The sequence below is a fragment of the Flavonifractor sp. An92 genome, assembly GCF_002159175.1.
In the GTDB taxonomy this organism is placed as follows: domain Bacteria; phylum Bacillota; class Clostridia; order Oscillospirales; family Oscillospiraceae; genus Pseudoflavonifractor_A.
The window spans coordinates 57,672-115,342 of sequence record NZ_NFGZ01000007.1 but is presented as its reverse complement, the minus strand read 5'-3'; the positions used below and the strand labels follow the sequence as shown (position 1 = coordinate 115,342).

Genomic DNA, 57,671 nt, shown 5'->3' with positions numbered 1-57,671 from the left:
GGGCACGAGCTCAAGACCCCGCTGACCATCATCAGCGCCGACACCGACCTGGCGGAGATGGAGTGCGGTGAAAACCAGTGGCTGGAGGACATCCGCCGCCAGGCCCAGCGTTTGACCGGGCTGACCAACGACCTCATCTACCTCTCCCGCATGGAGGAGGAGCAGCCCGAGCTCCAGTGCATCGAATTCCCCATCTCCGACGTGGTGGAGGAGATGGCGCAGTCCTTCGCGGCTCCGGCCAAAAGCCAGAATATGGACTTCACGGTACAGATCCAGCCCATGCTGGCCTACACCGGAGACGAAAAGGCGGTGCGTCAGCTGGTGTCCATCCTGCTGGACAACGCGCTGAAATACGCCCCGGCGGGGGGGAGCATCTCCGTTTCCCTGGAGCGGCAGGGCCGGAACCTGCTGCTGACCGTGTGCAACACCACCGCCGAGCCGGTGGACCGGGAGCGGCTGGAGCACCTGTTTGACCGCTTCTACCGGGGCGATCAGTCCCGGAATACGCAGACCGGCGGCTATGGTCTGGGGCTGTCCATTGCCCGGAGCATCGTGGCCGCCCACAAGGGCCGCATCCGGGCCGAGAGTCCCGACGGGAACTCCCTGCTCATCCAGGCCACTCTGGGCTGAACCGGCCCCATACCGAGCCCCGGCTCCGCGCAACATGCGCGGAGCCGGGGCTTTTTTCCATCGGGAGGAACAAAGAGGCTTTTCTTTTCGTCCAAAGATGGTAGAATAGAACTAAACCAACGGTCCGAAGTTCGGATCATGCAAATGCGAGGTGTACAATGGCAGACATTCTATACATCGTGGTCCCCTGCTACAACGAGGAGGAGGTCCTGCCCGAGACCTCCCGGCGTCTCAAGGAGAAGCTGGAGGCCCTCATTTCCGCCGGGGCCATCTCGGAGGAGAGCCGGGTGCTCTTTGTGAACGATGGCTCCCGGGACAAGACCTGGTCCCTCATCGAGGGGCTCCACCGCTCGGACAAGCGCTTCTCCGGCGTGAACCTCACCCGCAACCGGGGCCACCAGAACGCCCTGCTGGCCGGGCTCATGACCGCCAAGGACCGGGCCGACATGGTCATCTCCATGGATGCCGACCTTCAGGACGACATCGACGCCGTGGACGCCATGGTGGAGAAATACCACTCCGGGTGCGACATCGTCTACGGCGTGCGCTCCAGCCGGGAGAAGGACACCTTCTTCAAGCGCTTCACCGCCGAGGGGTTCTATCGGGTGATGAATTTCCTGGGGGCTGAGACGGTGTTCAACCACGCCGACTACCGCCTGATGTCCAGACGGGCTTTGGAGGGGCTTGCCCAATTCCGGGAAGTGAACCTCTTCCTGCGAGGCATCGTGCCCATGATCGGCTACACCACCGGCACGGTGGAGTACGAGCGGGGGGAGCGCTTCGCCGGTGAGAGCAAGTATCCCCTCAAGAAAATGCTCTCCTTCGCCATGGAGGGCATCACCTCCCTCTCCACCAAGCCCATCCGGTACATCACGGCGCTGGGCTTCCTGGTGTTTGTGGTGAGCCTTCTGATGCTGATTTACTCCATCGTCCGCTGGGCCCACGGGGCGACCGTCATCGGCTGGGCCAGCGTCATCTGCTCGGTGTGGGCCATCGGCGGCCTCATCCTGCTGGCCCTGGGGGTCATCGGCGAGTATATCGGCAAAATCTATCTGGAGACCAAGGAGCGGCCCCGCTTCCTCATCAAGGAGGTGCTGGACCGGCATGAAAAAGACTAAGCTGCTGGACGCCTCCATCTGTAAATTCCTCCTGGTAGGCGTGGGCAACACCCTCCTCTCCATGGTCATCATGTTCGCCCTGGAGGGGCTGGGCTACTGGCCCTCCACCGCCATCGCCTATGTGGCGGGCGCGGTGATGAGCTTTTTCCTCAACCGCCACTTCACCTTCCACAGTGAGGAGACCTTCGGCCGCTCGGCGGTGAAATTCGCCCTCAACGTGGCGGTGTGCTATCTCCTGGCCTACGGCATCGCCCAGCCGGTGATGGAGCTCATCCCCCAGCCGGTGTTTGTCCCCTCCATCTGGTGGGAGCGGCTGACCAAGCTGGTGGGCATGGGTCTCTATACCGTCCTCAACTACTTCGGACAGCGGTTCTTCGCATTCCAGAAACAGAGACACTAGGACCGGTCCCACAGTCCGCCGGAAAAGGAGGTTTTTATGAAACGGTTCCTGTCCATCATTACCGCCCTGTGTCTGGCATTGGCCTTGGCTGTGCCCGCTCTGGCGGTGGGCAGCGTGGAGGTGCGCCTTCAGGACGCGCCGGTCTGGCTGGGCATCCAGGACAGCGGCAACGGCTCGGTCCTGGTCTGCTCCACCGACCAGGGCAAGACCTGGAGCGCGACCACGGGTGACGTCTACCCGTTCAGCACCTTCCAGTACACCGGGCGGGATTATGTGTGCTTTGCCCCCGGTTCGTCGGCCTACACTTCGTCCGACGGCGTCCACTGGTCCCGGATGCCCGGCCGGGACTGGCTCCAGGAGACGGTGCGCTTTGATCCCACCTTCAATAGCCACCTGTGTACCCGGGAGATTGAGCTCCTCTGGACCGGCAGCGAGTACATGATGCGCCAGAAGCTTCTGGAGGACCCCCGGGACGTGGTGCCCCACTACGGCGACGGCCAGCGCAACCACATGGTCACCTTCCTGGACGAGAATTACGAGATCATCGGCGTAAAAACCTTTGACGGACAGGTGGACGCCATCGGCTATGAGAACGGCACCTACTCCGCCACCGTGGCCGGCCAGACCTATACCTTCACCAAGGCCGACTGGGATCTGGGCCAGGGCCTGGGCGACCACTACGCCGTGGGCAGCGCCGGCGTGCTGCGCAAGGTGGAGGTGGACGACCCCAACGGCGGCGGGGTGATGGCCCGCTTTGACTTCTCGGTGGACGGCCGGTCCTGGGTGACCGTGGAGAACACCCCCTGGACCACCTCGCCGGAGATGGTGCAGATCCTGCCCTCCAGCGGCGGGGACTTCTTCGTGTGCAACACCTACTCCGGTGAGATCTACACGTCCTCCGACGGCTTCACCTGGACCACCCACACCCCCGTCACCGGCACCTGGCACAGCATCGAGGGGGTGGGTTCTCCCATGCGGGCCGATTACGGCTTCCGGCTGGCGGGCGTGGGCTATCTGGTGTGGCAGAACGTGTTCAGCACCGGCGGCATGTACGGCGTCGGGGGCAACACCCAGGGGCCCCGGAACAACGTGCTGACCCTGGTGGACTGGGACTGGAACGAGATCTGGTCCTATGACTTCGGCGCTCGAGTTCTCTCTGCCGCGCTGGTCCACGACACCTGGTACGCTCTGGTCCAGGGCGAAGAGGGGCCGGTGGTCTGGGCTCTGGAGGACTACGACGACACCATTCCTCTCGAAAATTGGGCTCCCACCGAGCTTGCTGCCATCCCTATGGAAAATTCGGACATTATTGACCCCCGCTTTGAGGTGCGGGCCGGCCACCTGTGGGCCAATTTCGACGCGGACCCGGCCTACTGGGTGGACTGTGGAGAGTATGCCCTCCCTGAGGGCAGTCAGCTGTGGGTCCACAGTCTGATTTACCGCTGGAACGACCTCTACGGCGAAACCGTGGGCATCGTGGTGGAGGCGGTGGACCAGACCGGCGCGGTGCAGTACGGCACCGGCCGGGTGCTGGACGTGGCGGAGTATGAGCAGACCTTCTCCAACACTTTCCCCACGCCCCGGTACTATGTGACCCTGGACGGGGCCTACATCTCCTTCGACACCATGCCCATCGCCCGGAATGACCGCATTCTGGTGCCCCTGCGCGGCATCGCCGAGGCTCTGGACTTCACCGTCACCTGGGACCAGACCACCAACCGGGCGGTGTGCACCAAGGGTGACACCCGTATCGAGGTGGAGATCGGCACCGCCAACGCCTGGGTGGACGGCGAGGCCAAGCCCCAGGACGTCTCCTCCCTAGCCTATCAGGACCGCACCTATGTGCCTCTGCGGTTCTTCTCCGAGAGCTTCGGGCTGGATGTGAACTGGAACGCCGAGGCAAACACCGCCCAGCTGACCACCCCCGCATAAGAATAGAACGTGCCCGGCCCCCACACTGTGGGGGCCGGGCGTTTTTCTGGGCTCAAAGTTTCCAATGCCTTTCTTGCCACCAGGGAAAAAGCGTGTTACAATAATTAAATCATGAATTTTACGGCCTGCCGCCCTTCGGCGGGCCCCGAAGGAGGATGGAGGGAGCCATGATCTATCGCTGCACCAATCCGGACTGCCCCTGTGTGATCGAGCAGGAGACGCGGCCCGCGTGCTGTCCGGAATGTGGCCGGACCATGGCGCCCGTGGAGGAGGAGGCCCTGGACGGCCAGCAGTGGGTGGCCCTGGGGTCTTTTTGGGCCGAGCGGGGCGAGAGCGGCGGGGCGCGGGCCCTGACCTGTTTCCGCCGCGCGGCGGCGCTGGGCAATGTGCCGGGCATCAGCAATCTGGGCTGGTGCATGGAAAACGGCGTGGGCACCGAGGCCGACCCACGGCAGGCGGTGTGGCTCTACCGGCAGGCCGCCGAGCTGGGTTACCCGCCCGCCCAGTGCAATCTGGGCTGGTGCCTTCAGAAGGGCATCGGCGGCGTGACCGACCCGGTCCAGGCGGCCCAGTGGTATGAGAAGGCCGCCGGGGAGGGCTATCCCCGGGCCCAGCTGCTGCTGTCTTACAGCTTCCACGACGGCGTGGGCGTGGAGGCCGACCCGGTGCGCTCCCTCCAGTGGCTCAAGGCCGCCGCCTTCCAGGGGGACCCGGCGGGACAGGTGGAGCTGGCCCGGCGCTTCGTCCTGGGGGACGGGGTGGAGCGCAGCGAGGAGCTGGCCTTCCACTGGTACCAGAAGGCGGCCGAGCAGGGCTATCCCCCCGCCCTTTACTACCTGGGCTACTGCTACGACACCGGCCTGGGCGTGGAGCGGGACGCGGCCCAGATGGCCCTCTGGTACCGCCGGGCCGCCGAGGCCGGCGACATCCGGGCCCTGCGGGAGCTGGGGCTGTGCTACGAGCTGGGCGAGGGCGTGGAGCAGGACTGGGGCATGGCCGCCGAGCTCTACCGCAACGCCGCCGAGGCGGGGGACGACGCCGCCCAGTGCAATCTGGCCTGGTGCTACGAGTTCGGCCTGGGCGTGGAGCAGGACCCGGCCCAGGCGGTGGCCTGGTACCGCCGCTCCGCCGACCAGGGCAACCCCCGGGCGCTGACCAACCTGGGCGTGTGCCTGGAGAAGGGGAACGGCCTTCCCGCCGACCCCGACGGGGCCATGGACTGCTACCGCCGGGCGGCAGAGCAGAACTACGGCCGGGCCCAGTGCTATCTGGGCATCAACTCCTATTTCGGCCTGTGCAACTGCACCAAGGATGAGGAAACCGCCCTCCGGTGGTTCCTGCTGGCGGAGGAGAACGGCTATCCCGAGGGGGCCTACTGGCAGGGCCTGTGCCGCTGGAGCGGCCGGGGCGCGCCGGAAGACCGGAAGGCGGCGGTGGAATGCTTCCACCGGGCCGCCTCCGCCGGGGTGAGCCGGGCCGGGTTCTATCTGGGTCTGGCGGCGGAGCGGGGCTGGGGCGCGGAGCGGGAGCCTGCCCAGGCCGTCCGCTGGTACCGCTGGGCCGCCGAGGAGGGGGACGCCCCCTCCCAGTACAACCTGGGCTGGCTCTACGCCCGGGGCGAAGGGGTGGAGCGGGACGACAAGACCGCCGTGGAGTGGTTCCGCAAGGCCGCCGACAACGGAGACGCCGACGCCATGTGCGGCCTGGGGCTCTTCTATGAGCAGGGCCGGGGCGTGGAACAGGACCTGACCCAGGCCGCGGAGTGGTACCGGAAGGGCGCGGACAACGGGGACACCGACGCCATGTGCAATCTGGGCTGGCTCTACGCCCAGGGCCAGGGCGTGGAGCGGGACCTGGTGCAGGCGGTGAGCTGGTACTGGAAGGCCGCCCAGCTGGACCACGCCCGCGCCCAGTACAACCTGAGCCTCTGCATGGCCCGGGGCGAGGGGGTGGAGGCCAACCAGACCGCCGCCCTCCTGTGGCTGGAAAAGGCCGCCGGGCAGGACTATCCGCCCGCCCTGTGTACCCTGGGCTACCGCTATGAGAACGGCGACGGAGTGGACCGGGACTACGGCAAGGCGGCGGAGTACTACCGGAAGGCCGCCGACCTGGGCAGCGCCACCGGCATGTGCAACCTGGCCTGGTGCTGCGAGCGGGGCCTGGGGATGGAGCGGGACTACACCGCCGCCGCCGAGTGGTACCGGAAGGCTGCCGCTCTGGGCAGCGTCCAGGGCCTGAACAACCTGGGGGAGCTCTACCGCCGGGGCCTGGGGGTGGCGCAGGACTACGCCGCCGCCCTGCGGCTCTACCGCAAGGCCGCCCGGCAGAACGACGACACCGCCCTCTACAATCTGGGCGAGTGCTACGAGCTGGGCCAGGGCGTGGAGCCCGACCTGAAAAAGGCCTTCTCCTACTACCGCCGCTCGGCCAAGCTGGGTTACAGCGGGGCGCTGTGCGCCCTGGGGCGGTTCTACGAGGAGGGCATCCAGGTGCCCTCCAACCTGAGCAAGGCCCTGCAATACTACCAGGCCTCCGCCGACCAGGAGGACGCCGAGGGGATGTACCGTCTGGCTCTGTGCTACGCCGAGGGCAAGGCCGTGACCGCCGACCGGAAGGAGGCCATCCGCCTGTGCCGCTCCGCCATGGCCAGCGAGGATCTGGAGATCCAGAACGATCAGAAGCTCCGGGAGGATCTGCAAAACCTGCTGGAGCGGCTGGAAAAGTAAATCACCCCAGCAGCTCGCCCAGCAGGTCCGAGACCTGGGGATAGGAGAGCACCGCCTGGTGGATGCCCATCCGCCGGGCCAGATCCAATTTTTTGCGCAGGGAGTCCGCGTCGTCGAAGAGGACGAAGTGGGCTCCCGTTTTGCCGCCCATGTAGGTGAAGTAGCGGGCGCACAGCTCGTGGGAGAAGAACACCGACGGGCGCTCCCGCTCCAGAAGCTCCGCCAGCTCCCCGCGGGAGAGGGGCGTGCCCTCCCCGGAGGGGGAGGGGAGGGTGAAGTCCATGGCTACCCGCTCCACCCGCAGCACCAGCCGCTCGGGGCCGAAGCGCTCCGCCGCCTCCTCCAGCCGGGCCTGGAGGGACCCGCCAGACAGGGCCGAGGAGAGGAGCACCCGGGCCTTGCCCGGCCCGGCGCAGGCCTCGGGCACATAGAGGGTCCAGCCCTGGCGGGCGAGCAGAGGCTCCAGGGCGGCCAGGACCCCGCCCATCAGGCCGCCCGGCCGGGCGCCCAGGGCCAGCACCCCCTGAAAGCCCCGGGCGGAGCACTCCCGCAGCACTTCCCGGCAGAAGGGCTCCGCCGTGCCGGCGAAGGGGGCCTCCCGGCAGTCCATGGCCATCCGGCCGCCCCGGGGAGCCACCGGCGCCTCGGTGCGGTAGAGGTGAGGGCCGCCCCCCACCCGGTAGGCCAGATGGGCGGCGGAGAGCCCCGCGGCCTGGACGGCGCGCAGGTGCTCGGGCGGGGTGAGAAAGATGAGTTCCGGTATGCTGGGCATGGTGAGACCCCCTTGTTCCCGGGCGGAGGCGATGCTATAATGTTGCCTGCCGGACCGGGACGCGTGTTTTTTCCAGTCTATGCGCGCCGGACCGGGGACAGAATCAAATGAGGTGATGACCCTGAAGTTCCCCCTGTTGGCGGACCGGACCTTCCGCTCCATTTTTGATATTGAACCCTCCGCCCTCGCGGCGGCGGGGATCCGCCTGCTGCTGGCCGACCTGGACAACACCCTGGTGCCCTACGGCGTGCCCGAGCCTGACGAGGCCGTCCGCGCCTGGGAGCGGGCGCTGAAGGCGGAAGGGGTGAAGCTGTTCATCCTCTCCAACAACCGCAAGAGCGACCGGGCCAAGCGCTTTGCCGAGGCTTTGGGCGTGCCCTTCATCGGCCACGCCGGGAAGCCCAAGACCCCGTCCTTTTACCGGGCCATGGAGGAGATGGGCTGCACGCCGGCTCAGACCGCCATCGTGGGCGACCAGATCTTTACCGATATTTTGGGCGGCCGCCGGGCCGGGGTGACCACCCTTCTGGTGGAGCCCATCCGCCTGGCGGGCAATCCCGGGCGCTACCTCCGCTACGGAGTGGAGTGGCCCTTCCGCGCCCTGACGAAAAGGAGAAACCAAGCATGAGCGCCACCTTCGGACCGGCGGGCAACGCCGATTCCTTTCCCTATAAATCCTCCGCCGACGCCCCCAAGTGGCTCAGTTCCCTGGGCCTGGACCGCTACGAGTACCAGTGCGGCAAGGGTGTCAACATCAAGGAGGACACCGCCCGGAAGCTGGGGGCCAACGCGGCAGCGGCGGGGATTTCCCTGTCCCTCCACGCCCCCTACTTCATCAATCTCGCCAATCCCGATCCCGAGAGCCTTCAAAAGACCATCGGCTACATCACCGCGGCCTGTCAGGCGGCGGACTGGATGGGAGCTGGCCGGGTGGTCATCCACTCCGGGGCGCTCATGAAGCGCACCCGCCGGGAGGCCCTGGACATCGCCCTGCGCTCCATGGAGGCGGTGGTGACCGCCTGTGACGCCGCCGGGTATGGCCACATCGCCCTGTGCCCCGAGACCATGGGGAAGATCAACCAGCTGGGGGACCTGGAGGAGGTGCTGGAGCTGTGCCAGGTAGACCCGCGCCTGGTGCCCTGCGTGGACTTCGGCCACCTCTACGCCCGCTCCCTTGGAGAGCTGGAGGGGCGGAAGGCCAGCGCGGACATGCTGGACCGCATCGCCGCAGCCCTGGGCGAGGAGCGGGCCAGGTCCTTCCACAGCCATTTTTCCAAGATCCAGTTCACCCCCAACGGGGGCGAGAAGATGCACCTGACCTTTGACCAGAGCGACTTCGGGCCTGACCCGGTGCCGCTGATGGAGGAGGTGGCCAGCCGCGGCTGGAGCCCGTCCTTCATCTGCGAGAGCGCAGGCACCCAGGCCGAGGATGCTCTGACGATGAAAAAACTGTACCAGGCCGCCCTGGACGGATGAGAAGAGAGGAGAATGACCGATGAACCATCTGAAGCAAATCGCCTCCAAGCTGGAGGAGCACGGGCTGGACGGCATGCTGCTCACCAGTGAGCCCGGCGAGTTCTACGGCGTGGGCTTCCACGGCGAGGGCGCCGTGGTGGTGGGCAAGACCGCGTGCCGCTATTTCACCGACTCCCGCTACATCGAGGCCGCCGGTGAGCTGGTCACCGGCGCAGACATCACCATGACCACCCGGGAGATGAACCAGCGCACCCTGGTGAAGCAGGCGGTGGAGGAGCTGGGCATCCGGTGCCTGGGCATCGAGGAGGAGTACCTCACCCTGGCTCAGTTCCGGGCCTATGAGGAGCTGCTGCCCTGCGAGCTGGTCCCCGCCCAGAAGCTGGTGGGGGAGCTCCGGGCCGTGAAGGACGAGGAGGAGCTGGCGCGGATGGAGAAGGCCCAGGCCATTACCGACGCGGCCTTTGAGGCCATCGTGAAGTTCATCCGGCCGGGCATGACCGAGCTGGAGATCGCCGCCCGGCTCCAGTACGAGATGCTGACCCGGGGTGCGGAGAAGATGTCCTTCGACCCCATCGTGGCCTCCGGGCCCAACGGCAGCAAGCCCCACGCCGTCCCCAGCGAGCGGAAGGTGCAGACCGGGGAGTTCATCACCATGGACTTCGGCTGCAAGGTGGGGGGCTATTGCTCCGACATGACCCGCACCGTGGCCCTGGGCGAGCCTACGGAGGAGATGAAGAAGGTGTACGCCGTGGTGCTGGAGGCCCAGAAGGCGGGCATCGCCGCCGCCCGGGCGGGGCGCACCGGCCGGGAGGTGGACGGCGCGGCCCGGAAGGTCATCGAGGACGCCGGGTACGGCGACTGCTTCGGCCACAGCTTCGGCCACAGCCTGGGCATCGAGATCCACGAGTCGCCCAACGCCGCGCCGGGGTATGACCGGCCCCTTCCGGCGGGCGCGGTGATCTCCGCCGAGCCGGGCATTTACCTGCCCGGGCGCTTCGGCGTGCGCATCGAGGACGTGATCCGGCTCACCCCGGAGGGGTGTCTGGACCTGACCGCTTCGCCCAAAGATCTTCTGATTCTTTAAAAAGAGGGAGACCCCCTTGCAAAGAGCGGAATAATGGGGTAAAATAGCATAGCTATATTCTTGAAGAATTGAAATACCATATTTGGAGGATGAGTACCCATGCCTACTATTTCTGCCAGTGATTTTCGCAACGGCGTGACCTTTGAGATGGACGGTCAGGTCATGCAGGTCGTGGAGTTCCAGCACGTCAAGCCCGGTAAGGGCGCCGCTTTTGTGCGCACCAAGATGAAGAACGTCATCACCGGCGGCGTGACCGAGACCTCTTTCAACCCCACCGCCAAGTTCGAGCAGGCCTATGTGGAGCGCAAGGACATGGAGTACAGCTACAACGACGGCGATCTGTACTACTTCATGGACCCCGAGACCTACGATCTGGTGCCCATCGGCGCTGAGCTGCTGGGCGACAACTTCCGCTTCGTGAAGGAGAACATGGTCTGCAAGATCAACTCCTACAAGGGCAAGATCTTCGCCGTGGAGCCCCCCACCTTCGTGGAGCTGGAGGTCACCGAGACCGATCCCGGCTTCCGTGGCGACACCGCGACCAACGTGACCAAGCCCGCCACCCTGGAGACCGGCACTGAGATCAAGGTGCCCCTGTTCATCAACCCCGGCGACAAGATCAAGATCGACACCCGTACCGGCGAGTACCTGGAGCGCTGTAAGGGCTAAAAATCGTCTAGGGGGTATCCCATACCCCCTAGATACAAAGAGGCCGCGCCGCAGGCGGCACAGCCCCTTTGATACCCCCGGTTTCGCGCCCCGTGGCGCGGGTCGAGGTGTTTTTGGGTGAAGTGAATCCACCCAAAAACGGATGGATACGCCTGGCCCTTCGCGGCCGCAAGGAAAAAAGGAGATTCAATCCATGACGATTTCGGAAAAGGTTGCATACCTGAAGGGTCTGGCCGAGGGCCTGGACATCGACACCAGCAAGTCCAAGGAGGGCAAGCTCATCTCCGTGATGATCGGCATCCTGGAGGAGATCGGCCTGTCCCTGGAGGACCTGGAGGAGAACAACGTGGCGCTGGGCGAGGAGATCGACGCGATCTCTGACGATCTGGCCGACGTGGAGAAGGTCGTGTTCGACGACGAGGACGAGGACGACGACGACGAGTGCTGCTGCGGCGACGAGGACGACGACTTCTTTGAGGTCGAGTGCCCCAACTGCGGCGAGGATCTGGTCATCGACGACGACGTGCTGGAGTCCGGCGTGGTGCAGTGCCCCAACTGCAAGGAGAAGTTCGCGCTGGAGCTGTCCGACGACTGCTGCTGCGGCGAGGACGATGAGGACGGCTGCACCTGCGGCTGCCACCACGACCACGACGAGGAATAATCGGTTCAAACACATAAGGGCGCGCTTTGGGGGCAACCCCGGCGCGCCCTTTTGCCGCAAAGAGATGAGTGAGAAATGGAATCAAACAAGACCAAAACGGAACAGAAGCAGGGGACGCTGGAGGCCCTGAAGCCCGGTGAGCGGGGCGTCATCCTGCGCGTGGGCAACGAGCGGGGCCCGGTGAAGCGCCGCCTGGTGGACATGGGCCTCACCCCCGGAACCGAGGTGATGGTGCGCAAGATCGCCCCCTTCGGCGACCCCATCGAGGTGAACCTCCGGGGCTATGAGCTCTCCCTCCGGCGGGAGGACGCCCGGCAGATCACCATGGCCACCGGTGAGGAGGCGAAGGCCGCCAGTCTCATCCGGCGCAAGCGCTCCGGCATGGTGCAGCACATCCCCGACGAGGAGACCCTCCGCCGGATGAGCGCCGACCACGCCCACGAGGCCGCCGAGCACGGCGGCGAGCCCGACTACGCCAGCCACGACACCCGGGAGATGAAGCTGGCCCTGGTGGGCAACCCCAACTGCGGAAAAACCACCCTCTTCAACGCCCTCACCGGGTCCAACCAGTATGTGGGCAACTGGCCCGGCGTCACCGTGGAGAAGAAGGAGGGCAAGGCCAGCGTGGACGGAAAGCCCGTCACCGTGGTGGACCTGCCCGGCATCTACTCCCTGTCCCCCTACTCCATGGAGGAGATCGTGGCCCGGGACTTCATCGTGGGGGAGCGCCCCGACGCCATCATCGACATCATCGACGCCACCAACATCGAGCGCAACCTCTACCTCACCGCCCAGCTCCTGGAGCTGGAGCGGCCCATGGTGATCGCCCTGAACTTCATGGACGAGGTGGAGAAGCACGGCGACAAGATCGATGTGGACGCCCTCTCCCGCGCCCTGGGTGTGCCGGTCATCCCCATCACCGCCCGGACCGGGCAGAACATCCAGAAGCTGCTGGAGGTGGCCCACAAACAGATGCACGTGGGCGTCACGGTGGAGCCGGATGACCTCTACGACGACTTCACCCACCAGATCCACCACAAGATGGGCGAACTCATCCACGACAAGGCCTATGCCGTGTCCATCCCCGCCCACTGGGCCTCCATCAAGCTCATCGAGGGCGACGCCCTGGTGGAGAAGGCCCTGGGCCTGAGCGAGGACGAGCAGAAAAAGGTGGAGTCCATCTGCCAGGAGTACGAGGGCGCCTATGTGCTGGGCGACCGGGAGACCCTCATTGCCGACAGCCGCTACCGCTATATCCAGAGCGTGGTGACCTGCGCGGTGAAGAAAGGACAGGCCGGGGAACACCTGACCCTGTCCGACAAGATTGACAGCATCGTGACCAACCGCTTCCTGGCGGTGCCGGTGTTCCTGCTGATGATGCTGGCCATGTTCGCCATTACCTTTGGCCCCGGCCAGATCCTGGCCGACGGGGTGGACACCCTCATCAGCGGCGTCTTTGCCGGCTGGGTGCGGAGCGTGCTCCAGGCCACCCAGGTGGCCCCGTGGGTGGAGTCCCTGCTGGTGGACGGCATCATCACCGGCGTGGGCGGCGTGCTGACCTTCCTGCCCCAGATCGCCATTCTGTTCCTCTTCCTGTCCTTCCTGGAGGACTCGGGCTACATGGCCCGGGCGGCCTTCATCATGGACCGGCTGCTCCGGCGCTTTGGCCTGAGCGGAAAAGCCTTCATCCCCATGCTGATGGGCTTCGGCTGCACCGTGCCCGCCGTTATGGGCGCCCGTACCATGGAGAATGAGAAGGACCGGCGCATGACCATCATGCTGGTGCCCTTCATGTCCTGCTCGGCCCGGCTGCCGGTGTACGGCCTGATGACCGCCGCGTTCTTCCCCCGCAGCGGGGGACTGGTGGTCTTTTCCCTGTACATCCTGGGTCTGCTGTTCGCCATCGGCTCCGGCATTATCCTGAAAAAGCTGGTGTTCAAGGGCGAGCCCGCCGCCTTCGTGCTGGAGCTGCCGCCCTACCGCCTGCCCACCGGGAAGAATATGGCCCTCCACGTGTGGGAGAAGGTCCGCGGCTTCCTGGTGAAGGCGGGCACCCTGATCCTGGCCATGAGCGTGCTGCTGTGGTTCCTGAAGTCCTTCGGCTGGGACGGCGGTGTGGTGATGGTGGAGGATACCTCCCGGTCCTTCCTGGGCGCGGTGGGCAGCTTCATCGCCCCGGTCTTTACCCCCATGGGCTTCGGCACCTGGCAGGCCGCTGTGGCTCTGCTCACCGGCCTGGTGGCCAAGGAGATGGTGGTCTCCTCCATGAGCCTCTTCTACGGCGTGTCGGTCACCGCCAGCGGCGCCACCATCGCCGCCGCCCTGTCCGGCACCTTCGCCTCCCCGGCGGCGGCCTATGCCTTCCTGGTGTTCGTGCTGCTCTACGTGCCCTGCGTGGCCGCCGTTTCCACCATCTACCGGGAGATGAACAGCCTGAAGTGGACTCTGGCCTCCATCGCGTGGCAGCTGTGCGCCGCCTTCCTGGGCTCTTTCCTGGCCTATCAGGTGGTGTCCCTGCTGCTGCGTTAAGGGAGGAGAAAGATGGATATCCTGATTTACGGGGCCGTAGCCGTACTGGTTGTGTGGTCGGTGTGGTATGTGGCCCGGCACATCCTCCGGCAGCTCCGTGGCAAGGGCTGTGACGGCAACTGTGCCTCCTGCGGCTGCGGCTGCAAGAAACGGAAGTGACCCCGGGCGTTGGAGAGGCCGGCGGCGGAAGGAGGATTCGGATGGAACCCATCCACTTGCTCATGACCCTGGACGAACACTATGTGCCTCAGCTGCAGGTGCTGCTCACCTCGCTGCACATCAATAATCCGGGGGAAGCATTCCAGCTCTGGCTCATGCACCGGGGACTGCCCCCGGCGGCGCTGGAGGCCATCAAAGCCCAGTGCGGGCGCTACGGCTACGGGGTTTCCCCGGTGGAGGTGGACGGCAGTCTCTTCGCCGGGGCTCCCGTCACCCGGCAGTACCCCCAGGAAATGTACTATCGCCTGCTGGCCCCCCACCTGCTGCCGGAGAGCCTGGAGCGGGTGCTGTACCTGGACCCGGACATCCTGGTCATCAACCCCCTGCGCCCCCTGTGGGAGCTGGATCTGGCGGGGCATCTCTTCGCTGCGGCGGCCCACACCGGGCACACCGAGCTGGCCAACAACGTCAACCGGGTGCGCCTGGGCACCCGGCACGACTACTACAACTCCGGCGTCCTGCTCATGGACCTGAAGGCGGGACGGGACCATATCGTGCCGTCGGAGGTATTTCAGTATGCCGCTGACCACGCCAAGGAGCTGCTGCTCCCCGATCAGGACATGCTCAACGCCCTCTACGGCGAGCAGGTGCTGGAGCTGAGCGATGCGGTGTGGAACTACGACGCCCGCAACTACAACACCTACTACCTGCGCAGCGGCGGGACCTGTGACCTGGACTGGGTCATGTCCCACACCGCCATTCTCCACTTCTGCGGCAAGTCCAAGCCCTGGAAGCGGGGATATGCCCACCGCTTCGGCCTGCTCTACAAGCACTACCGGAGCCTGACCTGGCGGGAGGGCTTCCGCTACGGCGTGAAATAAGCAAAAACCGGCCGCACCCATTTGGAACGGGTGCGGCCGGTTTTTGTATTCAGGTCGCCGGGACGCGGGCGCGGCGGCGGTCGTAGGCGCGGCTGGAATAGCGGCGGCGCTTCTCCTCGTACATTCTGGCGTCCATGCGGCGCAGGAAGGAGTCCTGGTCGTCCTGGAGGGGGTCGAAGAAGGTCTCGCCCATGGAGAGGGAGAGCTCATAGGGCAGGCAGCACTCCCGGCTGCAGGCGGCGGCCCGGAGCCGGATGCCGTCCATGAGGGCATGGAGCTCCTGCTCATCCTTCACCACCGCCAGCACGATGAACTCGTCTCCGCCGTACCGGGCGGCAATGGCCCGCGGGGGGAGGGCCTCCGTCAGCACGCGGCCCACCAGACGCAGCGCGGCGTCCCCCTCGGAGTGGCCGTGGGTGTCGTTGATCTCCTTGAAGGAGTTCAGATCCATCATCAGGCCCGCCAGACGCCCGTCTGCGGGGGGACGGTGGGCCATGGAGCAGAGGTAGCGGGTGAGGTAGTCCCGGTTGTAGAGCTGGGTGAGGGAGTCCACCAGGGAGGCCTCGTTCTGGAGGTTGATGTACAGGGAGGTGACCCCCAGGGCCACCGAGACCCAGATGAGGGTGACGCCGTAGAAGAAGAACTGCAGGAGGCTCCCCAGAAAGATGGGAGCCAGAAAGACCACCACCGGGAAGAAGAGGCACTTGCCCACCTTCCGCCGCAGGCGGATGACCATGATGGCCCCGGCGATGAGATACCCGTAGGTCACCAGATAGGTCACCAGCACCAGCGGGGTGCGGCGGTAGAGGTTCTCCGGGGTGACGGTGAAAAAGATGTCGAAAAACAGGTTGGCCGCCGCCATCAGCGCCACGATCAGATCGGGGATGGCCACCAGGGGATAGAGGCGGCGCAGGCGCTCCACCTCCCCGAAGAGTTTATAATCCACATACACCGTCCAGAGGAAGGCGAAGAGACAGTTGCCGATAAAGAGGAGAGCGTTGAGCAGCCGGATCAGGAAATGGGCCCCCTGGAAGAGCAGACCGTCCAGACAAAAGGTGGCGATCTCCACCAGGCACAGGCCCAGGGTGAGCAGACACATGGTATAGAAGAGTTTCTCATCCAGAAAAACGCTGCGGACGTCCTTTCGGTTGCTGAAGATGAGCATCAGCATCAGCGCCGAGCCAAGTCCGTTGGCAATGAGGATCGCCGGAAGGTTGGTCATGAACAATGCCCCCTGAAGAGTACAACATCAGAATACTGGAATGCCCACGCGGGGGGAAATCATGCAGGCAGCGGCCTGAGTCGGGTCCCATTATAGCATAAGGGCGGCAAAACAAAAGAGAAAGTTACACGAAGTTCGAAACTTTGTAAGGAATGATAAAAAATAATACCATAGCAGGGGCCGGTTCCCGATATCTGGAACAATTGGGAACGGCGATACAGCGAAAAACCCTCCGGTGTTGCGGTCACCGGAGGGCCTTTCGCTGCATTTGCGCTGCTTTTGGAGAAAAGAGATGTGAGTGAAGTAGAAGGAGGATGCGCGGAACGGGCGAACCGAAGCCCCAAGGCTCGCCCGCTCCGGGCATCCCACTTCCGGAGGAAAGTGGGATGGGGAGAAGCCTGTTTCCAGGCAGGCTGCGGGAAAGGTCAGAGAGAGGGGAAGAAAATCAGGACTGGGCCAGAGCCTGTCCCAGGGCCTGGCAGGCGGCCAGGGCGTCGGCATCGGGTACCTCGTGGGCCATCAGGCCGTCCTGGCACAGGAGGGCGCCGGCGTTTTCGGCCCGCTCCTGCCAGTCGCGCATCCACTGGCCGTCGCCCCAGCCGTAGGAGCCGAAGAGGGCCAGCTTCTTGCCGCCCAGCTTGGGCTCCAGGTCGGTGAAGAAGGGCTCAAACTCGCCCTCCTCCAGCACCTCGGCCCCCATGGCGGGGCAGCCCAGGGCCAGGGCGTCATAGCCCGCGGCCTTGGCGGCGTCCACCTCGGACACCTGGAAGAGGTCTACGCCGGCCCCGGCGCTCTTGGCGCCCTCGGCCACCGCGGCGGCCATGGCCTCGGTGTTGCCCGAGCCAGTCCAATAGATCACTGCGATTTGCATGGTAGAAAACTCCTTTCTGTCAAGGGCGTCACGCCGCCATCGGCACGGCGCCCAGAAGCTGCAAGAGGGTGCGGCCCTCCGCCAGGCCCTGACACAGAGCCGCCCGGCTCTCGTCAAAGCGGCGGAAGCACCGTTTGGCGTAGTCCACGTCGCCGTAGACCTTCCAGTGGCCGCTGAGCTTGGCGCACTCGCCGCCCAGGGCGCAGAAGCCCACCACATCGGCCAGGGGATAGCCCAGAAAGAGGCCGATCTCGTGGGGGAAGTCCCCGCCGCCGTTCAGCCGCCGGCGCAGCACCTCCAGGCAGGCATCCAGGCCCTGCGAGACCGGATAGCCCAGGCCCGCGAGATACCGGGCGGCGTGGCGCTCTTTCAGGCGGCTGTCCAGGAAGGCCGGCCGGTACACCAGCAGCAGCACCCGGCTGCGGCACTGGCACAGGGGGGTGAACGCCAGGCCCTTAGCGCTCAGGCGGGCGTTGTAGGCCTCCAGCAGTCCGGACAGGCCGGGGAACTCCGCCGCCGGCAGGGAGACCAGATTGGCGGGGGCCAGTGCGGTCAGCGCCGGGGCGCAGTGGAGGGCCAGAGCCTGTTCAAATGCGGCGGCCTGTGCACACATAGGGATACTCCTTTCGAAGTTAGTCAAAGCTAACTGATGACGTTTAAAAATGGGAGGATAACCTCCGGTGTTTTGCGGTTAGCTTCAACTAACCTGTGCGCTTAGGATAGCACAGACGCCCCGCTTTTGTCAACCCCTTTTTGCGCGGAGCGGGAAATTTTTCGTCCTTTTGAATCAAAAGAAAAAAACGCAAAAAAACAGTTGCATTTTTTCCAACTTCGTGCTAATATAACAGTTGCGTTTATGACGACAAGTCCCCTGGGAGAAAGAGGTGAACACACAATGAAGGAAGGCATCCATCCCAACTACGAACAGACCACCATTAAATGTGCCTGTGGTAATGTGATCGAAACCGGGTCTACCAAGAAGGACATTAAGGTTGAAGTTTGCTCCAAGTGTCACCCCTTCTTCACCGGCAAGCAGAAGATGGTGGATACTGGCGGACGCGTCAGCCGCTTCAACAAGAAGTTCGGTCTGGACAAGTAATTGTGCCACAAAAAACCCGTACCGGTTTCGGTACGGGTTTTCTGCATGTCTGGGAGAGAACAGACCCGGGCAGAGTACAAGATACAAAGACCCCCGGGGCCTCCGCGGCCGATCCCGGGGCACGGAGGTAATATGATCGAACAGAAGAAAATGTGTATCAACCGGGCAGTGCTGGTGGGGCTCAACGCCTTCTGCCTGGGGCGGGAGGAGAACGCCACCGAGGCCACCATGGAGGAGCTGGAGGATCTGCTGAAAACCGCCGGAGGCGAGGCGGTGGGCATGGTGCTCCAGAATAAGGACACCCCCGACCCCCGCACCTTCATCGGCGAGGGCAAGGTGGAGGAGGTCCGGGAGCTGGTGGAGAACGGCGGGGCCGACATGGTCATCTTCGATAACAGCCTTTCTCCCTCCCAGCAGCGGGTGCTCTCCGAGACCCTGAAGGTGACCGTGCTGGACCGCTCGGCCCTGATCCTGGACATCTTTGCCCAGCGGGCCCGCACCCGGGAGGGCCGCCTCCAGGTGGAGCTGGCCCAGTACCAGTACCTGCTCCCCCGGCTGACCGGCATGTGGACCCACCTGGAGCGGCAGGAGGGCGCCATCGGCACCCGCGGCCCCGGCGAGACCCAGCTGGAGACCGACCGGCGGCACATCCACCGGAAGATCGCCAAGCTCAAGGAGGAGCTGGAGCAGGTCCGCCGGGTGCGGGGCGTCCAGCGGGAGCGGCGCATCAAGAACGAGGTGCCGGTGGTGGCCCTGGTAGGCTACACCAACGCGGGCAAGTCCACGCTGCTCAACCGCCTCACCGGCGCGGACATCCCGGCCAATGACCGCCTCTTCGACACCCTGGACACCACCACCCGCACCCTGGAGATCTCGGACACCTGCACCGTCCTCATCTCCGACACGGTTGGATTCATCCGCAAGCTTCCCCACCACCTGGTGGAGGCCTTCAAGGCCACCCTGGAGGAGCTGAGCTACGCCGACCTCCTCCTCCACGTCATCGACTCCTCCAACCCCGAGTGGCGGGAGCAGGCCGAGGTGGTGGAGAAGCTCATCCACGAGCTGGGGGCCAGTCAGACCCCCCGCATCGACGTGTTCAATAAGTCCGACCGCTACACCGGAGAATTGCTGCCCCACGGGGCGGACCGGGTGATCCTGTCGGCCAAGACCGGCCGGGGGGTGGACGAGCTGCTGCAGGCCATCGGCCAGCGCCTGGACACCGGCGCCCACCGGGTGGTGCTCCACCTGCCCTACGACCAGGGCGGCATGCTGGAACAGCTCTACCGGGACGCCAAGGTGGAGAGCGTGGAGTACGCCGAGAGCATCGTGGTCACCGCCGTCCTCACCCCCATCCTGCTGGGGCGGCTGAAGGACTATATCGTGGAGGGCTGGACGCCCCCCAAGGAGCCCTGGGAGGACTGAGATGGAACTGTATACCAAGCGCCTGCTGCTGCGGCCCTTCACCGAGGACGACGCGGAGGACGTGTACGCCTACGCCCAGGACCCACGGGTGGGCCCCGCCGCCGGCTGGACGCCCCACCGGAGCGTGGAGGAGAGCCGGGAGATCATCCGCACCGTTTTTTCCGAGCCCGGCGTGTTCGCCGTGGTGGAGAAGGAGAGCGGGAAGGTGATCGGCTCGGCGGGCTTCACCGGCCGCCACCGGAAGGAGCTGCCCGGTCCCGACGACGAGATCGGCTACTCCCTGAGCCCCGCCTACTGGGGCCGGGGCCTCATCCCCGAGGCGGTGGAGGAGCTGCTGCGCTACGGCTTCGAGGATCTGGGTTTAAAGACCATCTGGTGCGACCACTACGACGGCAACCAGAAGTCCAAGCGGGTCATCCGCAAGTGCGGCTTCCCCTTCCGCTTCCTGCGGATGCAGAAGGTGCCCACCCTGAATAACGAGATCCGCCTGGCCCTGTGTTATGCCCTGACCCGGGAAGAGTGGAAGAAAAGAGAAAGCTGAGGGACGGCTCATGACGGAATATTTCATCCCCACCGCCTCCTCCGAGACGGAGTTTACCGAAAAACGCTCCCGCTTCATCGGCCACGTCTGGCGGGTGGAGAGCGAGGAGGAGGCCCGCGCCCACATTGAGGAAATGAAGAAGCGCTACCACGACGCCCGGCACAACTGCTGGTGCTACCTCATCCGGGAGGGCGGCATCGTCCGCTACTCCGACGACGGGGAGCCCCAGGGCACCGCGGGACAGCCCATGCTGGGGGTGTTCCAGAAGGAGGAGATCACCAACGTCTGCTGTGTGGTGACCCGGTACTTCGGCGGGGTGCTGCTGGGGGCGGGAGGTCTGGTACGGGCCTACACCCGCTCGGCCAAGGACGCCCTGGACGCTGCCGGTATCTCGGTGGTGCGCCGCTGGGCCGAGGTGGCGGTGCCCTGTCCCTACGCCCTCTTCGAGCGGATGAAGCTGGAGGTGGAGAGCGCGGGCGGCATGCTGGGGGAGACCGAGTACGGCGCCGATGTGACCATCCACGCCCTGCTCCCCGAGGGAGCGGTGGAGGACTTCACCGCCCGGGTCACCGAGCTCACCGCCGGCGGGTGTGCTGCCCAGGTGGTGGGGGAGGCCTTCCGGGACGTGCCCTGGAAAGCGCCCTCCGCCGGGAGCGCAGAGGAATCCCTGTAAACGAAACAGCCCCGCCTGTGGTTCCGCGCGGAACCGCAGGCGGGGCTGTTGATTTAGGGAAACGGGATGACTTCCTCAAAGAGGAAGTGCAGGCGGTCCACCGTCTTGGAGGTGTGGTAGTGCCCGCAGTACCAGCTCTGGTACCGGAGGCGGTATTCCAGGGAGCCCAGCCACATCTCGGTGCTTTTGTCCACGCTCCGCTGGTCGATGGAGGGGAGGAACACCTCGGTGGGCTCGTAGCAGATGGGGCAGGTGTGGCTGAACACCACGTCCGCCTGCCAGTCCCGGTCCTCCAGGACCCCTTCCACCCGGGTCTTTACGGCGTCGTCGGGCTGTTCGTCGGGCCACCAGCCCAGGCCCAGGGCCAGGCGGTAGTCCTTGTCCACGCTGTACGCGCCGCCCACCGCCAGACAGGAGCGGCCCGCCAGGTCGTACACCGCCCCGTCCACGGCGAAGAGCAGGTTGCGGAAGGGCTCCTCCACCCACACCGCGCCGCCCCGCCAGAGCTTCTGTTCATAGCCCAGCTCCGGGGAGGGACGCTGCTCGTGGTTACCGTGGATGCACAGGAGGGTGATGGGGAGGGCGTCCAGCTCCCATTTCAGGGCCTGGTCCCGGGCGGGGCCGTAGTAGTTGATCCCCGCGTCCCCCAGGATGACCAGTACGTCCTTCCGGGTGGTGTGCTCCCGGCGGCACAGCTCCTCGATGCGGCCGAAGCAGCGGTGGGTGTCACCGGTGAGAAAGATACGGCCAAGTTCCGGTGTAACTGACATGAAAATGCCTCCTTTCCGTCAAAAGGGCTCTTCTTCCTCATCTTCCGGGCAGAGGAGGGACTCCAGCAAGTGGGGAAAGAGCTGGGGCAGGGGGAGGGAGGGACCGTCCCGCTGGAGGGGGTCCATGCGAAAGACCGACAGCAGCAGCCCCAGCAGGGTGAAGTCCACCACCATGGAGGTGGGGCCGTAGGAGAAGAAGGGGAGGGGCAGCGCCGACCCGAAGGGGAAGAGGGCGGCGTTCTGGAGCCAGCAGGCCCCGGCCTGGAAGAAGAGGGGGAGGAAGAGGCTGAGGGCCAGGAGCTTTCCCGTGGTGCTGCGGAGTTTCCAAATCCGCCACAGGCACAGCCCGGCAAAGAGCAGGATGCCCGCCAGGGCCGCCAGCATCACCGGACGGCCCAGCTGGGCGCTGAGGGTGAGGAGAGTGTAGCCCGGGTCCTGATAGAGGAAGGAGGCGTTATACACCTCCGCCGCCTCGGCGCTGCCCTCCCACAGGAGGTTCCGGATGAGCAGCGTCTGCCAGCCGTAGCCATTGGGGTCCAGCTCCGGGTGGAAAAAGTAGCGCATGCGGTCGGAAGAGGCCAGAAACTGGACGGCCCAGGCGGTACACAGGGCGGTGGGGGCCCACAGGCTCACCAGCCCCACCCAGGGCTTTCCGCGGAACCAGCCCGCCATCACCGCCGCCGAGGCGGTGAGCAGCATGGTCCCACCCAGAAAGAGGGCGGTGGTGAAGCTGGGGACCAGTGCGGCGGGGGCGGTCAGGAGGAACATCAGCGGCGTGAGCGCGCACAGGCACCCGCCGTGCATCCCCCGCAGGGCCAGCAGCACCAGGGCAAAGAGCAGGGGGAGGAACAGGCTGGGGTAGAGCAGCCACATGGGGGCTGCGCCGGTGGAGAGCCGGGGGGCGGCGTAGTTCAGCGCCATCAGCAGGAAGGGGAGCGCCACTGCCAGGGGAATGGCCCACTTGCCCATCCGGCGGGCCAGCGTCCCCAGGTCCACCAGTCGTAGCAGGGCCATGGCCGCCAGCCCGAGCAGCAGTCCCGCCCAGTAGCGCAGGGGGGAGCCGCCGGTGAGGGCGGGGATCAGGGCGGCCCCGGCCAGGCTCACCGCCAGGGCAAAGACCGCCGGAGCCAGGGAGCGGGCGGGGCGGTGGAGGGCGTTGAGCTCGTCCCCCACCGGCTCCGGGTCCCCCATGTCGGCCACGGCCCGGCGCTCCGCCTCCTCGGGCGGGACGCCCGCGGCCTCCAGCGCGGCGCGCTGGTCCTCCAGGTGGCCGGAGAGCTCTTTTAGAAGATAAGTACGGGCCCGGGGCCAGCGGATGCGCGCCCCCACCCGGTCCAGATAGTCCGCCATCTCACGCGCCACAGAGGACACCCCCCTCCAGTACGCCTTCCACCGCGGCGGCATAGTTCTTCCATTGGGTCCGCTGTTCGCCCAGCGCCTTCCGCCCGTCGTCGGTGATGCGGTAGTACCGCCGCACCCGGCCGCCGGGGGCCTCCTCGTCGTAGGCCATGACCCAGCCCTGGCGCTCCAGGGTGTGGAGGAGGGGGTACAGGGTCCCCGCCTTCAAATCAAAGACGTGGTTGGAGCGGTTTCGCAAGGTCTCGATCATCTCGTATCCGTACCGGTCCTGCTCGGACAGGAGAGAGAGCAGCAGCATCCCCAGCCCGCCCGGGGCGGAGCGTTCCTTCGGCATTGAGAGCCCACCTTTCATAGATAGATTATCTACACATCATTATAGATAGATGGTCTATCTATGTCAAGAGAAAATCCGGGTCTTACAAAGACTGCGCCCGGATCGGGCCGGAATTCGTGGAAAGCGGCTCTGGTCAAATGGCCTGAAGTTGAGTATAATAAAGGATACAGCCCCGCGGACACGCCTCCGCAGGCCGTCCCCCTTTGGGGAGAAAAGGAGTTTTCACGACATGGCGGAAGAACTGAGAACCATTGCCTATATCTGTCCGGACTGCCGGCAGAGCGTCATCGTCCAGCGCAGCGTCTTTCAGCTGGCCGCCGCCCCCAACACCCTGCCCTGCCCCTGCGGCAAGTCGGCGCTGAAGGTGGAGCTGATGGGGGACTGGGTGAAGCTGGAGGTGCCCTGCGCCTACTGCGGCGAGAGCCACACCGTCAGCTGCCGCACCCACGACTTCCTCCACCGGAAGGGCCTGGCCTTCTCCTGCCAGAAGTCCGGCCTGGACTGCTGCTACGCCGGAGACGAGGACACGGTCTACGCCGCCGTGCGCCGCCTGGAGGAGGCCATGGACAAGCTGGAGACCGAGGGCCCCCAGCGGGGGAGCTTCCTGGATGAGGTGGTCATGCGGGAGGTGCTGGAGGAGCTGCGGGACATCGCCCAGCGGGGCGGGATCTCCTGCTCCTGCGGGTCCAAGGAGTGGAAAATGGCCATCCATTACAGCTCCGTGGATCTGATCTGCGCCCAGTGCGGCGGGGACCTGCGCATCCCGGCCGCCACCCAGAGCGACCTGGCCGACCTCTGCTGCAAGCAGACCCTGCGCCTCCACGGGACGCGGGGTTGAGAGGGGGCCTATGCGTGTACTTTGAGTATCCATACACCGTGAGCGTCCGGGACACCGACCCCTTCGGCCACTGTCGTCCCTCGGCGCTGCTGGCCATGTTCCAGGAGGCCGCCACGGAGGCGGCGCTGGACCTCCACGTCTCCCGGGAGGAGATGTTGGAGCAGCACAACGCTTTCTGGATGCTGGCCCGCATGTGGTACCGGCTGGACCGGCCCCTCCACTGGAATGAGAGCTTCACCGTCCGCACCTGGCACCGGGGCGGCAAGGGCGCGTCCATGTACCGGGATTTCGACCTCTTTGAGGGGGAGACGCGGGTGGGCGAGGCGGTCTCCACCTGGGTCCTGGCCGACGCCGACACCCACAAGCCCCTGCGGCTGTCCCGCCTGCCCGAGTTTCAGGGCACGTCGGGGGAGGGCCTTTGTAAGGACAAACTCCTGACCAAGGTGCGCCTGCCGGAGGGGATGACCCTGGCGGAGGAGCGGCTGCTCCATTACAGCGACGCCGACATCAACCGCCATGTGAACAACTGCAAATACGCCGATTTCGCCTGCGACGCCCTCCATCTGGAGACGCTGGGGGAGGGGAAGTTCGTCTCCTCCCTCCAGGTGGGCTTTCTGGCCGAGTGCCGCCCCGGGGAGACCCTGGAGCTCTACACCGGCCAGGCCGACGGCGTGTGCTACGTCCACGGCACCGACGCCGGGGGAAAGAGCCGCTTTGACGCGGCTCTCACCCTGGAGCCGTGGGCGGAAAGCCGCTCTTGACAAGGAGCGGAAGGGATAGTAAAATAGGAAAAATTTTAGAGATAGGAGATGCACCATGGTCAACACAGACGCCAGCCAGAAGTTTACCAAGCAGGGGCTCACCTTCGACGATGTGCTCCTCGTCCCCGCCGCGAGCAGCGTGCTCCCCGCGGACATCGACCTGACCACCAAGCTCACCAAGAAGATCACGCTGAACATTCCCTTGATGAGTGCCGCCATGGATACGGTCACCGAGTCCCGCATGGCCATCGCCATCGCCCGTGAGGGCGGCATCGGCATCATCCACAAGAACATGACCATCGGCCAGCAGGCCGAGCAGGTGGATATGGTCAAGCGCTCGGAAAACGGCGTCATCACCAACCCGTTCTGGCTGGCGCCCGGACACACTCTGGCCGAGGCGGATGAGCTCATGGCCAAGTACCGCATCTCCGGCGTGCCCATCTGCGACAACGGAAAGCTGATCGGCATCATCACCAACCGGGACATGAAGTTCGAGACCGACATGAACCAGCTCATCGACAACGTGATGACCAAGGAGAACCTGGTCACCGCCCGGGAGGGCATCACGCTGGAGGAGGCCAAGGACATCCTGCGCCGCCATAAGGTCGAGAAGCTGCCCATCGTGGACGAGAACTTCCACCTGAAGGGCCTCATCACCATCAAGGACATCGAGAAGGCCACCGTGTACCCCAACTCCGCCCGCGACGAGAAGGGCCGCCTGCTGGTGGGCGCCGCCATCGGCGTCACCTCCGACGTGCTGGACCGCGTGTCCGCTCTGGTGGACGCCGGCGCCGACGTGCTGTGCCTGGACTCCGCCCACGGCCACAGCCACAACATCCTGGAGTGCGTCAAGCGCATCAAGGCCCTGTATCCCGACGTGCAGCTCATCGCCGGCAACGTGGCCACCGCTGAGGGCACCCGCGCCCTCATTGAGGCGGGCGCGGACTGCGTGAAGATCGGCATCGGCCCCGGCTCCATCTGTACCACCCGCGTGGTGGCCGGTATCGGCGTGCCCCAGATCACCGCTGTGTATGACGCCGCCTGCGTGGCCGCCGAGTACGGCGTGCCCGTCATCGCCGACGGCGGCGTGAAGTTCTCCGGCGACATCGCCAAGGCCATTGCCGCCGGCGCCAACGTGGTCATGCTGGGCTCCCTGCTGGCCGGCTGTGAGGAGTCCCCCGGAGACACCGAGGTCTACCAGGGCCGTCAGTTCAAGGTCTACCGCGGCATGGGCTCCCTGGGCGCCATGGCCAAGGGCTCCAAGGACCGCTACTTCCAGCAGAACAACAAGAAGCTGGTGCCCGAGGGCGTGGAGGGCCGCGTGCCTTACAAGGGACTCACCGGCGAGACCATCTACCAGCTCATGGGCGGCCTGCGCGCCGGTATGGGCTACTGCGGCTGCCCCACCATCGCCGACCTGCAGCAGAAGGCCCAGTTCATCCAGATCACGGCCGCTGGTCTGCGTGAGAGCCACCCCCACGATATCTATATCACCAAGGAAGCGCCCAACTACACGGTCAATCCCCAGTAACCGGGGAGAGAGAACAGGCCCGCGCCAGACAGCGCGGGCCTGTCGCGCGTTCTGTACACCGTCCACGAGAGGAGGACCTGATTCCTATGCTGAAACTGCTCCTGGGGCGCTCCGGCGCGGGAAAGAGCGACGCCCTCTTCGCCCGCATCGCCCAACATGGACCGCAACGGCCCCAGATCCTGATCGTGCCCGAACAGCACTCCCACGACAGTGAGCGCCGCCTGTGCGCCCAGGTGGGGCCGGAGGCCTCCCGGTTTGCGGAGGTGCTGTCCTTCACCCGGCTGGCCGGGCGGGTGTTCGACGTCAGTGGCGGGGGCGCCGCACCCACCCTGGATGCGGGCGGACGGCTGCTTTTGATGTACGCCGCCCTGCGCCAGGTGTCCGAGCAGCTCTCGGTCTACCGCCGTCCCTCCCGGAAGCCCGCCTTTCTGGCCGGGCTTTTGTCCACAGTGGACGAACTCAAGAGCTGCCGCATCACCCCCCAGGCCCTGTGGGAGGCCGGGGAGGAGGCCGGCGGCGGCGAGGGGGACAAGCTCCGGGACATCTCCCTTCTCTTCGGGGCCTACGAGGCTCTCACCCAGCGGCAGGGGGCCGACCCCCGGGACCGGCTGACCCGCCTCTCCGCCGCCCTGCGGGAGAGCCGCTGGGCCGCGGGGATGGACTTCTACCTGGACGCCTTCACCGACTTCACCCCCCAGGAGCGGGAGGTGCTCTCGGTCCTGCTGGGCCAGGCGAATTCGGTGACGGTGGCCCTCACCTGCGACCACCTGGAGGAGACCGAGGGGGGAGGGGGCGTCTTTTCCCCCGCCCGGCGCACCGCCCGGCAGATCCTCCGTCTGGCGGAAGAGGCCCGCACCCCGGCCCAGGTGGAGGTGCTGGAGGAGATGGCCCGGCAGCGCCTTCCCGCCCTGGCGGCGGTGGAGGCATCCCTCTTCGCCCCCCAGCCCGCCCCACCGGTGGAAAACAGCGAGGGGCTCGCCCTGTACGCTGCCCACAGCAGCGCCAGCGAGGTGGAGTGGGCGGCCAGCGAGATTTTGCGCCTGGTGCGGGACAAGGGATACCGCTTCCGGGACATCGCGGTGACCGCCCGTTCTATGGAGGACTACGGCCCCCTCATCGAGACCATCTTCCCCCGCTACGGCGTGCCGGTCTTTCTGGGGCAGATGAGCGACATCCTGCAAAAGCCGGTCCTCGCCCTCATCACCTCCGCCCTGGCGGCGGTGGCAGGGGGCTACCGGTATGAGGACATGTTCCGCTATTTAAAGACCGGTCTCACCGACCTCTCCGAGGAGATGCGGGACCGGCTGGAGAACTATGTGCTCACCTGGGACATCCGGGGGAGCCGCTGGACCCGGGAGGCCCCCTGGGACTTCCACCCCGGCGGCTACGGCCTGAAGTGGACCGACGAGGCCCACGCCCAGGTGGAGGAGCTGGACCAGGCCCGGCGGCAGGTCATCGCGCCGCTGGAGAAGCTCCGCGCCGCCGGGACCCGCACCGGAAAGGACCACGCTGCCCTTCTGTACGACTTCCTGGTGGAGGTGGGGCTCCCCCAGCGGCTGTTGGAGCGGGAGAACGCCCTGCGGGAGCGGGGCGAGCCCGCCCTGGCCGACGAGTACCGGCAGCTCTGGGACATCCTCTGCGACGCCTTGGAGCAGTGCGCCCACACCCTCAGCGAGGTGGTGATGGACCAGGAGGAGTTTGCCAAGCTCTTCCCCATGGTGCTCTCCCAGTACGACGTGGGCACCATCCCTGTGTCCCTGGACCGGGTCCACGCCGGGGAGATGCCCCGCCTGGCCCACAAGCCCTGCCGGGCGCTGCTGGTGCTGGGGGCCCACGACGGGGCCATCCCCCAGGCCGCCCCCGCCCCCGGGCTTTTGAACGACGACGACCGGAGCCTGCTGGCCTCCTTCGGGCTGGAGCTGGCGCCCACTCTCTCGGATAAGCTCTACCGGGAGATGACCATTCTCTATGAGACCCTGGCCATCCCCTCGGACTACTGCGCCATCAGCTGGCCGGAGGGGGGGAGCGGCGGCGAGGAGCTGCGCCCCTGCTTCCTGGTGGGGCGGCTCAGAGGGCTCTTCCCCGCCCTTCGGCCCCGGCGGGAGGGCCCGCCGGTGTTCCGGCTCTCCGCGCCCCGGCCCGCCCTGCTCTGTGCCGGGCGGTGGAGCGACGTGGGGGCCACCCTCCGCGCCATGCCGGAGTACGCCCCCCGGGTGGAGCGGATGGAGCGGGCGGCGGCCCTGGAGCGGGGCCATCTCTCTCCGACGGCGGTGGCCGCCCTGTACGGCCGCCGTGTGCCCATGTCCGCCTCCCGGATGGATAAGCTGAAGTCCTGCCACTTCGCCGATTTCATGCAGTTCGGCCTGAAGGCTAGGGCCCGGAAGCCCGCAGGCTTCCACGCGCCGGAGTACGGCGAGTTCGTCCACTTCGTGCTGGAGCAGGTGCTCCGCACCCTCACCGGCAACGGCGAGTACGCCGTGGAGGCCCCCGAGCGGGAAGAGCTCCACGCCCTCACCAAGACGGTGGTGGACCGCTATGTGGCCGAGCGCCTGGGCGGCCTGGAGGGGGAGACCCCCCGCTTCCGCTACCTCTTCCGGCGTCTGCTGCGGACGGTGTACGCCGTGGTGGACAACGTGGTGGAGGAGCTGGCCGTCTCCGACTTCCAGCCCATCGCCTTCGAGCTGGGCTTCGGCAGCGACAAGGACCTGCCCCCGGTGCAGATCACCGTGGACGGCGTGACGGTGAGCCTGTCCGGCTTCGTGGACCGGGTGGACGGCTGGGTGGAGAACGGCAAGCTTTATCTCCGTGTGGTGGACTACAAGACGGGCAAAAAGTCCTTCGACCTCACCGACATCTGGAACGGCCTGGGGACGCAGATGCTCATCTACCTCTTCACCCTGAAAAAAGAGGCCCGGGACCGCTTCGGCGGGAAAGAGATCGTCCCCGCCGGCGTGCTGTACCTCCCCGCCCGGGACGCGGTGGTGGCGGGCAGCCGGGCCATGACCGAGGCTGAGCGCCGCCGGGCCGTGGACCAGGAGCTGCGTCGCAAGGGCCTCATCCTGGACGAGGAGCCGGTGCTCTCCGCCATGGAGCACCCCGGGAGCGCGGGCATCCGCTTCCTCCCGGTGAAGGTGTCCAGCCGCACCGGGGCCATCACCGGCGACGCCCTGGTGTCTGCCGAGCGCCTGGGCAAGCTGGAACGGCACATCGGCCGCCTCCTGCGGGACGTCGCCGGAGAGCTGGCCGCCGGAAATATCGCCGCCGATCCCTTCTGGCGGGGCCCGGAGCGCAACGCCTGCCTGTGGTGCGACTACTCCGCCGCCTGTCACTTTGAGGACGGCTACGGCGGCGATCACAAGCGCTATCTCCCCACCGTGCGGGGGGAGGACTTCTGGCGTGCGCTGGAAGAAACGGAAAACGTATAAAGGAGTTTTGAAAACATGACGTGGTTTGGCGCCATGCTGAGCAATTTAAGTAATTTCCTCTACACCTATATCCTCATTGGCCTGCTGGTGGTCACCGGTCTGTGGTTCACCATCCGCAGCGGCGGCGTGCAGTTTCGCCTCTTTCGGGAGGCCCTGCGCATCCTGGGCGAGAAGAAGAAGGACGGCAAGGACATCTCCTCCTTCCAGGCCCTGATGATCTCCACCGCCTCCCGGGTGGGCACCGGTAACATCGCGGGCGTGGCCACCGCCATCGCCGCCGCCACCGCCATCGGCGGCTACGGCGCGGTGTTCTGGATGTGGCTGCTGGCGGTGATCGGCTCCGCCTCCGCCTTCATCGAGAGCACCCTGGCCCAGCTCTATAAAGAGAAGCACGGGGACGACTGGGTGGGCGGCCCGGCCTACTATATCCAGAAGGGGCTGGGCAGCCGCAAGTGGGGCGTGGTGTTCGCCGTGCTTCTGATTGCCTGCTTTGCTTACGGCTTCAACGCCCTCCAGGCCTTCAACGCCGGCTCCGCCCTGGAGTACTACCTGCCTGGATACAGCGAGAGCATCTGGCCCGTGGTGGTGGGCGGCGTGCTGGCCCTGCTGACGGCTGTGAGCATCTTCGGCGGCGTGCAGCGCATCAGCGCCATCACCTCCGGCCTGGTGCCGGTGATGGCCGCCATCTATATCGCCCTGGGCCTCTTCATCACCATCAAGAACATCGGCCAGGTGCCCGCCATGCTGGGCCTCATCGTCTCCCAGGCCTTCGACCCCAAGGCCATGTTCGCCGGACTGGGCGCCTCCTGCATCATGCAGGGCGTGAAGCGGGGCCTCTACTCCAACGAGGCGGGCATGGGCTCTGCCCCCAACGCGGCGGCGGCCGCCGACGTGTCCCACCCGGTGAAGCAGGGTCTGGTGCAGATGCTCTCGGTGTTCATCGACACCATCCTCATCTGTTCCACCACCGCCTTCATGCTCCTCCTGTCCGGGGTGCCCATCGACCCCAATCTGAAGGGCATGAACTATGTCCAGGCCGCCGTCTCCGCCCAGGTGGGAGAGCTGGGGCCCCTGTTCATCACAATTTCCATTTTCCTCTTCGCCTTCAGCTCCCTGGTGGGCAACTACTACTACACCGAGAGCAATTTCAAGTTCATCAAAAACTCCCGTCTGGGGCTCAACATCTTCCGCTGGACCTGTGTGGCGGCGGTGTTCGTGGGCGCCCAGATGGACTTCTCCACCGTGTGGGACCTGGCCGACGTACTCATGGGCCTGATGGCCCTGGTGAACCTGGTGACCATCCTGCTGCTGGGTAATCAGGCCCTCACCGTGCTGCGGGACTACTGCGCCAAGCGCAAGGCCGGGAAGGACCCGGTATACCGGGCCTCTGAGGTGGGCCTGGGCAACGCCGACGTGTGGAATGAGGCCCACGCCCAAAAGTGGGAAAACTGACAGCCCCTTGATCGAAGGAGGACGACAGCCATGGCCTTTTCTCTGACAGACGAACAACAGGATGTAGTGGACAACCGGGGGGGAGGCCTCCTGGTGTCGGCGGCGGCGGGCTCGGGCAAGACCCGGGTCCTGGTGGAGCGCCTGGTGGACCGGGTGGAACAGGAGGGCCTGGATGTGGACCGCTTCCTGGTCATCACCTATACCCGGGCGGCGGCGGCAGAGCTGCGGGGCCGCATCGTGGAGGAGCTGACCGAGCGCCTGGCCCGCAGCCCGGAGGACGGCCACCTGCGCCGCCAGGCCACCCTGGTCTACAAGGCCCAGATCTCCACCATCCACGCCCTGTGCGCCCAGATTTTACGGGAGCAGGGGCACCTGCTGGACCTGGAGCCCGACTTCCGCCTTCTGGACGAGGGGGAGGCGGGGCTCCTCATGCAGGACGCCCTCACCGACGTGCTGGAGCGGCGGTATGAGACCATTCAGGAGGGGGACGACTTCTCCCTCCTGGTGGACACCATGTCGGCGGGCCGGGATGACAGCAAGCTGGAGCAGATCGTGCTGGACGTGCGCGGCCGGGTGCAGAGCCACCCGGACCCCGCCGCCTGGCTGAACGAGCAGGAGCAGACCTTTGCCCTGGAGGGGGTTACCGACGCGGGAGAGACCGTGTGGGGCCGCCTTCTCCTGAAAGACGCCGCCCGTCAGGCCCGCTACTGGGCCGGACAGATGGCCCGGGCGCTGGACCTGTGTGAGTGTGACGACACCTTTGCCGCCAACTATTCTCCCAGCCTGTCCGCCACCCTGGATGGGCTCAACGGCTTTGTGAAGGCGGCGGAGACCGGCTGGGACGCCGCCTGCGCCGCCCTCCCCATTCCCTTCCCCACGCCGGGGCGCAAGCGGGTGAGCGGAGGCTGCACCGAAATGGATCAGGTGAAGGACCTGCGCACCCGCTGCAAAAAGCGCATGGAGAAGCTGGCTGAGGGTTTTCAAGACTCCAGCGCCGACCTGCTGGAGGATCTGCGGGCGGTTTACCCGGCGGTGAAAGCCCTCTTTGATCTGGTGCGGGACTTTGAGGCGGCGTATACCGCCGAAAAGCAGCGCCGGGGCGTGCTGGACTTCTCCGACCTGGAGCACCTCACGGTGCGGCTCCTGGCGGGACCGGAGGGCCCCACCGAGCTGGCCCGGCAGCTCTCCGGGCGGTATGACGAGATCATGGTGGACGAGTTCCAGGACACCAACGCCGTCCAGAACGCCATCTGTACCGCCCTCTCCCGGGACGGGAAGAACCTCTTCATGGTGGGCGACGTGAAGCAGTCCATCTACCGCTTCCGCCTGGCCGACCCCACCATCTTTCTGGAAAAATACCGCACCTTCCGCCCCTACAAAGAGGCCAAAGAGGGGGAAGAGCGGCGGATCACCCTCTCCCGGAACTTCCGCTCCCGGCCTGAGGTGCTGGAGGGGGCCAACTACCTCTTCCGGGGCCTCATGTCGGAGGAGTTCGGCGAGATGGACTACACCGACGACCAGGCCCTCTACCCCGGCCGGAAGGTGGACGAGCCCCTGGACCCCAGGTACGCCGTGGAGCTCTCCGCCCTGGACCTCTCCGACGAGGCGGAGGACGAAGGGGAGAAGTCCAAAGAAGAGCAGGCCGCCAAGGTCCCCAAGGATCTTCAGGAGGCCCGCTTTGCAGCCCTGCGCATCCGGCAGCTGCTGGACGAGGGCTTCCCCATCCCGGAAAACGGCGAGGACCGCCCGGTGACCGAGGGGGACATCGTTATCCTCCTGCGCTCTCCCGGCACGGTGCTCCACCACTACGCCCGGGCTCTGGGCGAGCGGGGCATCCCCTGGGAGGCCGAGGGCGGTAGCGACTTCTTCGCCTCCACCGAGGTCCACGTGGCCCTCTCCCTCCTCCAGGTGGTGGACAACCCCCGGCAGGACGTGCCCCTCATCGCGGTGCTCCGCTCGCCGGTGTACGGCTTCACTGCCGACCAGCTGGCCGCCATCCGGGCCGGACATAAAGACCTGGACTACTTCGGCGCGGTGGAGGCGGCGGCCCAGGAGGGAGATTCTGCCTGCGCGGAGTTCCTGGCGGAGCTCTCCGCCCTGCGCTTCGGCGCCGGGGACTTGAGCTGCTATCAGCTCCTGTGGAAGCTCTACGACGGGGCCAACCTGATGGGAGTTTTCGGGGCCATGTCCGACGGCGAGGAGCGGCAGGCCAACCTGCACCTTCTGGCCGATCTGGCCCGCCGCTTCGAGGGGGCCGGGCACAAGGGGCTCTTCGGCTTCCTCTCCTACCTCAGCGGGCTCCAGGCCCGGGGGGAGCGCATTGCCGCCCCCGCCGCCGGCGGAGGGAGCGGGGTGCGGATTCTCTCCATCCACCGCTCCAAGGGCCTGGAGTTCCCGGTGGTGCTGCTGTGCGGGCTGTCCCGGCGGCTCAACCGGGAGGACGTGCAGCGGCCCATCCTCTTCCACCCCAAGCTGGGCGTGGGCCCCAAGCGGCTGGACCTGAGCCGGGGCGTGGAGTATCCCACCCTGGCCCGCCGGGCGGTGGCCCGTCAGCTGGAGTACGAGATGATGGCCGAGGAGCTGCGCCTCCTCTATGTGGCCATGACCCGGGCCAGGGAGAAGCTCATCCTGTCCGTGGCCCTCACCGGCGGCGGGAAGGACATCGCAAAGCTCCTCCCCGACGCGGGCTGTCCCGCCGCCCCCCAGGCTCTGGCCGACTGCGCGTCGGTGGGCCAGTGGGTGCTGCTGCCGGTGCTGTGCCGGAAGGAGGCCGCCCCCCTGCGGGACGCCGCCCTGGGCTCCGCGCCCCCGTCCTTTGTGGACCCGGGCCCCCAGTGGGACATCCGCTGGGTGAAGGGGAGCACCCTGGCCGCCCCGCCCGGCCGCCGGGCGGCGGAAGAGGAGGCCGCCCTGGGGACGGTGGATCAGGAGCTGCTGAGACGCCTCTCCTGGACCTATCCCCACGCGGCCGACGTGGCCATCCCCTCGAAAATCACCGCCACCCAGCTCAAGGGCCGGGAGCGGGACAAGGAGGCCGCCGACCAGGCGGGCAACGGGACGGCTGTGACCTCCACGCCCGACCTGCGCCGCCCCCGCTTCGCCCAGGAGGAACAGGGCCTCACCCCCGCCCAGCGGGGCTCCGCCCTTCACCTGGCGCTGCAATACCTGGACTTTCAGCAGACGAAAACCACCGCGGAGATCAAAGCGGAGGTCCAGCGCCTGGTGGACCGGGCCTTCCTCACCCCCGAGCAGGGCACGGCGGTAGACCCCCGGCCCATCGCGGCCTTCTTCGCCTCTCCTCTGGGGAAAGAGGTGCGGGAGGCCCCCGATCTGCGCCGGGAATTCAAGTTCTCCCTCCTGACCCCCGCCCGCCGGGTGTGGCCCGAGGCCGGGGAGGGGGAGGAGGTCCTCCTCCAGGGCGTGGTGGACCTCTTCTTCGAGACGCTGGAGGGCATCACCGTGGTGGACTTCAAGACCGACCGGGTCAGTGAGCAGACCGTGCTCGCCCGCGCCGAGGAGTACCGCGCACAGATGGAGACCTATTCCGGCGCTTTGGAGCAGATCTTTGGGAAAAAAGTGGTCCGCCGGGTGCTGTGGTTCTTTGCCCTGGGCCGGGGCGTGGAGGTATGAAAAAAATTTTTTGAAAAAAGAAGGATTTTTCCGACCGGCGGCGTATAGAGTATATGAGCCTATCTTTCCGGCGAAAGGGGGAACGGCCCATGACCGTGCGGGAACGCACCGAACAGTGGGAGAAGGAGCGCCTCTCTCCCGGAGCCTGCCGCGCCGCGGAGAGCCGGGGAAGGGCACGGCCGCTGGAGCCCTGCCCCATGCGCACCGCTTTCCAGCGGGACGTGGACCGCATCGTCCACTCCAAGGCCTTCCGGCGGCTCATGCACAAGACCCAGGTCTTTCTCGCCCCCGAGGGGGACCACTACCGCACCCGCATGACCCACACCCTGGAGGTGACCCGCATCGCCCGCACCATCGCCCGGGGCCTGGCCCTCAACGAGGACTTGACCGAGGCGGCAGCCCTGGGCCACGATCTGGGGCACACCCCCTTCGGCCACGCCGGGGAGCGGGCGCTGAACAGCATCCTGCCCGGGGGCTTTGAGCACAATATGCAGTCCCTGCGGGTGGTGGAGCGGTTGGAGGGAGACGGCGAGGGATTGAACCTCACCTGGGAGGTGCGCAACGGCATCCTTTGCCACACCGGCGAGGAGCAGCCCGCCACCCTGGAGGGGAAGATCCTCCGGCTCGCGGACCGCATCGCGTACATCAATCACGACATCGACGACGCCATCCGGGGCGGCATCCTGTACCCCATGGACATCCCCCTGAAGCCCTGTCAGGTGCTGGGGTTCACCCATGGGGAGCGGATCGACACCCTGGTCAGCGATGTCATCACCCAGAGCGCCGGGAAAAACGACATCGAGCAGTCGGAAGAGTGCCATACCGCCATGGCGGAGCTGCGGGCCTTCCTCTTCGACGCGGTGTACCACAACCCGGCGGCAAAAGGGGAGGAGGGCAAGGCGGAGGATATGCTCTGCCGCCTCTTTGAGACCTACCACGCCGACCCTGACCGGCTGCCCGACGAGTTCCAGGACATCCGCTGGAACGAGGGGGTGGACCGGGCGGTGTGCGACTACATCGCCGGGATGACCGACAAGTACGCCGTGGAGCAGTTTATGGCTCTGGCGGTACCCAGGGCGTGGACGGTAAAATAACGGACCTAGGGCCGACAGGGGAGGTGAGACCCGATGGCCATACCCGAGGCCTTTTTGGACGAGCTGGTGGCCCGGAACGAGATCTCCGACGTGGTCTCTTCCTATGTCCACCTGACCCGAAAGGGCAACAATCTGTGGGGCCTTTGCCCCTTCCATAACGAAAAGACCCCCTCATTTTCGGTTTCCACCGACAAGCAGATCTACCACTGCTTCGGCTGCGGCAAGGGCGGCGGGGTGATCTCCTTCATCATGGAGATCGAGAACCTCCCGTTTGTGGAGGCGGTGCGCCTCCTGGCCCAGCGTTCCGGGATGGAGCTGCCCGAAAACGGGGAGAATGAGGGGTACCGGCGGAGAAAAGAGCGGCTGCTGGCTCTGAACAAGGAGGCGGCCCGCTTTTTCCACCAGCGGTTGCTGTCCCCCCAGGGGGCGGCGGGGGCGGAGTACCTCTTCGGGAAGCGCAAGCTCTCCAAAGGGGTGGTCACCCGCTTCGGGCTGGGCATGTCCCCCGACGGCTGGGACGGCCTCATCACCGCCATGATCGCCAAGGGGTACACCAAGCGGGAGCTGCTGGACGCGGGCCTCGCCGTGGACAACAAGAAGGGCCGCATCTATGACCGCTTCCGCAACCGGGTCATGTTCCCCATCATCGACCTGCGGGGCGAGGTGATCGGCTTCGGCGGGCGGGTGCTGGACGGCTCCGAGCCCAAGTACCTCAACTCCCCCGACACCGTCATCTACAACAAGAGCCGCAACCTCTTCGCCCTCAACCTGGCCCGCAAGAGCAAGCAGGGGCGGATCATCCTGACCGAGGGGTACATGGACACCATCTCCCTCCACCAGGCGGGATTTGACTGCGCGGTGGCCTCCCTGGGCACCTCTCTGACCCAGGAGCACGCCCACCTGCTCTCTCGCTACACCAAGGAGGCGGTGATCGCCTACGACGGCGACGGCGCGGGTGTGAGCGCCGCTCAGCGGGCCATCCCCATTCTGGAAAAGACCGGCATCCAGGTGAAGGTCCTCCAGGTCCGGGGGGCCAAGGACCCGGACGAATTCATTCAGAAATACGGCCGGGAGGCCTTTCAGAAGCTCATCACCGGCAGTGAGAACCATATCGAGTACCGCCTGCGGCAGATCCAGACGAAATACAACCTGGAGGACGACACCCAGCGGGTGGACTTCCTGCGGGAGTGCGCCGCCATGCTCGCCACCCTCCCCAGTCCGGTGGAGCGGGAGGTGTACGGCGGCCGGATGGCCGCCCTGGCCGGGGTGAGCCCCGAGACCATGGCCCAGGAGATCAAGCGGGAGGGGGAGCGCCGGCTCCGCCAGGCCAAAAAGCAGCAGGAGCGGAAGGAACTGACCCCCGCCATCCAGCTCCAGCCCAAAAACTACGGCATCCGCTACGAAAATCTCCGCTCCGCCCGGGCGGAGGAGGGGGTTTTACGGCTGATGCTGCTGGAACCGGACCTGTTCCGGGACATGCCGGATCTGAAGCCGGAACAGTTCTCCAGCCCTCTGCTGGGGAAGGTATACGCCCTGCTCCTCCGGCGGTTGGAGGAGGGGAGAAGCATCCAGCTCTCCACACTGGCGGCGGAGCTGGAGCCCCAGGAGATGAGCCATCTGGCCTCTATCCTGGAGCAGCCAGAGTCCCTGCCCAACAGCCGGCAGGCGCTGCGGGACTACATCGCGATCATACAGACCGAGGCCCTCAAACGGGGCGGGGACGGGGAACTGGACCCGCTGCTGGCGGCCCGGAACAAATTCAGAGAAAAAAAAGCCTACGGAGGAAACGGACATGAGTGAGAAGAAAGCAGCGGTTTCCAAGAGCGAAAAGATCACCCCCAGCGAAGCGCAGCTGGAGGCCGGACGCCAGGAGATCATGAAGGTGGTGGAGGGCGTCCCCGGCGCGGAGAAGCTCAGCGAGCTCATCGAGCGGGGCAAGAAGAAGGGTAAGCTGTCCGCCGGCGAGCTCATGGACGTGCTGGAGAACCTGAATCTCGAGACCGACCAGATGGACAAGATCTACGATACCCTGGAGAACCTGGGCATCGACACCGCCGGCGAGGACTACCTCCCCGACCTCAACGACGACGTGGTCCCCCCTATGGAGGAGCTGGAGGAGATCCCCGAGGAGGAGATCGTGGACCCCAACACCCTGGTGGACTCCTTCGGCATCGACGACCCGGTGCGCATGTACCTGAAGGAGATCGGCAAGGTGAACCTGCTCTCCCCCGACGAGGAGGTGCGGCTGGCCCAGGATATGGGCGCCGGCGCCGCCGCCGAGGAGCAGTGGGCTGAGATCGAGAAGGCCCGCAAGAACGGCGAGGACTACCCCCTCACCCCCGAGGCCGAGGCCGAGATCCGCAAGGCCATCAAGCGGGGCAAGGCCGCCAAGCAGCGTCTGGCCGAGGCCAACCTCCGTCTGGTGGTGTCCATTGCCAAGCGCTATGTGGGCCGCGGCATGCTGTTCCTGGACCTGATCCAGGAGGGCAACCTGGGCCTCATCAAGGCCGTGGAGAAGTTCGACTACACCAAGGGCTATAAGTTCTCCACCTACGCCACCTGGTGGATCCGGCAGGCCATCACCCGTGCCATCGCCGACCAGGCCCGCACCATCCGCATCCCCGTCCATATGGTGGAGACCATCAACAAAGTGATTCGGGTCTCCCGCCAGCTCCTCCAGGAGCTGGGCCACGACCCCACTCCCGAGGAGATCGCCGCCGAGATGAACATGCCGGTGGACAAGGTGCGGGAGATCCTGAAGATCGCCCAGGAGCCGGTCTCTCTGGAGACCCCCATCGGCGAGGAGGAGGACTCCCATCTGGGCGACTTCATCCCCGATGAGGACGCCAGCGAGCCCTCCGAGGCCGCCAGCTTCACCCTGCTGAAGGAGCAGCTGGTGGACGTGCTGTCCACCCTGACCCCCAGGGAGGAGAAGGTGCTGAAGCTGCGCTTCGGCATCGAGGACGGCCGCACCCGCACCCTGGAAGAGGTGGGCAAGGAGTTCAACGTCACCCGTGAGCGTATCCGCCAGATCGAGGCCAAGGCCCTGCGGAAGCTCCGCCATCCCTCCCGCTCCAAGAAGCTGAAGGACTTCCTGAACTAAACAAAAAAGACCGGCGCGCCCGAAGGCGCGCCGGTCTTTTTATGCTTTTCAGAGGAGAAAGAAGTGCTTATTCCAGGCCCTTGCCGCCGTTCCACTTCCAGTTGCGCACCTCGGGCAGGTCCACGCCGTTGGTGGTGATATACTGCCGGTGCTCCACCAGCTTGTCCTTCATCTCCTGGATGAGGAACGCGCCGCGGTTGCCCAGCTGGGGCAGACGCTTGACGGTGTCGATGACCAGATCGAAGCGGTCAATGTCGTTCTGTACCCGCATGTCGAAGGGGGTGGTGATGGTGCCCTCCTCCTTGTAGCCGCGCACGTGGAGGTTCTTGTTGTGGCGGCGGTAGGTCAGCTCGTGGATGAGGGTAGGATAGCCGTGGAAGGCGAAGATGATGGGCTTGTCCACGGTGAAGAGGGCATCATAGTCCTCGGCGGTGAGGCCGTGGGGGTGCTCGGTGTGGGGCTGGAGCTTCATCAGGTCCACCACGTTGATGACCCGGATCTTCAGCTCGGGGAGATACTTGTGGAGGATGGTCACGGCGGCCAGCGTCTCCAGGGTGGGGGTCTCGCCGCAGCAGGCCATGATGACGTCAGGCTCCTCGCCCTGGTCGTTGGAGGCCCACTGCCAGATGCCGATGCCATGGGTGCAGTGCTTGATGGCCTCGTCCATGGTCAGCCACTGGGGCCGGGGGTGCTTGGAGGTGATGAGGACGTTGATATAGTTCCGGCTGCGGATGCAGTGGTCAAAGCAGGAGAGCAGGCAGTTGCCGTCGGGGGGCAGGTAGAGCCGCACCACGTCGGACTTCTTGTTGGCCACGTGGTCCAGGAAGCCGGGGTCCTGATGGGTGAAGCCGTTGTGGTCCTGCTGCCAGACGGTGGAGGAGAGGACATAGTTCAGCGAGGCGATGTCCTGCCGCCAGGGGAGCTGGGAGCAGACCTTGAGCCACTTGGCGTGCTGGGCCACCATGGAGTCCACGATGCGGCTGAAGGCCTCGTAGCTGGTGAAGAAGCCGTGGCGGCCGGTGAGGAGGTAGCCCTCCAGCCAGCCCTGGCAGGTGTGCTCGGACAGAAGGGCGTCCATGATGCGCCCATCGGTGGCCAGGAACTCGTCCCGGTCGGAGCACTCGGCGTTCCAGCACCGACCGGTCTCCTGGAACACGGCGCCCAGGTCGTTGCTCATGGCCTCATCGGGGGCAAAGACCCGGAAGTTGCGGGCCTCGGCGTTGCGCTTGATGACGTCGCGGACGAACTTGCCCAGCTCCACCATGTCCTGGCCCATCACCTCGCCGGGGGCGGGGACGGACACGGCGTAATCCCGGAAGTCGGGGATGCGCAGGTCCCGCAGCAGGAGGCCGCCGTTGGCGTGGGGGTTGGAGCCCATGCGGCGGTTGCCCTTGGGGGCCAGGGCCTGCAGCTCGGGGATGAGGGCGCCGCTGCGGTCAAAGAGCTCCTCGGGGCGGTAGCTCTTCAGCCAGTTCTCCAGCTGCTTGAGGTGCTCCGGATGCTCCGCATCCATGCTCAGGGGCACCTGATGGGAGCGGAAGGAGCCCTCCACCCGCAGCCCGTCCACCTCCTTGGGGCCGGTCCAGCCCTTGGGGGAGCGGAACACGATCATGGGCCAGCGGGGCCGGGAGGTGTCGCCGTTGGTGCGGGCGTTCTGCTGGATGCGCTCGATCTCGCGCACCGCCCAGTCCAGGGCGGCGGCCATCTGCTGGTGCATCTTGATGGGCTCGTCCCCCTCCACAAAGCGGGGGGTCCAGCCGCAGCCCTTGAAGAAATCCTCCACCTCGTCGTGGGTGATGCGGGCGAAGAGGGAGGGCGTGGAGGTCTTGAAGCCGTTGAGGTGCAGAATGGGCAGCACCGCGCCGTCGGTGAGGGGGTTGAGGAACTTGTTGGAGTGCCAGGAGGCGGCCATGGGGCCGGTCTCGGCCTCGCCGTCGCCCACCACGCAGGCGGCGATGAGGTCGGGGTTGTCGAACACCGCGCCGAAGGCGTGGGACAGGGAGTAGCCCAGCTCGCCGCCCTCATTGATGGAGCCGGGGGTCTCGGGGGCGGCCTGGCTGGCGATGCCGCCGGGGAAGGAGAACTGCTTGAACAGGCGCTTCATGCCCTCGGCGTCCTGGCTGATGTTGGGGTAGATCTCGCTGTACGTCCCCTCCAGATAGGTCTGGGCCACCAGGGCGTTGCCGCCGTGGCCGGGGCCGGAGATATAGATCAGATTGAGGTCGTACTTGGTGATGATGCGGTTGAGATGGGTATAGATGAAGTTCTGACCCGGAGCGGTGCCCCAGTGGCCGACGATGGTCTTTTTCAGATGCTCCGGCCGGAGCGGCTCCCGCAGCAGGGGATTGTCCAGCAGATAGAGCTGTCCCGCAGCCAGGTAGTTGGACGCGCGCCAATAGGCGTCCAGCTTGCGCACGGTCTCCGGCGTCAGGGGACCCTTTTTCGACATGCGGGTGGACGTTTTAGAGATGGCCTTGGGGGTGGCGGATGCCTTTCGAGCCAAACTAACGACCTCCTTTTTCATTTTACTACGCTGTTATTATATTCTTAATCACAGGAAAGTCAAGCTAAAACGGAAAAAAAGGGAAATGTAACCACAGAATAGCCCGTTAAAGCGACAGAAATGCGTTAAGCGTGGCATAAGAGAAAAGCCGGCCCCCGAAGGGCCGACTTTTTCACTATGCGCCGTAGAGGGTCTCCAGTGCTTCCAGGGTCAGGGCCGGGCCGTCTGCGCCGAAGGTGAGGGAGCAGATGGCGTTGGCAAATACCATGGACTGCCCGGAGGAGTTGAGGCTCAGGGGGAGCACCGCGGTGATGGCGGTCCCGCTGCGGCGGAAGAACACGCTCTCTCCCGCCGAGAGGGGGTTGGCGCTGAGAGGGGCGTCCAGCTCCTCCAGATAGGCGGAGGTGGAGAGGGCGCCGCAGGTGACCTGGACCATCCCGCTGTCCGTATCAAAGGTACAGGTCATGTCCGCCAGCAGCGCCTCCACCTGGGCGTCCAGGTCCAGGGCCTGGTCCTCCCAGCCCGCGCCGTCGGGGGAGTAGAAGTGGGGCTGGACCAGATGCTGCTGGGCGTGGTTGACCAGAAGGTAGAGCACGGCCAGCTCGTTCTCCCCGTCGCCGTCAAAGTCGTCCCACCACAGCTCGGGGGCGGCGGGGTTCTCCGTGGCCAGATAGGGCTGGTCCAGATGGGTCAGGTCCTCGCCCCGCCGGAGCAGCACGCCGGTGAGCGTGTCGCTGCCGTAGCCGTAGAGGGCGATGTCCTCCTCCGGCAGCTCCGAGAGGAGGTACACCGCACCGCTCCCGGCCACCACATCGGCGGCGTCGGTGACTTCGGCGGGCAGGTCCTCCGCCGTCAGGTCCGCCCACCAGTGTTCCGTGGGAGTGCTGGCGGGAGAGGCCTCCGGTGCAGCGGAGGGGCTGTCCGGGGCCGACGGAGCGGGTGAACCGGCGGGCTGGGCGGAGCAGGCGGTGAGCGCTCCCAGCAGGAGCAGCGCGGTCAGGATGCGTCTCATACCGCGCCCTCCCCACCGGGGTGGGCGGCCAGCGGGGCGATGCGCTCCCGGTAGAGCCAGCGGTACAGAGCCAGCGCCACCACCGCGCCCAGGCCGTCACAAATGGTGAAGCACAGCCAGATGTAGCGGGGGCCGGCCAGATAGCCCAGCAGCAGAGCCACGGGGAAGAGGAGGATCACCTGCCGCACCAGGGTAAAGATCAGGCTGAGCATGGGGGCGCCCAGGGCCTGGAAGGCGGAGCACAGCAGGATCACGATGCCGGAAAAGACGAAGCACAGGCACAGCAGCCGCAGCGCCGGGATGCCGTCGGCCAGGATGGCGGGGGTGGCATCAAAGATGGAGAGCAGCGCCCCCGGGAACACCAGGAAGGGGATCATGCCGACCAGCATGATGCCGGTGCTGAGCATCAGGGCGAAGCGCACCGCGCCGGTGATGCGCTGGGGCTCCTTGGCGCCGTAGTTGTAGCTCACCACCGGGGTGAGGCCGTTGTTCAGGCCGAACACCGGCATAAAGACGAAGGACTGCACCTTGAAATAGGCGCCCATGATGAACACGCCGGTGTCGGAGAAGATGGCCAGGATCTTGTTCATGCCCAGGTTCATCAGGGTAAAGAGGGACTGCATCACGATGGCAGGCAGGCCGATGCGGTAGATGGATGCGATGGTGGCGGCCCTGGGGCGGAAGCCCCGCAGGGAGAGGCGCACCACCGGATTGCGGGAGACCAGGAAGATGCCCACCAGCATGCCGGCCACCTGGCCCAGGCCGGTGGCGATGGCCGCGCCGGCCACGCCCATCTGGGGGAAGGGGCCGATGCCGAAGATGAGCAGGGGGTCCAGGATGAGGTTGGCCACCGCGCCCACGCCCTGCACGAACATGGGGCCCACCGGGTTGCCCGAGGCCTGGAGCACCCGCTCGGAGGCAAACTGCATGCAGGAGCCCAGGGAGAAGAGGACGATGATGCGCAGGTAGGTGACACCGTACTCAATGACCACGGGATTTTTGGAGTAGAGCTCCAGGAAGGGCCGGGCGAAGATCCAGCCCAGCGCCCAAAAGACCAGCCAGGACAGGGCATAGAGGAAATAGCCGTGCTCGCCCACCGAGGCGGCCTCTTCCGTCCTGCCCTCGCCCAGGCGGCGGGAGAGCATGGTGTTCACGCCCACGCCGGTGCCCGCCAGAATGGCGATCATCAGGCTCTGGATGGGGTAGACCAGCGCCAGCGCCTCAAAGGCGTCCTGGCTGATCTTGGCCACGAAATAGCTGTCCACCATGTTGTACAGCGCCTGTACCAGCATGGAGAGCATCATGGGCCAGGACATGTGCAGGACCAGACGGCGCACCGGCATGGTCCCCATTTTGTTACTTGGATTCACACACATCTTCCTTTCTCTTTGTGCCCCGGGCGAAAAAACAGCGGGCTTTCCCGAGGGAAAACCCGCTGTCCAGGATCGTACAACAGCTGCGCAGGGGGACGACGGGGCAAAAAGCAACGCAGCCGGTGGGCGCCCGCAGGCGCACCAAAGCAGGACTATTATAAAGCCTGGGTGTAGCGTAAGTCAATACAGACCATGTCATGGGGGAAAGGAATGTCCACCTGGGTGCCGTCCCAGGCAAAGCCGTGGCGCGCATAGAAGCGCCGGGCCCCCTCGTTTTCCCGCAGGACCAGGACGAAGCAGGCGGGATAGCCCTCCGCCCGCAGGCGCCGAAGGGCCTCCTCCATCAGAAGAGAGCCGTAGCCGTGGCCCGTTTCGTCCGGGTCGGCGTAGAAGGTCCACAGCTCCGCCCAGCCGGGGTAATTGCCTCCCTCGGGGCCCTGGACCCGGGCCGCGCCGTAGGTGCAGCAGGCCACCGGGACCTCGCCCCGGCAGAGCATCAGGCCGTGCCAGTTTCCGGCGGAGCGGTTGTCCGAAAAGATGGACACCCAGTGGTCGTCGGTGATGACCTCCCGCATGTAGTCATCGGGGACATAGCCCGGATAGGTCTTGCGCCAGCCCCGGGCGTGGATGGCGCTCATGGCGCGGAACTGGTCCTCCGTCTCGGCCTCCACAAACCGGAGCTCCTCCATCTCAGACCTCCGCGGGGCTCTTGGCCTCCTCGGCGTGGCCCTCCCGGGCCAGCTCCCGGGCGTTGGCCAGCATGAGCTTGATGCGGTTCTCCTGGTTGATCTTGGTGGCGCCGGGGTCGTAGTCGATGGCTACGATGTTGGAGAAGGGGTAGTCGTCCTTCAGCTTGCGGATCATGCCCTTGCCCACGATGTGGTTGGGCAGGCATCCGAAGGGCTGGGTGCAGACGATGTTGGGGGTGCCGGAGTGGATGAGCTCCAGCATCTCGGCGGTGAGGAGCCAGCCCTCGCCCATCTTGTTGCCCTCGCCCAGGTAGCCGTGGATGAGGTTACGCAGGTCGTCGAAAGTGCCGGGGGCCCGGAAGCCGCCGGCGCTCATGGCCTCGATCATGGCGCGCTGGCACTTCTTGACATAGTCCTCAAAGATCTGGCAGACCTTTTTCTTCACCCACTTGCCGCCGTAGAGGTCCACGTCCACCTCGCGGTTGTTGATCTTGAAGATGATGAAATCGGTCAGGCCCGGCACCACCGGCTCAGCCCCCTCGGAGAGGAGGAACTGCTCCAGGTTGTTGTTGCCCAGGGGGGAGTATTTGATGTAAATCTCGCCCACCACGCCCACGCGGACCTTGGGCTCGCCCTGGACGGGGATGTCCCGGAAGGCCTGGACGATCCACTTGAAGTTCTCCTTCATGCTCTCATAGGAGAGGCCCTTGCCCTGGTTCATGCCGTCCAGCAGGCGGCGCATGCAGTTTTCGATGACCTCGTCGGTCCGGCCGGGGTTGACTTCGTAGGGGCGGACCTGGTTGGAGGTCTGCACGATGATGTCGCCGTACATCATGGCGAACACCGCCTTGCGGATGAAGGGGAGGGTCAGCTTGAAGCCGGGGTTCTTCTCCAGGCCCGAGAGGTTCACCGACACCACGGGCACGAACTCCAGCCCCGCCTTCTTGAGGGCCTTGCGCAGCAGGTGGATGTAGTTGGAGGCGCGGCAGCCGCCGCCGGTCTGGGTGATGAGGAGGCCCACCTTGTGCACATCGTACTTGCCGCTCTGGATGGCGTCGATGAGCTGGCCGATGACCAGCAGGGCGGGGTAGCAGGTGTCGTTGTGGACGTATTTCTGTCCCGCCTCCACGATGCTCTTGCCGCTGGTGTTGAGCATCTCCACCTTATAGCCCTCCGTCTCCAGGAGGCGGGCCATCATGGCGAAGTGGACGGGGAGCATCTGGGGCATGAGGAGGGTGTACTCCTTCTTCATCTCCTCGGTGAAGAGGAGGCGACCCGTCTTGTCATATACTAATTCAGCCATAGGTATGTTCCTTTCGATGGGGGACCGTCAGCGCTGCTTCCGGCGCGCCTCGATGGCGGCCATGAGGGAGCGGATGCGGATGGTGACGGCGCCCAGGTTGCTGATGTCGTCGATCTTCAGCTGGGTGTACAGCTTGCCGCCGCTCTCCAGGATGTCCCGCAGCTCATCGGTGGTGATGGCGTCGGTGCCGCAGCCGAAGGAGACCAGCTGAATGACCTGCATGTCGTCCTGGGTGCAGACATAGCGGGCGGCGTTGTACATGCGGGCCTGGAAGGTCCACTGGTTGAGGACCTTCCGGGGGGCGTAATCCTCCAGATAGGCCAGGGCGTCCTCAGTGACCAGCACGAAGCCGAAGGAGGTGATGAGGTCGTTGATGCCGTGGTTGATCTCCGGGTCGATGTGGTAGGGGCGCCCGCAGACCACGATGATGGGCATCTGATAGGCCCGGGCGTACTCGATGTACTCCTTGCCGGTCTCCCGCAGCACGTTCACATAGCGGTCGTAGGCCTCATAGGCCAGCTTCACGGCCTGCTTGGTCTCGCGCTTGGGCACGCCGAACTCCTGCTCCATGAGCACCGCGATGCGCTTGGCGAAGTCCTTGTGCCGCCACAGGCCCACATAGGGGTCCAGGAAGCGGGTCTTTTTCAGGTTGGGCACGTTGACGGCCAGCAGTTCCGGGTAGTAGGCCACCACGGGGCAGTTGTAGTGGTTGTCGCCGATGCCCTCGTCGTTGTTGTAGGACATGCAAGGGTACCAGATGGCGTCCACCCCGGCCTCCACCAGGGCCTCCACATGGCCGTGGAGGAGCTTGGCGGGGTAGCACACCGTGTCGGAGGGGATGGTGCGCTGGCCCTTCAGATAGAGCTTGCGGGAGGACTCGGGGGAGAGGACCACCTCGAAGTTGAGGCGGGTGAAGAACTCGAACCAGAAGGGCAGGTTCTCATACATGTTCAGCCCGAAGGGGATGCCGATGCGGCCCCGGGAGCCGTCGCCCTCGCCCACGCCCTCCATGGCGCGGAGCTTCTTATACTTATACTGCATCAGGTCGGGCAGCTGCACCTTCTCCTTGCCCAGGGGGCGGGAGCAGCGGTTGCCCGAGATGAACTTCCGCCCGCCGTCGAACTGGTTGACGGTGAGGGAGCAGTGGTTGGTGCACAGGCCGCAGGTGACGGGCTTGGCGGTGTGGGTGAAGGAGGCCAGATCCTGCTCCCGGAGGAGGCCCGAGTGCTCCAGATGGAGGTCCCGGGCGGCCAGGGCCGCGCCGAAGGCGCCCATGAGCCCGGCGATGGTGGGCCGGGTCACGCCGCGGCCCAGCTCCTGCTCAAAGGCACGGAGCACCGCGTCGTTGAGGAAGGTGCCGCCCTGGACCACGATGTGCTTGCCCAGGTCGTCGGCGCTGGCGGCGCGGATGACCTTGTAGACGGCGTTCTTCACGATGGAGATGGACAGGCCCGCCGAGATGTCCTCCACGCTGGCGCCGTCCTTCTGGGCCTGCTTCACGCTGGAGTTCATGAATACGGTGCAGCGGGAGCCCAGGTTCACCGGGTGCTGGGCGAAGAGGCCCAGCTTGGAGAAGGCGGCGATGTCGTACCCCAGGGCCTTGGCGAAGGTCTCGATGAAGGAGCCGCAGCCGGAGGAGCAGGCCTCGTTGAGCATGATGGAGTCCACCGCGCCGTTGCGGATCTTGAAGCACTTCATGTCCTGACCGCCGATGTCGATGATGAAATCCACGTCGGGGTTGAAGTGGCGGGCGGCGTTGTAGTGGGCCACGGTCTCCACCAGACCCAGATCACAGCCGAAGGCGTTCTTGATGAGGTCCTCGCCGTAGCCGGTGACGGCGGCGCCCTGGATGGTCACCCGGCCGCCGCAGCGCTTGTAGATCTCCTTGAGCTGTTCCAGCACCACCGAGACGGGGTTGCCCTCGTTGGAGTGGTAGTAGGTGTACAGCAGACCGCCGTCGGCCTTGATGAGGGCCATCTTGGTGGTGGTGGAGCCGGCGTCGATACCCAGCCAGGCGGGGCCTTCGTAGGTGGCCAGATCCGCCTCGGGGGGGTGGTTGGCGTTGTGGCGGGTGAGGAAGGCGTCGTAGTCGGCCTGGTCGGTGAAGAGGGGGGGCATGGTGTCCACGGTGGTCTTGGCGTCCACGCTCTCCTCCAGCAGGCGGAGGAACTCTTCAAAGGGCCGGGTCTGATACTCTCCGGCGCACAGGGCCGCGCCGATGCCGGCGAAGCAGTCGCCGTCCTCGGGGAAGATGGCGTGCTCCTCGTCCAGCTTCAGGGTGTCCACGAAACGCTCCCGCAGGCCCATGAGGAAGTGGAGCGGACCGCCCAGAAAGACGATCTTGCCCTTCAGTTCCCGGCCCTGGGTGAGGCCGGCCACGGTCTGGTCCACCACGGCCTGGAAGATGGAGGCGGCCACGTCCTCCTTCCGCCCGCCCTGGTTGAGGATGGGCTGGATGTCGCTCTTGGCGAACACGCCGCAGCGGGAGGCGATGGGGTAGATCTTTTCGTGCTTCAGGCTCAGGCGGTCCAGCTCATCCACACCCACGTTCATGAGGGTGGCCATCTGGTCGATGAAGGCTCCGGTGCCGCCGGCGCAGGAGCCGTTCATCCGCTCCTCCAGCGCGCCGCCGAAGAAGATGATCTTGGCGTCCTCGCCGCCCAGCTCGATGACGGCGTCGGTGTCGGGATAGTACTCCCGCACCGCCGCGGCGGTGGCGTAGACCTCCTGCACGAAGTCGATGCCGGCGGCCTTGGCCACGCCCAGGCCGGCGGAGCCGGTGATGACCAGTTTCACATCCTGGCCTTTGAAGCGGTCTTCGATGGAGTGGAGGGTCTCACAGGCCCGCTCCCGGGTCTTGGAATAATGCCGCTCGTAAGAGCGGAACAGGAGCTTGTTGTGCTCGTCCAGCACCACCACCTTGACCGTGGTGGAGCCGATATCGATACCGATGCGTAGGCTCATTGTCGTCGTCCCCTTGTAAAAGGCGGGCCCCGGCGGGGTCCCACCTATTTAAATAGAAAGGCATAAAATTGTATTCTACATGATAGTACACATTTTGCGATTTTTCAAGAGCAAAAAACAGGATACTGGTTGTTCCGTTTTTGGAAATAATCATAATTTGGGCAAAATGGACAAAAGAACAGGCGAATGGGGCGGGATTCCTGGATAAGCGACGGGGCGGGAGATTTTAACAGAACTTTAATGGTCCATGGGTGGGAAATTCAATCCGGGGGCGGTATACTGACCCTACCAACAAGAGGGAGGGAGCGCCATGGGGCGGGAGGAATATCTGGAACGGCTGCGCCGGGCTCTGGCGGGCCGGATGGCGGCGGAAGAGGTGGAGCGGACGGTGGCCTATTACGCCGCCTGTCTGGACGAGGCCGGACCGGAGGGCGAGGAAGCCCGGATGGCCGACTGGGGCACGCCGGAGGAGCTGGGCGCGCGGCTGCTGGACGACCTGGGCCGGAAAACGCTGAGCCCCCGGGGCAGAAAGCTGCTGTGGGGCGCCATTGCCGGGGTGCTGGTGCTCTCGGCGGCGCTGTGGCTGGTGCGGCTGCGGCCCTGGGCCGCCCCAAGCGGAGACCGCGGCAGCAGCGACCTCACCGAGCCCTTCACGGCGGTGGACGTGGACCTGGACTGGGGAAATGTCACGCTGCGGCAGGAGGGGGACCTCTGCCGCTGTGAGACCGACTGGACCGGCGCAGACTATACCATCAACGCCTGGGTGGAGAAGGGCGTGCTCCGGGTGGAGGGCCGCCAGCGGGGCGGGCTGCACCTGGACTGGAGCGACGATCACACGGCCCAGGTGACCATCACGGTGCCCGAGGGGGCGTCTCTGACCGCCCTGGAGGTGACCAACGACGCGGGAGACGTGGTCCTCACCGGCGGGGCAGAGGGCCTGAGCGTGGGCCCTCTCACGGTGGAGAGCGACATGGGCAGTGTGACGGTGGAGCGCCTGACGGCGGAGGAGAGCGACTTCACCCTGGACCTGGGGGAGCTGACCGTGTCGGACTGCGTGCTGGGGGACACCCAGGCGGAGAACAGCTCCGGCGGGGTGACCCTCACCGACAGCCGCGCCGGGGAGCTCTTCTGCGCGCTGGACCTGGGGGATCTGCGTCTGGAGCGGGTGACCGGAGCGAGCGCGGACCTGGCCGCGGACCTGGGGAATATCACGGTGAAAGATGGCACCCTGACCGGCGGCACCGTCACCTGTGACGGCGGGGAAGTGGAGCTGTCCGGCGGCCTGAGCGGCGTCTGGGAGGTGACCAACTCCATGGGGAGCATCGCCTTTGACACCACGACCAGCGGGTGGGTCTACGACCTGGAGGTGGACCTGGGCGGCATCACCCTCAACGGCGCGGATCAGGGGACACGGGCGGCAGGGGGCAGCGGCTCCCATCAGCTCACCGCGTACAGCGACCTGGGCGATGTGAACGTCACATTCGGTTGACAAAGGGTGAAAAAGCACATACAATAGAACAGTTCTGACCCATTTCGACCTTTCCGCCGGCGCGGGGGAACAGCCCCGTGCCGGCGGCCTTTTTCTGGAAGGAGCGCTCCCCCTTGGATCTTCGCCGCCGTCTCGCTCAGCTGCATACCGCCGCCTGGCGCACCCAGCCCTGGCTGCGCCTCCCCCTGACGGGATGTTTCCCGCTGGCCGTCCTGTTCCTGGTCCAGCTCATCACCTTGCAGGACTGGGGGAAGGCCTGCGCCTGGGTGGACGGCCACACCGCCGCCGTGTTCTTCACCTGGCTGCTCCTGTTGGGGGCGGAACTGCTGGTGGTGGTGCTGACCGGGCGGTTTTTCCCGGCGGCGGTGGTGGTGACCCTCCCCACGGTGCTCTTCGCGGTGGCAAACCACCTGAAAGAAGCCCTCAACGGTGAGCCCATCCTGGCCAGCGACCTGGTCCTGGCGGGCCACGCCGGGGAGCTCACCTCCTTCCTCCGCCCGGGCATGGAGCTTGGGACGGGCACCGTCACGGCGCTGTGGCTGGCGGTAGGGCTGCTGGTGCTGGCCTTCCTCTTCTCCCGCGGGAGAGGTCCGCGGCTGTCCTGGACCAAGCGGCTCTTCCTGGGAGTATTGACGGTCTCCCTGGTGCTGAATGTGGCCTGGTCCCCGGCGGCCTCCGCCCTTCTGAAAGGGGCGGATGGCGAGAGCCAGGGCCAGCGCAACGACCGCCTGGGCCTGCTGGCGGGGATGTACACCGCCCTCCAGCAGAGCGCCATGGAGGAGCCGGACGCCTATACAGAAAATAACCTCAACCGCATTTTGCTGGAATTGAAGGAGCGGCAGAGTGCGAATGAGACTTCCGACGGGGAGCAGCCCAACGTGGTGCTGCTGGTGTCGGAGAGCTTTTTTGACCTGACCCGCCTGCCCAATGTGGACTTTCAGGAGGACCCCATCCCCAATTTCCACGCCCTGAGCGAGGAGTACGGCGGCGGGCGCTTCCTGTCGGGGGCCTACGCCGGAGGGACCGGGAACGTGGAGATGGAGCTCTTCTCCGGCATCCCCTCGGCCTTCCCCGGCGAGACCGAGAGCCTCACCTCCCTCAGCGGCAGCGGCATCTACGACCGCATCCCCTCCCTGGTGAAGGCCTTCGCCGGTCAGGGGTACGAGACGGTGATGGTCCACTCCTACAACGACAGCCTCTACAACCGCAGCGCCAACATGCCCGCCATCGGCTTTGACGAGGTGGTCTACGACCGGGATTTCACGGTGGACAAGACCTACGCCGGGGGTTATATCTCGGACGACACCTGGGCCGACGAGCTCATTTCCCGCTTTGAGGCCAAGGGGGACGGCCCTATTTTCCTCTACGGCCTGAGCATGGAGAACCACCAGCCCTATTTCAACGGCAAATTCGACGCCCACTCCGGGGTGGACTACACCTGTGACCGCCTCTCCGGCGACGACCTGGGGGCCTTCGACGCCCTGGTCCACGGCATCCATGACGCCGACGCCGCCTTGGGCAAGCTGGTGGACTACTTCTCCAACTGCGGCGAGCCGGTGCTGCTGGTGTTCCTGGGGGACCACCTGCCGGGGCTGTACCTCTCCGGCTCGGACACGGTGTACTCGGTGCTGGGCTGTGTGGACTCCCCCTCTACCGAGGACTGGGACGCCGAGACCTTGAAGGAGATGCACAAGACCGATTATCTGGTCTGGAACAACTACGGCGCGGAGCTGGAGAGCCCCGAGGTGGTGAGCGTCACCGGCATGGGCTCCCGGATCCTCGATTGGGCGGGACTCTGGAAGCCCCTGTGGTTCACCTGGGTGGACCAGGCCATGGAAGATATGCTCCTCTACCGGGAGCGCCTCTTCGTGGACGCCGAGGGCAACGCCTACGACGCCCCGCCGGAGAGCTGCGCCGAGACCGTGTCGGTCTACCAGACCCTGGTATATGACCTCCTCTATGGAGAAGGATACATCGCGGAAGAGCTCACGACCTACCAACCCGACTGACGCTTCCCGCCTCTCTTCGTCGCTTTGCCCAAAGCGCGGCGGAGAGAGGCGGGATTTTATCTGCGCCGTGAAAGGATTTTCCCTTGACAGCGGGGGAAAAATATTGTATCATTCTCCATGTTGTAAAGCTGCGGAGCTTTACAAAGCCGGTCAGGCAGCTCCGCAAGGGTCCGGGAAGGAGAGCGGCATGAAGAATCAGGCGTATCGGATGGCGCTGCTGTATGATTTTTACGGCGATATGCTCACCCCGCGCCAGAAGGAATTCTACGATCTCTACTACAATGAGGACCTGTCTCTGGCTGAGATCGCCGAGAACTACGGCATCACCCGCCAGGGCGTCCGGGACGTGATCGTCCGGGCGGAGGCCATCCTCACGGAGCTGGAGGACAAGACCGGCATTATCCAGCGCTTCCACCAGATGCAGCGCCAGTTCGACAGCATTCAGGCCGAGGTGGACCGCATCCGGCAAATCAACGAGGAGCGCCGGTACTATGACAACCAGATCGACGTCTGCTGTAACCACATCCAGGACGTTCTGGACCAGTTGAAACAGGAGTAAAGCACATGGCGTTTGAAGGACTGACCGAAAAGCTCTCCGCCACATTCAAGCGGCTGCGGGGCAAGGGTAGGCTGACCGAGAGCGACGTCAAGGAGGCCATGCGGGAGATCCGGGTGGCCCTGCTGGAGGCCGACGTCAACTTCAAGATCGTCAAGCAGTTCGTGGCCACCGTCACCGAGCGGGCCGTGGGCGCCGACGTTCTGGAGAGCCTCACCCCCGCCCAGATGATCGTCAAGATCGTCAATGAGGAGCTCACCGCCCTCATGGGCAGCGAGAGCGCCAAGCTGGCCGTCAACCCCAAGCCCCCCACCGTGGTCATGCTGGTGGGCCTCAACGGCGCGGGCAAGACCACCAACGGCGCCAAGCTGGCGGGATTCATGAAGAAACAGGGCAAGCGGCCCCTTCTGGTGGCCTGCGACACCTTCCGGCCCGCGGCCATCACCCAGTTGGAAGTGGTGGGCGGCCAGGTGGATGTGCCCGTGTTCCAGATGGGGCTGGGCGACCCCGTAGACATCGCCAAAGCGGGCATCGAGCACGCCCGCAAGCATGGAAACGACCTGGTGTTCATCGACACCGCCGGCCGGCTCCATGTGGACGAGGAGCTGATGAACCAGCTCAAGGACATGAAGGCCGCCATCAACCCCGATGAGATCCTCCTCATCGTGGACGCCATGATCGGCCAGGACGCGGTGAACGCCGCCAAGACCTTCGACGAGGCCCTGGACATCACCGGCGTCATGCTCACCAAGCTGGACGGCGACGCCCGGGGCGGTGCGGCCCTCTCCATCCGGGCCGTGACCGGCAAGCCCATCAAGTTCGTGGGCGTGGGCGAGAAGCTGGATCAGGTGGAGGTGTTCCACCCCGACCGCATGGCCTCCCGCATCCTGGGCATGGGCGACGTCCTGTCCCTCATCGAGAAGGCCCAGGAGAGCTTTGATGCCAAAAAGGCAGCCGAGCTGGAGCAGAAGCTCCGTAAGAATAAATTCACCCTGTCCGATTTTTATGACCAGCTGGTGCAGGTCAAGGGCATGGGTTCCCTCAGCGACATCGCCGGGATGCTCCCCGGCATGAACGGCAAGGCCCTGGAGGGGGCCATGGTGGACGAGAAGGCGCTCAGCCGCACCGAGGCCATCATCCTCTCTATGACCCCGGAGGAGCGGGAAAATCCCAGCATCCTCAACAACAGCCGGAAAAAGCGCATCGCCGCCGGGTCCGGGACCCAGGTGGTGGACATCAACCGGCTGCTCAAGCAGTTCGACCTGATGCAGCAGATGACCCGCCAGTTCTCCGGCGGCAATCTGAAGCGCAAGGCCGGCCTGTTCGGTAAGATGAAGGGCGGCATGAAGCTCCCCTTCTAAGTGTTGGTTGGTACACGCACTGCGTTGACCATAGAGATGTTTTAGAGATTTATGGAGGTGAATCACCATGGTTAAAATCCGTCTGCGTCGTATGGGCGCCAAGAAGGCTCCTTTCTATCGTATCGTGGTCGCCGATTCCCGTTATCCCCGGGACGGCCGTTTCATCGAGGAGATCGGCACTTACAACCCCCTGACCAATCCCGCCGAGCTGAAGGTGGACGCCGAGCGCGCCCAGGCCTGGATCAAGACCGGCGCTCAGCCCACTGAGACCGTGAAGGCTCTGCTGAAGAAGGCCGGCATCTAATGGAGGGCCCTGGCCAAATGAAGGAATTGCTCACTTACATCGCCCGGAATCTGGTGGACCACCCCGACGCGGTGGAGGTCACCGAGCATCCCGGCGATGGCGGGACCGTCCTGGAGCTCCGGGTGGCCCCTGAGGACATGGGCAAGGTGATCGGCCGTCAGGGCCGCATCGCCAAGGAGATCCGTGCGCTCATGCGCGCGGTGGCCCAGCGCCAGGGGACCAAGGTCTCGGTCGAGATCGTCGACTAAAAAGCGGCGGGGAAGGTCCCCCGCCGCTTTTTGCATCCCACGGGACTGTGGAACGGAGGATTTGTTATGAAAAACCAATTTCTCGAGGCCGGGGAGATCGTCAACACTCACGGCATCCAGGGCGAGGTGAAGATTGTCCCCTGGTGCGATACGCCGGAGTTCCTCTGCGGCTTTGATACGCTTTATATCGACGGCGCGCCGGTGAAGGTCCGCGCCGCCCGGGCCCACAAGGGCAATGTGCTGGCCCGGCTGGAGGGCGTGGACGATGTGAACGCCGCCATGCGTCTGAAGGGCAAGCGGGTGTCCATCGACCGCACCGGCGTGGAGCTGCCCGACGGGCGGCATTTCATCGCCGACCTCATCGGCCTCACCGTCATCGACGATGACACCGGCGCCGAGCTGGGGGCCATCGCCGACGTGCTCACGCCCCCCGCCCACGAGGTCTACGTGGTCCGGGGCAAGGGCAAGGAATACCTCATCCCCGCGGTGGACGCCTTCCTCCGTGGGACCAATGTGGAGGAGGGCTGGGTCCGGGTCCACCTCATCGAAGGGATGTAGAGCTGATGTACCGCATCGATATTCTCACCCTCTTTGACGAGACGGTGGGCGACATGATGAACGAGTCCATCCTGGGCCGGGCCCAGGAGCGGGACCTCATCTGCATCGAGGCCCACCAGATCCGGGACTACACCCTCAACAAGCAGAAGCAGGTGGACAACTATCCCTACGGCGGCGGCCGGGGCGCGGTGATGCAGGCCGACCCCCTGTTCCACTGCTGGGAGCACGCCAAGAGCCTGGGGGAGGGCCCCACCCGCACCATCTACCTGTCCCCCTGCGGCAAGACCTTCACCCAGGCCGACGCCAAGCGGCTGAAGGCGGATTATAACCATCTCATCCTGGTCTGCGGCCACTACGAGGGCATCGACGAGCGCTTCATCGAGGAGTGTGTGGACGAGGAGATCTCCCTGGGCGACTTCGTCCTCACCGGCGGCGAGCTGCCTGCCATGTGCGTGGCCGACGCGGTGGCCCGGCTGGTGCCGGGGGTGCTGCCCGACCCGGAGTGCTTTGAGGAGGAGAGCCACTGGAACGGCATGCTGGAGTACCCCCAGTACTCCCGGCCCGAGGAGTGGCACGGCCGGAAGGTGCCCGCCATCCTCCTGTCCGGCCACCACGCCAACATCGCCCGCTGGCGGCGCAAGCAGTCCATCCTCCGCACCCGGGACCGCCGGCCCGATCTGTACGCCAAGCTGGACCTGAGCAGCAAGGCGGACCAGAAGATTTTGCGGGAGATCGCCGAGGAAGAGGCTCAGCGGTAAGAAGCGACCGGTTCCGCTTTACTTTCCGATGCGGACGTGTTACAATAGCAGCACAGCCCTATCTGATTTTGAGAATCACATCGAAGGATGATTGAAATGAGTTTTAAGATTATCGTGGATAGCTGCTGCGACCTGACCCCCGCCATGCTCAGCGATCCCTGCTTCGTGTCGGTGCCTCTGACCATCCGGGTGGGGGAGGAGACCATCGTGGACGACACGACCTTTGACCAGGCCAGTCTCCTCTGGAAGATGAAGCAGTGCCCCGACGCGCCCAAATCGGCCTGTCCCGCTCCGGCGGACTACCTGAACGCCTTTGAGGAGAGCGGCACGGACGATATTTACGTGGTGACCCTGTCGGCGCTGCTGTCCGGGTCCCACAACAGCGCGGCCCAGGCGCGGCTCCTCTACCTGGAGGACCACCCGGAGGCCAACGTGCACATCTTCAACTCCTGCTCGGCCTCCTCGGGCGAGGTGCTCACCGCCCTGAAGGTGCGGGAGCTGGCCCAGAGCGGGATGCACTTCTCCTCGGTGGTCAACCAGGTCTCCCGCTACATCGACGAGATGCAGACCCTCTTTGTGCTGGAGACCCTGGACAACCTGCGCAAGAACGGCCGCCTGACCCGGCTGCAGAACATCGTCACCAGCACCCTGCGCATCAAGCTCCTGATGGGCTCCACCCCGGAGGGCGAGATCTGCAAGCGGGGCCAGGCCATGTCCATCCGCCAGGCCCTGAGCAAGATGGTGGACATCATGGCCTCCGACCCCAGCCACAAGGGCAAGACCCTGTGCATCACCCACTGCAACTGCCTGGAGCGGGCCTTCCAGCTTAAGGAGATGGCCCTGAAATCCTGCCAGTTCTCCGAGATCCTCATCTGCGAGACGGGAGGCATCTCCACCGTCTACGCCAACGACGGCGGCATTGTGGCGGCGTTTTAATCGTTTTGGTCCAAAGTCCCCGGAAACAGGACGTTTCCGGGGACTTTTTTGCCTTTTTCATAGAAAAGGCGAGAACCATAGGTTTTTTTAAAGACTTCTTAATAAAAATTCTAGGTTTGGGTAAGGGGGTTTAAATCTTTATCCGGTATGCTGTTCTTACAACGAAAAGGAGGGAGCAGCATGAAGATCCTGATTCTGACCGGACGATTCGGCATGGGACACTGGTCGGCCTCCCAGTCTCTGTGCCAGCAGCTCACCCGGGCGCTGCCCCGTGCACAGGTCCAGGTGACCGACTTTTTCGCCTACGCCATGCCCAACCGCTCCGAGGCGCTCTATAAGGCGTTCCACCTGCTGGTGACCTACGGCAGCGGACTGTTCAATACCTACTACAAGGTGACCGAGCACCTGCCCACCGACCTCAACTCCCCTCTGGACCGGCCCATGCT

Annotated in this window: 49 protein-coding genes (2 of these 49 cut by a window edge); 36 read left to right on the top strand and 13 right to left on the bottom strand. The window is 65.4% G+C overall.

Annotated features, from left to right (window positions below; all coding sequences use genetic code 11):
- From B5G43_RS07050 to B5G43_RS07030, 5 genes are all read left to right on the top strand, one after another.
- Window positions 1–630: the final stretch of a HAMP domain-containing sensor histidine kinase gene (locus tag B5G43_RS07050; RefSeq protein ID WP_087259770.1), read on the top strand. The gene continues 639 nt to the left of window position 1, outside the view; 630 of the gene's 1,269 nt are visible here — the last part of the coding sequence; the start codon falls outside the window, past its left edge; its stop codon occupies window positions 628–630.
- 158 nt (window positions 631–788) lie between these two features.
- Window positions 789–1,748, top strand: a complete 960-nt coding sequence (locus tag B5G43_RS07045) for a glycosyltransferase family 2 protein (RefSeq protein ID WP_087259769.1) — start codon at window positions 789–791, stop codon at window positions 1,746–1,748.
- Window positions 1,735–2,148 (top strand): GtrA family protein, encoded by a 414-nt coding sequence (locus B5G43_RS07040; RefSeq protein WP_087259768.1) that lies wholly within the window; start codon window positions 1,735–1,737, stop codon window positions 2,146–2,148. The genes B5G43_RS07045 and B5G43_RS07040 overlap by 14 nt, the downstream gene beginning before the upstream one ends.
- Window positions 2,149–2,184: 36 nt before the next feature.
- Window positions 2,185–4,080 (top strand): copper amine oxidase N-terminal domain-containing protein, encoded by a 1,896-nt coding sequence (locus B5G43_RS07035; protein ID WP_087259767.1) that lies wholly within the window; start codon window positions 2,185–2,187, stop codon window positions 4,078–4,080.
- 167 nt (window positions 4,081–4,247) lie between these two features.
- A complete protein-coding gene (locus B5G43_RS07030) occupies window positions 4,248–6,806 on the top strand; it encodes an SEL1-like repeat protein (RefSeq protein ID WP_087259766.1) in 2,559 nt (852 codons plus the stop codon).
- A gap of 1 nt (window position 6,807) precedes the next feature.
- Here B5G43_RS07030 and B5G43_RS07025 read toward each other — a convergent pair whose 3' ends face one another.
- Entirely contained in the window at window positions 6,808–7,578 is a 771-nt protein-coding gene (locus B5G43_RS07025; RefSeq protein WP_087259765.1) for a hypothetical protein, read from the bottom strand.
- Between the two features lie 115 nt (window positions 7,579–7,693).
- Here B5G43_RS07025 and B5G43_RS07020 point away from each other — a divergent pair, with 115 nt between their 5' ends.
- The 8 genes from B5G43_RS07020 (at window position 7,694) to B5G43_RS06990 (ending at window position 15,037) form a co-directional block, all read left to right on the top strand.
- The gene (locus B5G43_RS07020; RefSeq protein WP_242960493.1) at window positions 7,694–8,206 is read left to right on the top strand and encodes a YqeG family HAD IIIA-type phosphatase; all 513 of its coding nucleotides are present in this window, start codon (window positions 7,694–7,696) and stop codon (window positions 8,204–8,206) included.
- The gene (locus tag B5G43_RS07015; RefSeq protein WP_087259764.1) at window positions 8,203–9,054 is read left to right on the top strand and encodes a TIM barrel protein; all 852 of its coding nucleotides are present in this window, start codon (window positions 8,203–8,205) and stop codon (window positions 9,052–9,054) included. The genes B5G43_RS07020 and B5G43_RS07015 overlap by 4 nt, the downstream gene beginning before the upstream one ends.
- Window positions 9,055–9,073: 19 nt before the next feature.
- Window positions 9,074–10,138 carry an aminopeptidase P family protein gene (locus tag B5G43_RS07010; RefSeq protein ID WP_087259763.1) on the top strand — a complete coding sequence of 355 codons (1,065 nt, stop codon included), beginning with the start codon at window positions 9,074–9,076 and terminating at the stop codon, window positions 10,136–10,138.
- Window positions 10,139–10,237: 99 nt separating this feature from the next.
- Window positions 10,238–10,807, top strand: coding sequence for an elongation factor P (gene efp / locus B5G43_RS07005; protein WP_087259762.1), 570 nt, complete (start codon window positions 10,238–10,240; stop codon window positions 10,805–10,807).
- Window positions 10,808–11,000: 193 nt separating this feature from the next.
- On the top strand, window positions 11,001–11,468 hold the full coding sequence (locus B5G43_RS07000; RefSeq protein ID WP_087259761.1) for a CD1247 N-terminal domain-containing protein: 468 nt from the start codon (window positions 11,001–11,003) through the stop codon (window positions 11,466–11,468).
- Window positions 11,469–11,543: 75 nt separating this feature from the next.
- Entirely contained in the window at window positions 11,544–13,997 is a 2,454-nt protein-coding gene (gene feoB, locus B5G43_RS06995; RefSeq protein WP_087259760.1) for a ferrous iron transport protein B, read from the top strand.
- 12 nt (window positions 13,998–14,009) lie between these two features.
- Window positions 14,010–14,156 (top strand): hypothetical protein, encoded by a 147-nt coding sequence (locus tag B5G43_RS17310; protein ID WP_158097380.1) that lies wholly within the window; start codon window positions 14,010–14,012, stop codon window positions 14,154–14,156.
- Between the two features lie 41 nt (window positions 14,157–14,197).
- Window positions 14,198–15,037 carry a glycosyltransferase family 8 protein gene (locus tag B5G43_RS06990; protein ID WP_087259759.1) on the top strand — a complete coding sequence of 280 codons (840 nt, stop codon included), beginning with the start codon at window positions 14,198–14,200 and terminating at the stop codon, window positions 15,035–15,037.
- 49 nt (window positions 15,038–15,086) lie between these two features.
- On the opposite strand, the gene B5G43_RS06985 is transcribed toward B5G43_RS06990, so the two are convergent.
- The 3 genes from B5G43_RS06985 to B5G43_RS06975 all read right to left on the bottom strand — a co-directional run bounded on the left by B5G43_RS06985 (window position 15,087) and on the right by B5G43_RS06975 (window position 17,743).
- Window positions 15,087–16,259, bottom strand: coding sequence for a GGDEF domain-containing protein (locus B5G43_RS06985; protein WP_087259758.1), 1,173 nt, complete (start codon window positions 16,257–16,259; stop codon window positions 15,087–15,089).
- A 445-nt stretch (window positions 16,260–16,704) separates the two neighbouring features.
- Entirely contained in the window at window positions 16,705–17,130 is a 426-nt protein-coding gene (locus tag B5G43_RS06980) for a flavodoxin (RefSeq protein WP_087259757.1), read from the bottom strand.
- A 28-nt stretch (window positions 17,131–17,158) separates the two neighbouring features.
- Entirely contained in the window at window positions 17,159–17,743 is a 585-nt protein-coding gene (locus B5G43_RS06975) for a DUF3793 family protein (RefSeq protein ID WP_087259756.1), read from the bottom strand.
- Window positions 17,744–18,025: 282 nt separating this feature from the next.
- Between B5G43_RS06975 and rpmE the strand changes: the two genes are divergently transcribed.
- The 4 genes from rpmE to B5G43_RS06955 all read left to right on the top strand — a co-directional run bounded on the left by rpmE (window position 18,026) and on the right by B5G43_RS06955 (window position 20,865).
- Window positions 18,026–18,229 (top strand): 50S ribosomal protein L31, encoded by a 204-nt coding sequence (gene rpmE, locus B5G43_RS06970; protein WP_087259755.1) that lies wholly within the window; start codon window positions 18,026–18,028, stop codon window positions 18,227–18,229.
- 132 nt (window positions 18,230–18,361) lie between these two features.
- Complete coding sequence (gene hflX, locus B5G43_RS06965; protein ID WP_087259754.1) at window positions 18,362–19,651, top strand: GTPase HflX; 1,290 nt, start codon at window positions 18,362–18,364, stop codon at window positions 19,649–19,651.
- A gap of 1 nt (window position 19,652) precedes the next feature.
- Window positions 19,653–20,192: a GNAT family N-acetyltransferase gene (locus B5G43_RS06960; protein ID WP_087259753.1), complete on the top strand. Its 540-nt coding sequence runs from the start codon at window positions 19,653–19,655 to the stop codon at window positions 20,190–20,192.
- Window positions 20,193–20,202: 10 nt separating this feature from the next.
- Entirely contained in the window at window positions 20,203–20,865 is a 663-nt protein-coding gene (locus B5G43_RS06955; protein WP_087259752.1) for a YigZ family protein, read from the top strand.
- A gap of 53 nt (window positions 20,866–20,918) precedes the next feature.
- Here B5G43_RS06955 and B5G43_RS06950 read toward each other — a convergent pair whose 3' ends face one another.
- Genes B5G43_RS06950 through B5G43_RS06940 form a run of 3 tightly spaced genes read right to left on the bottom strand, consistent with a single transcriptional unit; the run spans window position 20,919 to window position 23,328 of the window.
- Window positions 20,919–21,635: a metallophosphoesterase gene (locus B5G43_RS06950; protein WP_087259751.1), complete on the bottom strand. Its 717-nt coding sequence runs from the start codon at window positions 21,633–21,635 to the stop codon at window positions 20,919–20,921.
- Between the two features lie 18 nt (window positions 21,636–21,653).
- Window positions 21,654–22,997 (bottom strand): permease prefix domain 1-containing protein, encoded by a 1,344-nt coding sequence (locus B5G43_RS06945; protein ID WP_140397523.1) that lies wholly within the window; start codon window positions 22,995–22,997, stop codon window positions 21,654–21,656.
- Window positions 22,987–23,328, bottom strand: coding sequence for a PadR family transcriptional regulator (locus B5G43_RS06940; protein ID WP_087259749.1), 342 nt, complete (start codon window positions 23,326–23,328; stop codon window positions 22,987–22,989). The genes B5G43_RS06945 and B5G43_RS06940 overlap by 11 nt, the downstream gene beginning before the upstream one ends.
- 229 nt (window positions 23,329–23,557) lie before the next feature.
- Between B5G43_RS06940 and B5G43_RS06935 the strand changes: the two genes are divergently transcribed.
- From B5G43_RS06935 to rpoD, 9 genes are all read left to right on the top strand, one after another.
- Window positions 23,558–24,166 carry a hypothetical protein gene (locus B5G43_RS06935; protein WP_087259748.1) on the top strand — a complete coding sequence of 203 codons (609 nt, stop codon included), beginning with the start codon at window positions 23,558–23,560 and terminating at the stop codon, window positions 24,164–24,166.
- Window positions 24,167–24,180: 14 nt separating this feature from the next.
- Entirely contained in the window at window positions 24,181–24,927 is a 747-nt protein-coding gene (locus B5G43_RS06930; protein ID WP_087259747.1) for an acyl-ACP thioesterase domain-containing protein, read from the top strand.
- A 55-nt stretch (window positions 24,928–24,982) separates the two neighbouring features.
- Window positions 24,983–26,458, top strand: a complete 1,476-nt coding sequence (gene guaB / locus B5G43_RS06925; protein ID WP_087259746.1) for an IMP dehydrogenase — start codon at window positions 24,983–24,985, stop codon at window positions 26,456–26,458.
- 86 nt (window positions 26,459–26,544) lie between these two features.
- Window positions 26,545–29,883, top strand: a complete 3,339-nt coding sequence (locus tag B5G43_RS06920) for a PD-(D/E)XK nuclease family protein (protein WP_087259745.1) — start codon at window positions 26,545–26,547, stop codon at window positions 29,881–29,883.
- Between the two features lie 15 nt (window positions 29,884–29,898).
- Window positions 29,899–31,335 (top strand): alanine/glycine:cation symporter family protein, encoded by a 1,437-nt coding sequence (locus B5G43_RS06915; protein WP_087259744.1) that lies wholly within the window; start codon window positions 29,899–29,901, stop codon window positions 31,333–31,335.
- 30 nt (window positions 31,336–31,365) lie between these two features.
- Entirely contained in the window at window positions 31,366–34,965 is a 3,600-nt protein-coding gene (gene addA / locus B5G43_RS06910) for a helicase-exonuclease AddAB subunit AddA (protein WP_087259743.1), read from the top strand.
- Window positions 34,966–35,054: 89 nt separating this feature from the next.
- Window positions 35,055–36,059 (top strand): deoxyguanosinetriphosphate triphosphohydrolase, encoded by a 1,005-nt coding sequence (locus B5G43_RS06905; RefSeq protein WP_087259742.1) that lies wholly within the window; start codon window positions 35,055–35,057, stop codon window positions 36,057–36,059.
- 33 nt (window positions 36,060–36,092) lie between these two features.
- On the top strand, window positions 36,093–37,859 hold the full coding sequence (dnaG, locus tag B5G43_RS06900; protein ID WP_087259741.1) for a DNA primase: 1,767 nt from the start codon (window positions 36,093–36,095) through the stop codon (window positions 37,857–37,859).
- 76 nt (window positions 37,860–37,935) lie between these two features.
- Window positions 37,936–39,162, top strand: coding sequence for an RNA polymerase sigma factor RpoD (gene rpoD / locus B5G43_RS06895; RefSeq protein WP_087259800.1), 1,227 nt, complete (start codon window positions 37,936–37,938; stop codon window positions 39,160–39,162).
- 67 nt (window positions 39,163–39,229) lie between these two features.
- On the opposite strand, the gene B5G43_RS06890 is transcribed toward rpoD, so the two are convergent.
- The 6 genes from B5G43_RS06890 to B5G43_RS06865 all read right to left on the bottom strand — a co-directional run bounded on the left by B5G43_RS06890 (window position 39,230) and on the right by B5G43_RS06865 (window position 49,006).
- Entirely contained in the window at window positions 39,230–41,611 is a 2,382-nt protein-coding gene (locus tag B5G43_RS06890) for a phosphoketolase family protein (RefSeq protein WP_087259799.1), read from the bottom strand.
- A 229-nt stretch (window positions 41,612–41,840) separates the two neighbouring features.
- Window positions 41,841–42,677: a hypothetical protein gene (locus tag B5G43_RS06885; RefSeq protein ID WP_087259740.1), complete on the bottom strand. Its 837-nt coding sequence runs from the start codon at window positions 42,675–42,677 to the stop codon at window positions 41,841–41,843.
- Window positions 42,674–44,047: an MATE family efflux transporter gene (locus B5G43_RS06880; protein WP_242960491.1), complete on the bottom strand. Its 1,374-nt coding sequence runs from the start codon at window positions 44,045–44,047 to the stop codon at window positions 42,674–42,676. The genes B5G43_RS06885 and B5G43_RS06880 overlap by 4 nt, the downstream gene beginning before the upstream one ends.
- 158 nt (window positions 44,048–44,205) lie before the next feature.
- Window positions 44,206–44,739: a GNAT family N-acetyltransferase gene (locus B5G43_RS06875; RefSeq protein WP_087259738.1), complete on the bottom strand. Its 534-nt coding sequence runs from the start codon at window positions 44,737–44,739 to the stop codon at window positions 44,206–44,208.
- A gap of 1 nt (window position 44,740) precedes the next feature.
- Entirely contained in the window at window positions 44,741–46,042 is a 1,302-nt protein-coding gene (locus B5G43_RS06870; protein WP_087259737.1) for a 2-hydroxyacyl-CoA dehydratase, read from the bottom strand.
- A 27-nt stretch (window positions 46,043–46,069) separates the two neighbouring features.
- Window positions 46,070–49,006, bottom strand: coding sequence for an acyl-CoA dehydratase activase (locus tag B5G43_RS06865; RefSeq protein WP_087259736.1), 2,937 nt, complete (start codon window positions 49,004–49,006; stop codon window positions 46,070–46,072).
- A 310-nt stretch (window positions 49,007–49,316) separates the two neighbouring features.
- Between B5G43_RS06865 and B5G43_RS06860 the strand changes: the two genes are divergently transcribed.
- The 10 genes from B5G43_RS06860 to B5G43_RS06815 form a co-directional block, all read left to right on the top strand.
- Window positions 49,317–50,495 carry a DUF4097 family beta strand repeat-containing protein gene (locus tag B5G43_RS06860; protein ID WP_087259735.1) on the top strand — a complete coding sequence of 393 codons (1,179 nt, stop codon included), beginning with the start codon at window positions 49,317–49,319 and terminating at the stop codon, window positions 50,493–50,495.
- A 113-nt stretch (window positions 50,496–50,608) separates the two neighbouring features.
- A complete protein-coding gene (locus B5G43_RS06855) occupies window positions 50,609–52,504 on the top strand; it encodes an LTA synthase family protein (RefSeq protein ID WP_140397522.1) in 1,896 nt (631 codons plus the stop codon).
- 187 nt (window positions 52,505–52,691) lie between these two features.
- On the top strand, window positions 52,692–53,063 hold the full coding sequence (ylxM, locus tag B5G43_RS06850; RefSeq protein ID WP_087259733.1) for a YlxM family DNA-binding protein: 372 nt from the start codon (window positions 52,692–52,694) through the stop codon (window positions 53,061–53,063).
- Between the two features lie 5 nt (window positions 53,064–53,068).
- Window positions 53,069–54,421 carry a signal recognition particle protein gene (gene ffh, locus B5G43_RS06845; protein ID WP_087259732.1) on the top strand — a complete coding sequence of 451 codons (1,353 nt, stop codon included), beginning with the start codon at window positions 53,069–53,071 and terminating at the stop codon, window positions 54,419–54,421.
- Window positions 54,422–54,488: 67 nt separating this feature from the next.
- Window positions 54,489–54,725 carry a 30S ribosomal protein S16 gene (gene rpsP / locus B5G43_RS06840; RefSeq protein ID WP_087259731.1) on the top strand — a complete coding sequence of 79 codons (237 nt, stop codon included), beginning with the start codon at window positions 54,489–54,491 and terminating at the stop codon, window positions 54,723–54,725.
- 17 nt (window positions 54,726–54,742) lie between these two features.
- A complete protein-coding gene (locus B5G43_RS06835; protein WP_087259730.1) occupies window positions 54,743–54,973 on the top strand; it encodes a KH domain-containing protein in 231 nt (76 codons plus the stop codon).
- Window positions 54,974–55,039: 66 nt separating this feature from the next.
- Complete coding sequence (gene rimM / locus B5G43_RS06830; RefSeq protein ID WP_087259729.1) at window positions 55,040–55,531, top strand: ribosome maturation factor RimM; 492 nt, start codon at window positions 55,040–55,042, stop codon at window positions 55,529–55,531.
- A gap of 5 nt (window positions 55,532–55,536) precedes the next feature.
- Window positions 55,537–56,289, top strand: coding sequence for a tRNA (guanosine(37)-N1)-methyltransferase TrmD (gene trmD, locus B5G43_RS06825; protein WP_087259728.1), 753 nt, complete (start codon window positions 55,537–55,539; stop codon window positions 56,287–56,289).
- 96 nt (window positions 56,290–56,385) lie between these two features.
- On the top strand, window positions 56,386–57,225 hold the full coding sequence (locus tag B5G43_RS06820) for a DegV family protein (protein ID WP_087259727.1): 840 nt from the start codon (window positions 56,386–56,388) through the stop codon (window positions 57,223–57,225).
- Window positions 57,226–57,405: 180 nt separating this feature from the next.
- Window positions 57,406–57,671, top strand: the beginning of a protein-coding gene (locus B5G43_RS06815) for a glycosyltransferase (RefSeq protein WP_087259726.1). 829 nt of this gene lie beyond the right edge of the window; 266 of the gene's 1,095 nt are visible here — the first part of the coding sequence; the start codon lies at window positions 57,406–57,408; the stop codon falls past the right edge of the window.

Bases quoted from the DNA above. Each gene is read 5' to 3' on its own strand.
- B5G43_RS06980 (WP_087259757.1), bottom strand. From the start codon at position 17,130: ATGCAAATCGCAGTGATCTATTGGACTGGCTCGGGCAACACCGAGGCC.
- efp (WP_087259762.1), top strand. From the start codon at position 10,238: ATGCCTACTATTTCTGCCAGTGATTTTCGCAACGGCGTGACCTTTGAG.
- B5G43_RS06920 (WP_087259745.1), top strand. From the start codon at position 26,545: ATGCTGAAACTGCTCCTGGGGCGCTCCGGCGCGGGAAAGAGCGACGCC.
- B5G43_RS06990 (WP_087259759.1), top strand. From the start codon at position 14,198: ATGGAACCCATCCACTTGCTCATGACCCTGGACGAACACTATGTGCCT.
- B5G43_RS06960 (WP_087259753.1), top strand. From the start codon at position 19,653: ATGGAACTGTATACCAAGCGCCTGCTGCTGCGGCCCTTCACCGAGGAC.
- rpoD (WP_087259800.1), top strand. From the start codon at position 37,936: ATGAAGGTGGTGGAGGGCGTCCCCGGCGCGGAGAAGCTCAGCGAGCTC.
- B5G43_RS07020 (WP_242960493.1), top strand. From the start codon at position 7,694: ATGACCCTGAAGTTCCCCCTGTTGGCGGACCGGACCTTCCGCTCCATT.
- B5G43_RS06950 (WP_087259751.1), bottom strand. From the start codon at position 21,635: ATGTCAGTTACACCGGAACTTGGCCGTATCTTTCTCACCGGTGACACC.
- B5G43_RS06935 (WP_087259748.1), top strand. From the start codon at position 23,558: ATGGCGGAAGAACTGAGAACCATTGCCTATATCTGTCCGGACTGCCGG.
- B5G43_RS06875 (WP_087259738.1), bottom strand. From the start codon at position 44,739: ATGGAGGAGCTCCGGTTTGTGGAGGCCGAGACGGAGGACCAGTTCCGC.
- B5G43_RS06865 (WP_087259736.1), bottom strand. From the start codon at position 49,006: ATGAGCCTACGCATCGGTATCGATATCGGCTCCACCACGGTCAAGGTG.
- B5G43_RS06975 (WP_087259756.1), bottom strand. From the start codon at position 17,743: ATGTGTGCACAGGCCGCCGCATTTGAACAGGCTCTGGCCCTCCACTGC.
- B5G43_RS06860 (WP_087259735.1), top strand. From the start codon at position 49,317: ATGGGGCGGGAGGAATATCTGGAACGGCTGCGCCGGGCTCTGGCGGGC.
- rpsP (WP_087259731.1), top strand. From the start codon at position 54,489: ATGGTTAAAATCCGTCTGCGTCGTATGGGCGCCAAGAAGGCTCCTTTC.
- ylxM (WP_087259733.1), top strand. From the start codon at position 52,692: ATGAAGAATCAGGCGTATCGGATGGCGCTGCTGTATGATTTTTACGGC.
- B5G43_RS06820 (WP_087259727.1), top strand. From the start codon at position 56,386: ATGAGTTTTAAGATTATCGTGGATAGCTGCTGCGACCTGACCCCCGCC.
- dnaG (WP_087259741.1), top strand. From the start codon at position 36,093: ATGGCCATACCCGAGGCCTTTTTGGACGAGCTGGTGGCCCGGAACGAG.
- B5G43_RS07025 (WP_087259765.1), bottom strand. From the start codon at position 7,578: ATGCCCAGCATACCGGAACTCATCTTTCTCACCCCGCCCGAGCACCTG.
- B5G43_RS06905 (WP_087259742.1), top strand. From the start codon at position 35,055: ATGACCGTGCGGGAACGCACCGAACAGTGGGAGAAGGAGCGCCTCTCT.
- B5G43_RS06940 (WP_087259749.1), bottom strand. From the start codon at position 23,328: ATGCCGAAGGAACGCTCCGCCCCGGGCGGGCTGGGGATGCTGCTGCTC.
- B5G43_RS06915 (WP_087259744.1), top strand. From the start codon at position 29,899: ATGACGTGGTTTGGCGCCATGCTGAGCAATTTAAGTAATTTCCTCTAC.
- rimM (WP_087259729.1), top strand. From the start codon at position 55,040: ATGAAAAACCAATTTCTCGAGGCCGGGGAGATCGTCAACACTCACGGC.
- B5G43_RS06890 (WP_087259799.1), bottom strand. From the start codon at position 41,611: ATGTCGAAAAAGGGTCCCCTGACGCCGGAGACCGTGCGCAAGCTGGAC.
- B5G43_RS17310 (WP_158097380.1), top strand. From the start codon at position 14,010: ATGGATATCCTGATTTACGGGGCCGTAGCCGTACTGGTTGTGTGGTCG.
- B5G43_RS06835 (WP_087259730.1), top strand. From the start codon at position 54,743: ATGAAGGAATTGCTCACTTACATCGCCCGGAATCTGGTGGACCACCCC.
- B5G43_RS07030 (WP_087259766.1), top strand. From the start codon at position 4,248: ATGATCTATCGCTGCACCAATCCGGACTGCCCCTGTGTGATCGAGCAG.
- B5G43_RS06885 (WP_087259740.1), bottom strand. From the start codon at position 42,677: ATGAGACGCATCCTGACCGCGCTGCTCCTGCTGGGAGCGCTCACCGCC.
- B5G43_RS06870 (WP_087259737.1), bottom strand. From the start codon at position 46,042: ATGGCTGAATTAGTATATGACAAGACGGGTCGCCTCCTCTTCACCGAG.
- B5G43_RS06985 (WP_087259758.1), bottom strand. From the start codon at position 16,259: ATGACCAACCTTCCGGCGATCCTCATTGCCAACGGACTTGGCTCGGCG.
- hflX (WP_087259754.1), top strand. From the start codon at position 18,362: ATGATCGAACAGAAGAAAATGTGTATCAACCGGGCAGTGCTGGTGGGG.
- B5G43_RS07045 (WP_087259769.1), top strand. From the start codon at position 789: ATGGCAGACATTCTATACATCGTGGTCCCCTGCTACAACGAGGAGGAG.
- rpmE (WP_087259755.1), top strand. From the start codon at position 18,026: ATGAAGGAAGGCATCCATCCCAACTACGAACAGACCACCATTAAATGT.
- B5G43_RS07010 (WP_087259763.1), top strand. From the start codon at position 9,074: ATGAACCATCTGAAGCAAATCGCCTCCAAGCTGGAGGAGCACGGGCTG.
- trmD (WP_087259728.1), top strand. From the start codon at position 55,537: ATGTACCGCATCGATATTCTCACCCTCTTTGACGAGACGGTGGGCGAC.
- B5G43_RS07015 (WP_087259764.1), top strand. From the start codon at position 8,203: ATGAGCGCCACCTTCGGACCGGCGGGCAACGCCGATTCCTTTCCCTAT.
- B5G43_RS07035 (WP_087259767.1), top strand. From the start codon at position 2,185: ATGAAACGGTTCCTGTCCATCATTACCGCCCTGTGTCTGGCATTGGCC.
- guaB (WP_087259746.1), top strand. From the start codon at position 24,983: ATGGTCAACACAGACGCCAGCCAGAAGTTTACCAAGCAGGGGCTCACC.
- ffh (WP_087259732.1), top strand. From the start codon at position 53,069: ATGGCGTTTGAAGGACTGACCGAAAAGCTCTCCGCCACATTCAAGCGG.
- feoB (WP_087259760.1), top strand. From the start codon at position 11,544: ATGGAATCAAACAAGACCAAAACGGAACAGAAGCAGGGGACGCTGGAG.
- addA (WP_087259743.1), top strand. From the start codon at position 31,366: ATGGCCTTTTCTCTGACAGACGAACAACAGGATGTAGTGGACAACCGG.
- B5G43_RS06955 (WP_087259752.1), top strand. From the start codon at position 20,203: ATGACGGAATATTTCATCCCCACCGCCTCCTCCGAGACGGAGTTTACC.
- B5G43_RS07000 (WP_087259761.1), top strand. From the start codon at position 11,001: ATGACGATTTCGGAAAAGGTTGCATACCTGAAGGGTCTGGCCGAGGGC.
- B5G43_RS07040 (WP_087259768.1), top strand. From the start codon at position 1,735: ATGAAAAAGACTAAGCTGCTGGACGCCTCCATCTGTAAATTCCTCCTG.